Genomic DNA, 40,397 nt, shown 5'->3' with positions numbered 1-40,397 from the left:
TGTTCTTAGAATTTTCAGGGTTTTACATACTGTTCAGTTTTCAAGGTTCTTTGTTGTTGCCTCAGCAGCAACTTTTATAGTTTATCAAAAGTTTTTGCTTTTGTCAACACTTTTTTATTTTTTTACAAATCCACGTTTTTTTGAAATTTTTCTGAGTTCATCAAGAATCTTCAAATCATTTCTTTCGTTTCGTGTTTTGTTTTTGTCCTTGTCTCGAGGACGTATGTTATGATACCAGAGCATTCCCGGAAAGTCAAGCATTTTTCTAAATTTGCTATTTTATATGTTTTTTTGTGATTTTCAAGAATATTCTGGCATCATTTAAACAGAGCTATTTCTATATTGCTGTTCTTTCTTCTACAATTTTATTTTCTAATCAGCAGCTGGAACAGTTCTGACAGGTTCTGCAATCGCGTGCTGTCTGGTTCTATTGATTTTCATTGCCTTCCCGGGTTTTCTACGCAATGTTTTCCTTCTTTCCCATCCGTTCTGCTATCTTTCTGGCGCTCTCGGTCACTGCCAGACCGCCTTCACTCGTCTCGCGTAAAGCAGCCGGAAGCGCATTGCCGATCCGGCGCATGGAATCGACGACCTCGTCTGCCGGGATCGCGCTCTTGATTCCCGCCATTGCCATCTGCGCGCTGACCGCCGCATTGACGGCGCCGGCGGAATTCCGCTTGATACACGGAACTTCAACCAGACCACAGACCGGATCACAGGTTAGTCCCAACATATTTTTGAGGGCAAATGCCGCTGCATTCGCGATACACTCCGCATCGCCGCCCTGCAGATATGCCAGCCCCCCTGCTGCCATCGCACTTGCTGAACCAATCTCCGCCTGGCATCCACCCGATGCACCGGCGATGCTCGCATTTTCTGCAATAACCGCACCGATTCCTGCACTGACAAAGAGTGCCTCGACCATCCGGTTCTCCGTTTCCTTACAATATTCCTCATACGACAAAAATACCGCCGGAATCACCCCGCATGCGCCCGCCGTCGGAGCCGCCACGATTCGTTTCATACAGGCGTTGGACTCTCCCATTTTCACCGCTTTTTCCATCACAAGCCCCATGTATCCGCCCGCCAGGCTGCGACCGGAGGCATTGTATGCGTGCAGTTTTTCTCCGTCGCCGCCCGCCATTCCACTTGCCGAGACGATCGAGCCGTCGTATTCCTGATCTGCCTGGCGCATCGCCTGATACATCTGCCGCATTGTTTCAAACGATTCTTCCACCGTCACCTGGCGTTCCTGCACATCTGCCAGAAGAACCACCTTCCAGAGCGGAATTTGATGTTCGTTCGCTAAGCGGACCAGATCACTCACTGAATGATATAACATTTCCATTTTCCCGTTCCATTCCTTTTCTTATATGAACCTTTCCTATCGAAGACTTAAATATGTTACCTTTCGGATACCCTCCTGACGGCGCAGCCACACAAGCCCTTCTTCCGGAATCTCTTGATCGCACTCAATAACCATCACTGCCATGCCGCCGCGCGCCGCACGGTAGAGCTGCATCGTCGCAATATTGATCGATTTGTGCGCCAGCATCGCCGTCACATCCGCCACATGTCCCGGCTGATCGTCGTTGTGGACAACCAAGGTTGGATAACTGCCGGAAAAATTGGCTTCAATCCCATCGACCTTCGCAATATTGATCCGGGAACCGCCCAGTGATTCACCTACTACCGTCAGACTGCGTCCAGAAATACCCTCAAGCTCCAGTTCCGCCGAATTTGGATGCGCCTCTTTTAAATTAGCTTCCTCAAAGGAAAACTCAATCCCTTTCTCCTCTGCCAGGTGAAAGCTGTCCGGAATCCGCATGTCGTCCGGCACCATTCCTAAAAGTCCCGCAATCAGCGCTTTCTGGGTTCCGTGTCCGGTTCCCGTTGCCAGAAATGAGCCGTACAGACCAATCCTTGCCCGCTTAACCGGTTCCCCAAGAAGCTTCTGCGCCACAAATCCAATCCGAACCGCGCCCGCTGTGTGGGAACTGGACGGTCCGACCATCACCGGACCTACTATATCAAATAGATTCATATTTCTTTCCTTTTCTCTCGTTTACTTCGCCAGGTAGCCGCCATCCACCGGGATTACCGCTCCCGTTATATATTCTGCCGCGTCACTCGCTAAAAACACGGTAATTCCTGCCAGATCCTCCGCCTTCCCCCAGCGGTACATCGGGATCCGCGCCGTTACCTCTTCATACTGATCCGGATTTTTGGCTTTCATATCCGATGTGAGCTTTGTCTCCATATAACCAGGTGCGATCGCATTGACGGTCACACCACGCGATGACCATTCATTGGAGCAGGCTTTCGTGAGCTGCGCCACACCGCCCTTACTTGCCGCGTATGCCGGTATCATCACACTTCCGAAGAAGGAGGTCATCGATGCCACATTAATAATTCTGCCGTATCCATGCTGCAGCATATCCCGCGCCGCCAGCTGAGACATCTGGAACATAGCACCTAAATTTACTCGCAGAATCCGATTCCACTCTTCCATCGGAAAATCTTCTGCCACGCACCGGTGCTGAACTCCCGCACAGTTTACCAGTATATCCGCCTGACCATCAAGGCTTTCCACCAGACGCTTATAGATATTCGGAACCTCCTCTTCTCTTACCAGATCTCCCACTATTCCGTGAACCACCACACCGGTTGTCCGTGCAAGCGCATCAGCGCTCTCCCGCACCTTCTCACTTGTTCCCAAAATAGCAACCTCCGCCCCAGCTCTGCACAGTCCCTCTGCCATGCCATAGCCGAGTCCTCTGGTTCCGCCCGTGACGATCGCTTTTTTCCCCTTTAAGCTAAATAAATCCATGAAATCGCGCATCTTTTATTTTCCCTTTCAAAAGCACACATCTGTAAACAGCCCCTCTGCTGCAGATTACGAACTAGCGATATATTTGTTTTTTATTTCCATATATAAAAGCTGCCGCGAAACAAGAATTTCATTCTTTTCACAGCAGCTTTTTGACTTTTATTCAATGCATTTTCTTCCGCTGCCTGACTGGCTGCATCGAGTAATCCGCTTATGCCAACTTTTCGCCGGTCAGCATCTCATAACTCTGAAGATATTTTTCAATGGTCTTGTCCACAATCTCCTGCGGGAGTGTCCAGTCATTGCCCGGATGAGCGGTCAGCCAATCGCGTGCAAACTGCTTGTCGAAGGACGGCTGGGAATGTCCTGCCTCGTAGCCCTGTGCCGGCCAGAAACGGGAGCTGTCCGGAGTCAGCATCTCATCACCAAGAACGATGTTGCCATTCTCATCCAGACCGAACTCAAACTTGGTATCTGCGATAATGATACCTTTTTCCAGTGCGTACTCCGCACATTTTTTGTAAAGTGCAATCGTGTATTCACGCAGCTTATCTGCATACTCTTTTCCCTTGCCCGGGAAGTATTTTTCCAGATGATCTACGCTCTGCTCATAGGAGATGTTTTCATCATGATCGCCAATCTCTGCCTTAGTGGACGGTGTGTAGATCGGCTCCGGCAGTTTGTCAGACTCTTTTAAGCCTTCCGGCAGTTCAATTCCACAAACCTTTCCGGTCTTCTGGTAGCTTGCCCAGCCGCTTCCTGTGATATAACCGCGGACGATGCACTCAATCGGAAGCATCTCAAGCTTACGGCACATCATGCTCTTTCCTTCGAATTTCTCCTGCTGGAAGAATTCCGGCATGTCTTTTACATCTACGGAAATCATGTGATTCGGGATAATGTCTTTCGTCAGGTCAAACCAGAACTTGGACATCTGTGTCAGTACTTTGCCTTTGTTTGTCACTTCATTATGTAATATAACATCAAAGCAACTGATACGATCCGTTGCAACCATAATCAGGCTGTCTCCATTGTCATAAATTTCACGGACTTTTCCTTCTTTAATCGGTTTCATCTCCTGCATTTTTTGCACCTCATTCTTAAATTTTATGGTGGAATCCAGAGCCCCCCTATATCACAAATGTACAGCTCTGTATCCTTCTATCTGATAAATTACCACTTACCCGCCCTTATTGTCAAGACTCGCCTCCCCGTTTCCTCCTTAAATCCCAACAATTCAGCATTTTACCCTGTAAAAGGCGGTTTGGTATGAATTTTTCTACGCCGTTTTCTTCCAAAATGGAATAGTAAAAATGCAGCGTTATCTGCCGTTCTTCCCTGCTTAAAGAAGAGTTGGCAGATGACACCGCATTTTATCAATTTACCATTTATTATGTATATGCTTCGGATTCTCAGACCGACACACTCTTACTTATTTCAGAGCTGCAAATCCACGCTCCAGATCCTCGATGATATCGTCGATATGCTCAGTACCGATGGAAAGACGGATGGTGTTCTGCTTAATGCCCTGATCTGCCAGCTCCTCGTCAGTCAGCTGGGAGTGGGTTGTTGTTGCTGGATGGATAACCAGGCTCTTTACATCTGCTACGTTTGCTAACAGGGAGAAGAGCTGCAGATTGTCGATGAACTTATGAGCTTCTGCCTGTCCGCCCTTGATCTCAAAGGTGAATATAGAAGCGCCGCCGTTCGGGAAATATTTCTCATACAGTGCATGATCCGGATGATTCGGCAGAGACGGATGATTTACATGCTCTACTAACGGATGTTTGGACAGGTACTCAACAACCTTCTTGGTATTTTCTACATGACGGTCGATACGCAGAGACAATGTCTCAGTTCCCTGAAGAAGCAGGAATGCGTTGAACGGGGAAATCGTAGCGCCCATATCACGCAGAAGGATCGCACGGATGTAGGTAACGAATGCTGCCGGACCTGCTGCCTCTACGAAAGATACGCCGTGGTAGCTCGGATTCGGATCTGCGATTGCCGGATATTTGCCGCTTGCTTTCCAGTCAAATTTACCGGAATCTACGATGATGCCGCCCAGAGTGGTTCCGTGTCCGCCGATGAACTTGGTAGCGGAATGTACGACAATGTCTGCGCCATGCTCGATCGGGCGAATCAGGTACGGTGTACCAAATGTATTGTCAATGACTAACGGAAGTCCGTGTTTGTGTGCAATCTCAGCAATCGCGTCGATGTCCGGGATATCACTATTCGGATTTCCGAGAGTCTCCAGATAGATAGCACGGGTATTTTCCTGAATTGCACTTTCTACCGCTTCAAGATTATGAGCGTCTACGAAAGTTGTAGATACACCGAAATGGGAAAGTGTATGCTCTAAAAGGTTGTAGCTGCCGCCGTAGATGGTCTTCTGTGCTACAATGTGACCGCCGTCCGCTGCCAGTGCCTCGATTGTATATGTAATAGCAGCTGCGCCGGATGCGGTTGCCAGTGCTGCAACGCCGCCCTCCAGTGCTGCGATCCTCTTCTCAAAAACATCCTGTGTGGAGTTGGTCAGACGTCCGTAAATGTTACCGGCATCTGCCAGACCAAAACGTGCTGCCGCATGTGCTGAATTTTTAAATACATAAGAAGTGGTCTGATAAATCGGAACGGCTCTGGAATCGGTTGCCGGATCCGGCTGCTCCTGACCTACGTGTAACTGAAGAGTCTCAAATCTATAGTTTCCCATCTCAAAATACCTCTCTTTCTATTTCTGAAAGTTTATTTCCTAGTATGTAAATTTGTTTTTATTTTATATTCATTTTTTATTTGAGCAAGCGTTTTTCCATTTATTTTCAAGTTTTATATAAAATAATTGCTTTTTCCGCAATATTATATTTGCTTATGCAAATGTATATTTAGCTTTTTGGGTAAACAAAAAGCCGGACCGCTTAATTTTCTTTAAGCTCCCGGGCAAATGGCTTGCATCTTAAATCGTTGTCATTCTCTTAAATGGCAGATATGCAAATTTACCTGACCATATAAAATGCCCGGGAATTACACATTCGACAACAACACATCAGATTTCCGTTCCATATAATATTCTGTCTTGCCATTGTATCTGCCTCCTTTTTATTTTCATGTTCTTTCTGAACTCGATGGCTTAATGATACTCTTATAAACCAACTTTGTCAATAGGTATTAGAAAAAAACTTTTTTCTATGTTTTCCACGCTTTTCTCCTTGAAAGTCCTATTACCTTGCGTTATAATTGGTTAATAGTAAGGAGGTTACCGAATGATATCGACAAAAGGAAGATACGCTCTGCGCGTTATGATCGATCTGGCGGAACAAAATTCTGCTGGATATATACCACTGAATGAAATTGCCACCCGTCAGCAGATTTCTGAAAAGTATCTGGAAATCATCTTGAAGGTTCTGGTCAAAAATAAATTACTGGAAGGACAGCGCGGCAAAGGCGGCGGTTACCGTCTGACCCGTCCGATTAATGAATATACCGCCGGAGAGATTCTGGAACTGACCGAAGGCTCTCTCTCTTCCGTTGCCTGCCTTGCACCGGATGCGCCGCCGTGCGAACGTCAGACAAGCTGTGTGACCCTGCCGATGTGGAAACGCTTTGATCAGGTTGTACACAATTTCTTCTATAATATTACTTTAGAAGATCTGGTAAAGGAAAGTCAGTCTTTGCCGAAAAGTACGAATTAGCATTTATAAATGAACGAAGGCATTCCATTTTGACCGAATGCCTTTTTATATATAGATTTTTCTATTTATTTCAGTATTGAAGCATCTCAAACGTTATTTTTTGATGCCTTTCCGCTCCTCTGCCCGCTCGAGCAGTTTCTCCGCCTCTTCCAGAGCTCCTGGAAGATACGCTTCCGTCCACTCTTTTCCGGCTTTTTCCTGCTTCTTGATTGCATCCCAATCTGTGATCGGTTCCCCCTGTTCGGACAGCATAGGCTTACCAAACACGTGCGGATGGCGGCGGATCATCTTTTCGCTGGCGCCATCCATGACCTCCCGTATCGTAAACAGTCCTTCTTCCTCCGCGATCTGCGCGTGAAGAAGAATCTGCAGCATTAAATCCCCCAGTTCTTCTTTCAGGTTCTCCGCATCGCCGGTCACCTCCCAGATATTGATACCGCCAATCACCTCTGCCGCTTCTTCAATGCAGTACGGTTTCAGCGATGTATGCGTCTGCGCCCGATCCCACGGACAGCCGTCCTCGGCACGGAGATGGCGGACTACCTCGCAGAAGCGCATGAACGATGCGGCGCGGTCATTTTCTTTTTTTATCTCATTTGATTCTCGTTTCATTCTCTCTATCCATTTTCTTGTCTGCTTTTATTTCTGAGCTTGTTTATATGCCTATTTTGTAGCTGTTCAGTACCTTCACAGCCACAAGCAAAAATCCATTAAAAATTGCCTACGGCAATGGGATTTTTGCCTGCTGACCCATATTTTCGTACGGTCAGCGCAGTAAATGCGCTGACCTACTGAACAGTTACCCCATTTTTTATTATATTCCAAATTTTGCTTTCTGTCAGCCGTAAAATAAATTTGGAATTGACAGTCTGATATTTTTCATTTACAATATAATTATAACAAAACAGATTCTTTTATTTATCGGGACTCCTGCCCGGATGCTCCCTTCGTAAATAAGAGCCATGAATCTTACAGGATACGTGGGTCTTTTTTTATTGCACATGATTCCGATACAGCTACCATACCGGACTGCTTCCAATCTTTTTTGATTTGGAAATTATCCAGTAAATAAGCGCTCGGATCATCCAGATAGAAAATCCCCTGTCAATTTCTGCACAATGCAGTATACCTGGAGGATTGATACCATGACTTTTTATGAAACTTTAGATTTAATTATGAAACAGGATTTTGGCGGTCGCGGACTTTTAGCATCTCTGCCTGCTTCCCCACTTGCGGCTGTGTCTGCTTCTCTCGCCCATGCGAAAAGAGCCGTTCTTCTGACCGGTTTCCCGGTTCGAATGCCAGACGGTTCTATTACCGGCGAGACGGATGGACCTTCCGGAACTGCCAACCTCGCAGCAGCGCTGACGGCAGCTGGCTGCGGCGTGTCAGTCGTAACCGACTGGTCTTCTTATCCGCATCTGGAAGCGGCTCTCCGCTTCCGCGCTCCGCAGGCAACCTTGATCCGTCTGCCGGAACAGAATACGGATAACTTTATCCGCACCTTTATCCGTGATGCAAAACCGACCCATCTGATCAGCCTGGAGCGCCCAGGTAAAGCTGAAAACGGACATTATCACAGCATGCGCGGTGAACAGCTCGACGACATGATCACGGATTCGGCTCTTTTCCTGTCTGCTGCCAGAGAAGCTGGTGCCACGGTCATTTCCATCGGAGATGGCGGCAACGAGATGGGAATGGGGACCTTCCGCCGTGAAATTCTCGCAGGTGTTCCACACGGCGAACTTATCTGCACCGCAGAAGCAGCAGACCTGACGCTGGCAAGCGGCGTTTCCAACTGGTGGGGCTGGGGCATTGCCTCCCTGCTCTCCCTGGAATTAGGACGGAATCTTCTCCCCTCTGACCGCACCGAGACAGAATTGCTCCGCCGGGTTGTGGCAGCAGGCGGTGTGGATGGATGCACGAAAAAAGCGGAACTGACCGTTGATGCACTCCCTCTGGAGACGCATCTGAGGATTTTGCAGTCTGTCCGCAAATTGACCGATGAAACACTTAAAAAGCAGACAGCAAAGAGAGAAACTCCTTATTTTTACAGAGAGCGGAAGGTAATGGCAGCTATTTAGGGATTTTTGGTTTTTTATTTGTTTTCATTTTCATAAAAAAGACCTGCTTATGTATTTCACTACATAAGCAGGTCTTTTTTGAATGATTGTTTAATGCTTGCTTTTTACGCTTACAGTTACCTTTTATCTTCTCTTTATTTGCTCTTACTTTTCTTCTGCAGCCCGATATGCCTGTGTCACATTTTTCGTGATCGCTTCCGCTTTCCGATCAGCCGCCACAACCACATGACTCAATGCAAGTAATGCCAAAACGTTCGGAATAACCATCAGCGCGTTGAAGAAATCTGCCAGAGCCCATACTAAATTTACCTTTAACATAGAACCAATGACAATACAAATCACTACGATGAAGGAATAAACCTTTGCCGCCCCCTCGCCGAACAGATATTTCGCATTCGTCAGGCCAAAGAAATGCCATCCCAGAATCGTCGAAAATGCGAAGAACAGCAGGCAGATCGCAATAAAAATAGAACCAAAGTTTCCAAAACTCTGCATGAATGCCGCCTGCGTCAGCGCTGTACCATCCTTGCCGGAGCTCATCGCATCCGTTGTCAGGACTGCAAATACGGTCAGATTTAAAATAACAAATGTATCAATAAAGACACTGATCATCGCACAAAGCCCCTGATGATGCGGGCTTTCTGCTTTCGCACGTGCGTGAGCATGCGGTGTGGAACCCATACCTGCCTCATTGGAGAAAAGTCCTCTCGCTACACCAAAACGGATTGCTTCGCGGACGGTGATACCAGCACCAGCGCCCATTACCGCTTTCGGATCAAACGCGCCCTTGATGATCATCATAAATGCTGTCGGCACGTGATTGATATGAAGACCAATCAGAATCAGGCTTCCTACAATGTAAACGCCTGCCATAACTGGCACAACCTTCTCTACCACAGCTGCCAGACGTTTGGTTCCACCAATGAAAATGAATCCTGCCAGTACTGCCAGCACAAGACCGATCGTGATCGGCGGAATATTGATTCCATATACCTGAAATACCTCTGTAAACGCAGCACCGATCGAGTTGGACTGTACCATATTGCCCATAAACCCAAGTGCTAAAACAATAAAGATAGCAAACAGAGTGGATAATACCTTTCCAAAATTACCTTTAAATGCCGCCTTGATGTAGTAGACAGGTCCGCCTGTCACCTCACCATTTACCTCTGTCTTGTAGGTCTGTGCCAGAACCGCCTCGGAGTAGATGGTCGCCATTCCGAAGAACGCGCTCAGCCACATCCAGAAGATTGCCCCCGGACCGCCGCCAAACAGCGCTGTCGCCGCACCTGCCAGGTTACCAGTACCAACCTGTGCTGCGATCGCCGTCATGATCGACTGAAACGGGCTCATTTCCCCTTTTTCATGTTTTTCTCCGTTCAGGCTGAAATGTCCAAACACATGCTTGCAGCCCTCTCCAAATTTTCTTACCTGAATGAATTTGAGACGAATCGTGTAATAGATGCCCGTTCCACACAGCAGAATCAGCAGAAGAAAACTCCACAGAAAATCATTGCCTTTGTTTACCAGTGTCAAAATCGTGTCCATTTTTTATCCTCCTCTATGTTTTCGTTACGATTCCGGCTCTTTTATAAATCCGGGATCGAGTAATAAAATAAGAGCTGATACAAATCAGCTCTCCAAAGAGTAGAACATATGCATACAATAGAACTCATCCCCTGGTTCCATTGTGATTGGTTGTATGCCCTGTCCTTTTGCCTGAGAGATCAACGAATACCATGGACGTGCATCCGTCTTACACCTTCGGCGCTCCTTCTTGGAGACTCTCCAGAGTGTCCCTGCCTGACTGACCTTCGATCACTCGTCAGGACGGTTCAGTAAACAGGAACGAACTTATGTGAGGTATGCTATCACATTTCTTCTGCTTTTTCAACTGATTTTTATAAATTATACGAAAATCCTCAAAATATTACGGTTCGCGACACGTTTTCCCCCTTTTCATTAAACTGCTCATACTTTTCCCCAATCAAAAGAGAATCCATCTGCGGGTATGCACCATCTTTTAAAATATACGATGGAATTTCCCCTTCTGGCTGCCATCCCGGCTTTTTCCCTCCCCATTCTTCCCGGTTTTGAGCTGCCTCTGCCTCCGTCACTTTCCTCCATGCCGATTCTGCTGCCTGACCACGCTTTCCCTGCTTTGTCAGAGGAATCACTTTAAAATGATATACACCCGCAGTCTGCATCAACGGTACAAAATCGTACTGTTCAGCACTCGTCCGATGCGGATGTCCGACACGCTTCGCATCCCGGTAAAGCATCACCAAATATGCCGAAGCCCCCGGCGCTTTCTTCCACCTGCCAATTCCTCTTTCCGCCCAGCCTGCTGCATCCACCGTTCCTATTATCTCTCCGGCATCCTGTAATTCGATCGTCAAAAGCAACGTAGTGCCATTATCTTTCCGAACTGCCTTGCTGCATACCGCGCCAAGCCCTGAAAACTGGATGTCCTCCTGGCGAAGGACGGAAAAAGAATCATCTGCGTCGGATTCCAGTTCTATTTCGTATAGAATTTCCGGAGCAGGTTCTTCTGCATGGATTTCTTCTATCTTTCGTTCTTCTAAAGAAACTTCTTTGGTACCTATATTTTCAGAGTCGGCTTGTATGCTCCCTTTATATTGTTCATTTTCTTTTTTTCCCACCTCTGCCCCATCCATCGCCGGTCCGCTTGCCGGATCACCGGAGATTCGTTCCACACCAGTGACGCTATATGCCCTGTCCCGGCTTTCTGCCTCCAAAACAGGCATTCCCATTTCATCCAGCTCTTCTGCTGCCAGCCGAATCCTGACCCGATCGATGGATGCTGCGGCAGCGGAGAAACATCCCGCAGCCGTCTGGCTCAGTACGGCTGCTCCGAAGAGCAGCCCTTTCGCCATCTGATTCATAAAATTCCTCCTCTCCCACTTTATGTGCTCTCGAAATCTTTCTGTGCTTGATTTTGTGAAATGTTTTTTGTTAGCCGCAAAAGCAAGTGCAGAAAAGACTCCGAGAGTACATCTTTCTTCTGTTCATTTTTCTCTTATTTTTTTACTCCTCCTTGCCCTTATCATTCCTCTCCATATTCTTTTTTATATTTTCCTCCTTTCTTCGCCGCTCTGCGAGCGCCAGTCCTGTCCCAACGCTCATACATATCAGTCCAATCACCAGTTTCCACTTCCAAATCAGTGAAATCACTTCATTCAGACGTTCTTTTTCGTCCTCAATCTGATAAGCGCCTTCCACTCCCCAGGTGGCTGATTCTCCATATCCCATCCTCGGAAGCGGCTTCATCTGTCTGCTGTCGAGAACAATTTTCCCCTCTCCACAGATCGACTCTGGCACGTGAACTGTTAAATAGCCCTCTTTCAGCTCTTCTATCACTTTCTTTGGATATTCCGGCTGACCATGTCCCGGTCGCCCTGGCTTCTCCGGCTTCAAACGGTCATACATCCGCACAACCGTCACCGTTCCGTCCTCTGAAACCGTAAATGAAACTGGTTCGGCTTTTTCGTAGCCCTCCGGCGCTTCCAGCTCTTCCAGAATATAGCGGCAGCCCTCCTTTAAAATGCCCTGTATACATTTCTCCTTTTCTTCAGAAATCCATTCCAATATTACCTTTCCAGCCTCATCGGAAATCCTCAGGAGGGCACCTTTTACAAATTCGCTATCTCCTTTCTGCTCCCTCCATTTCCGCTTCTCCACCTGCACTTCCGTCGGTCTGTCATACATCTTCACCTGATCGACTCGACCGTCCAGTGATACCGTAAATGTCACTTTTTCTGCTTTCCAGTACCCATCCGGCGCTATTTTTTCTACCAGCACATAGTTTTTTCCAGCGTTTAACTTTCCTTTTATCACATGGGCGCCCCGATCAGATACCCACGAATCAACCAAGGTTCCGCCTTCCTTCTCCTCCCAGAGTTCCATCCGCGCCCCCGGCAGTTCCTTTTCTCCCGTCACACTGTATTTTGTGATTTCCACGTGCGTCGGCTTGTCCTGCATGGAAATCCGCTCGACCGTTCCATCCTCGGAAACAGTAAACGGAATCTCTTCCGCATACGCAAATCCATCCGGCGCTCCCGTCTCGCGCATTATATAACTCTTTCCCGGTGTCAACGTTCCAATTATCTCATGAGGATGATCCGCAGAAATCCATGATTCGATTACATTTCCAGACTGATCCAGAATCTCTATCTGAGCACCCGGAAGCTCCGTTCCGACCAGATCTGTCTTTGAAAAGACCAGCTTTGTCGGGGAATCTATCATTCCAATTCCGTCTATCTGTGCATCGTCCCCCAGAGAAAAAATCATCTGATTCGACTCCACCTCTTCCGTTTTTCCACCGTCCAGTTCCAGCAGTTCAACTAGGCGGTATCTATTCCCACGTTTGAGCACTTCGCGCACCGACCGATCATTCTGATGAAATTCCCAGAGCACTGTATTTCCCTGCCGGGAGGTCCGTCCCGTGCTTCCTGTACTCTTCCACTCGATCGGCAGTCCATCCGGAGTCTGTGCCGGAACTTGTGCCCGAACCTCATAGTTTGTTCCCCACGGCATTCCTGTCAAAACAACCGATTCGCCACAAGAAAGCGTCAGGCTTCCTCCACTTCGCAGCGTTCCCGATTTAGAACCTGTGTACGAAATCAAGCCTGGAAGCTCTTTTCCCTCCGCATTCTTTAAGTATAACGTATATGTTATATCTACCTGCCTTAACAACGCCGCAGCAGTTCCCGTCACCCGCCCGGCGATAGCAATTGCGCCCGGAGATAGAATTGGATGGAAGGATTCATAGCTTTTGCCCGTTTTTCCCCATATCGTTGCCGTTACCGTCATACCAGAATGATTTTCCTGTCCGTTTTCATTTATATGATCTCCAACCAGAACAGCCACCCGCAAAATGCCTCCTGATCCGGCTGCCACATTCTCTATATTCCAATACCAGGATTCACCTATTTGTTCCGCTCCGCCCATCGAAGCCGCTGTCATTAGTTCACACCCAGCTGGAATTTCCAGTCCAATCTTCATATTTTCTTTTTTATCTGACTGGTTCCGATATGTAATTTCATATACAATTACACTTCCCGGCAGCACCGCTGCTCCGTCTTTTCCAATCGGGGAAACGGCGCGGATGCCACATGGATCGCTGTATTCCGGATTTCGTATTTCATGGATATATCCCAGGCCATCTCTGTTTTCCGGGATCCAGCTTTCCACTTCCCTGCCATCTGTCTCTTTCTGATGATATTCTTCCAGACGATACCTCGTTCCTTTTAATGTTCGAAGCGTCAGCGGATAATGTCCGTTCTCATCCCAATTCAGACGGAATGTATTTTTTCCTATCGTCCGACGGCTGCCGTCACTGAACTCAATGATCTCCCGCAGTTCGAAACGATGTCCTTCCGCCACCCCCTCTTTTTCACATTTTTCTCGTTCCAGATAAGGCACAGAAGCTTCCATCAGTGACGAAAGTACAAATTCTTCCCCACTGTCCAAATCCCACAGAGTTCTCACCAGACGAAGCGCTTTTCTTCCCTGCACCTGCAGAGACGTTATGCTGTCAAATAAACCGTCTGCTGTCTCTGTCTCCAGCGCATTTGCACCATCTCTGGCTGCGTTAATCCCCCTGCCTGTATCTGACACCGTGAAAATCATCGGTTTCTGCACAGTGTATCCATCCGGCGCTTCCAGTTCTTTCAGAAGATACGTGTGCCCGGCAATCAGCTTTCCTTCTATCACGTGTGTTTTCCCATCGCAGATCCAGGTTTCCAATGCCTCACCCGCTTCAGTGTACACACCATCCAAAAATCCGGCTTCATACACTGCCAGCTTTGCTCCTGACACAAAGAGACCCGTATCGAAATCCAGCTTGGAAATTTTGATTTTCGTTGTTTCATTCGGCACCGTCAGATCATACGTTAGCACCTCGCATTCCTTCTGATCTTCTATCAGCACCTCGTACACGCGCGGAATAAGTTGATATCCATCCGGCGGCATCGTCTCACGGACTTCGTAATGGTACGGAATCCAGCTTCCATTCTCCCCTATCGTTCCGATTGGCAGCAATGGGCTTTCCGCCTGACCGCTCTCGTCTGTCTCCATCTGAACCTTTTCTCCCGTCTCTCTGTTTTTCACTTCAAACACCGCACCTGCCAGTTTTTCCTCTGGCTTTCTCTCATCCACCTTTTCAACCCGAACCCGTCCCTGTTTCAACGTATTAACCGCTTCGATTGTCTCCCCCGAAGCAGCCGCCACCGTAAATTTCTTAGGTTCCATGAGGCGATAACCTGCCGGTGCCGAAAGTTCCACCAGATAATACACTCCATAGGCAATCGGAGAAATCCGATGCGGCTTCCAGTCCCCTACCTTCCAGCCTGCCGGAATCTCCTGTTTTTCTGCTTCTTCCTCTGTAAATTTTCCATCCGATCCAGAAATCCAGCGTTCCACTAAATATTCTTTTTCCTGCATCAGGCTTCCATCCTGTGCCGCCCGGAAAACAGCAAGTTCTGCGCCTGCCAGATAAATTGCCTCTTCGGATGCCTCTCCTGAGCTTCCCAGCTTGGAAATATAGACAGACTTTGCCCTGTTTTCCAGCCCGTAAAGCTGAATTTCAGCAGTTTCTTCGACAATCACCGGCTTCGGTGCTGCTTTCTGATAGCCGCTTGGTGTTTTCGTCTCCACCAGAACGTAATAGCCTTTCTTTCTGTTCGAAGCCAAATCATTTTTCGTCGGATTCAGCGGTAAATAATCAATCCGGTGAATCCCATCGGAGGTATCATAACTGACCAGAGTCCCCTCCGTCTGGTAATTCCAGCGGAAATCATAGCTGTAGCCTGCTTTTCCATCCGGCTGCAGATTTTTCGTTACCTGAACAAGCACCTGCGAACCATTTCCCAGATTCCAGAGCTGACGCACTGATTCGCCCTGTTCTGTCGCTGTTTCTTCCTGTTTTTCAGCGGTATATCCACACCATGTAACCGTGTTGAACCTTGTATGATATTCTGCATACAGCTTCTGATAGCGGGTTGCAAAGCTGTCGCTTCCTTGGCTGTAGGCTTTCGCATCTTCGGTCTTCCAGCTCTTCACCCGTTTTTCCCGGTCATAGCGCGGTGTTCCATCCGCTTCCATGACAATTCCATTTTCATCTGTCACTGCCTCGTACAGGGTCAGCTCCGCCGCATATGCATTCGGCAGACATTCTTTTTTTCCATCCTTCTTCTCATATTTGAAAAAGGCGGTTTTTATATGATCTTCCTGCATCGTGATGAGCTGCAGCTTAGAAGTTTCCTGGATTTCCACCTCCATTTGATTTGTCAGATATCCCGGAGGCGTCTCTATCTCCCCGAGAATATAATCGCCTGCCGGAATCCCCTCCCATGCCATTGGCGTCTTTCCGACGGTCCATTTGGCAGTCACTGTCTTTTTCTGGTTTCTCTCATCCAGTACCGTCCAGTTCGCCGGAAGTTCCCCTTTCTTTTCCAGATAATACCCGGACGGATGTGTTTCCAAATCACCACTCGCAACTCTTTTTGCTGGATAGAGCGCTAACACGGCTCCTTCCACACTTGAAAACGTATAACCTCCTTTTCCTTCCTCCCAGGTCTTAGAATCCGATTCGTTCAAAATGCGATCATAGTCCCGGACTGGCTGCTGATATTGTTCTGGCGCGTCGATCTTTTCAATCTGCACCGTGATCGGGCGGTTAGTAAGGCGCAGCTCCTGTACTTCACAGGTTTCCTCTACCGTAAGACCTGTCGGCATCCGTTTCGCATAGCCGGATGGGGCACGCGTCTCCTCTAAAATATACACTCCCACCGGAACGCGTTTTAAAACGTCCACCTGCCCATCTCTGATCCGTGTATGGAACGGATCGTTTGGCGTTTCATCCCCGGTTATCCAGCTGTTTTCCATCAGATACGCCTCCCCCTGACGGTGGTACAGCGGTCGATCGTCTTCCCGGTTTTCCGGATCATTTCCAATATCATAGAGCGCTGCCTTCAACTGCAGATCCCATGCATTGGCATTGTAAGCTCTGAGAAGATCGCTGTATCGGTAACGCACATAATCGCCATCCCGATCATAAACGGGATATCCTTTGATATAGGTCTGATCGGAACGCTGGTAATAAACCGGCAGCCCATTTTCATTCAAAACCGGATTGACATGGGGCTGCAGCAGACCTCCGTCATATGTTCCAATCGTGTACTCCTGTTCCGTATCAGCATACATCGTTGCCACGCGGCCGGTCTTTACCTTATCCCTGGCAATCACATTTCCATAGTGATCCTTAGATACCTGGATCACCCACACCAATGTTTTACCGGTTTTCTCCTCCGTCACATATGCCATTCCCGTGTACGGTTCTACCTCGCTGTCCCGGCTTCCGTCTGATGCCAGATGATAGAATTTCGTCCCGGACGGAACGTATTCAAACCGCCTTTCTTTCCGGCTGTACGCCAGTTCTTCATAGCTTGGGCTTACAATTTCCAGAAATGGAACGCCATCTTTCATCGCATAGATCGGTTCGCTGTCTTTTGGACGCACTGGTTCGCCTTTTTCGTTATAGGCATACCGCACGCCCCGGAGTGTCGTAAATACCTCCAGAGCCCCGAGATCATAATATAAAATGTCTGTATCTTCGCGTTCAATCCGCTTGAGAATCCATCTGCCTTTTCCCTGGTCGTTGAACCGGTCATCCTGCGTATATCGTGTATAATTGTTATTTTCTCCTTTGCTATCTTCCCCCTCTTGATCTTTATCCCTCACATACAGAAGCCGGTTTCCCGCATAGCCTTTCTGCACATACATCCGGGTCACATTTCCAAACGAATCGCGCACCACATTGACACCGGCATACGCCCGGTCCTCACTGTCCCCGTTCTTCTTTACCTCGATCGCATCATACAGGCGCATTGATGCACCTGGAAGATATCGGTTGAATGCGTGCGCTGTATCTGGAACCCGATGCCAGATCGCCTTTCCAGTAAAAACCTGATCCTCATAAATCAGGTCAATCCATTCCCCGGCTTCCTGTTTTGCCCTCAGACTGTCCAGCCAGCCTTTTGACCACCCGTACCCAAGGAACGTTCCCGACGCATTGTACGCCAGTTCCAGATTTTCAAGACCATAACGGTTCGAAAGCTCGGTCAAAGTTCCCTCTCGCCGATCGCTCAACTCAAACAAAATCTCCGTTTCCTCCTGTTTTACTTTCGCGATTTCCAGCCGGATCGGCGTATTTCCTACATAAATCCGCGCCACATCCCCCCGGTCCTGCGGCTTATTGCCATTTGGCTTCGTTCCATCCGGGTTCTGTACTGCTTCTCCGTTGCTACTTATCCGGGTTACCATTTCTCCATACACGGCAGCTGCCACCCGCTGACCGCGCTCTCCGTCCCGATAATACGTCACTTCATCCGAATACACTTCCACCGCTATCGGTTTCGTTCTCACATATCCTTCCGGTGCAGATAATTCACACAACACATAGGCTCCTGCTCCCAGCGGCTGCGGCGTAATCAGATATCCTGTATTCTGGTTGGACGGCAGAGTTTCCCCCAAACCACCAAAATCCTGCAGCGTCGAATAAACCCGGAATGTGCCCGTCCGCGTCCCAAAGGCATCCTGCATCACCACCTGATCGGTTTCACTGCAAATCGGAGTTCCTGCCGGGATTATGCCTGTATATTTTCCTGTATAAGGTGCTTTCCAGGGGTATTTTGACGGAATTAGCGTTTTCAAATCAACCGGCGCGATTTTCTTTGCCCCCATTGCCTCCAAAAATTCCCGGCTGGCTGTCACCTGTGTATCTTTTTCATAAAACTGCACCTCCCCCTCGCTGTACTTCGACGTGTCCCGGCTGGCGGCATAAATAGCGAACACCGCATCATCATGCAGAATATTCTCTCCCGTCTCCGAATCTAGTTTTTCAATCCGAAGCTTTGCAGCATAAAACGTATTCCGGTATTTTCCATCCGCGTAGCCGGTAAATCCCAACGCATCATAGGCTGACTCCGCCGCTGGTTCTGTCACACTGTAAGGCACCAATCCCTGAAAATACCGCCCGTCAAACCCGGTCAGCGCCCCGGTGATTGTCCTGACATGATCTTTCAGATAAAATCCCGCCGGATTGTTATCATCCGTCTTCTCTCCATACGGATATTCCACTGAATCTGCCCACCCTGCCTGCTCTGAGATCGAACCATAACGGTAATAGCTTTCTACCTTCTCGTTGCTCCGGTACCGGCTGTTTGCATTTTCAGACCGATAAATGTCCTTGTACGGCGCCATTTCCCTCTGAGCGGGCGAAAATCCGCTGTAGTCATAGCTTCCGCCTGGATAGGAAATCGTTCCCTGCCGTTTATCCGCATCCAGACCATACTTATAAATCTCATAATTTCCATCCTGTCCATGTGCGCGGATCACATATTTCCTCAAATCCGCCTGATTTGTATCTCCCCACTCTTCATTCATCCGGATCTGATAGTTCGCCGCCAGCGTTTCCGGCGATGCCGAGGCGTCATATTGATAATCCGCTGACTTTTTTTCCGGAGATACGAGGTTTCCACCTGCCTCATAAACCGACGGGACTTCTATTTCTTTCGGCTGGTCGATCCGATAATGCTGGTTTTTGAAATCTTCCAGTGCTCCCGAATACGGCTGCTGCTCGACTGCCACATAGGTTCCGTAAGGAAGGTATTTCGAAACGCCATAATAATAACCTTCCTCGGATTTTTTTAATTTTTCTGCTGACAACGTTGTTTTGTCCCGATCGGAACCTCCATTTTCCGCGCTGTCCCACTCAATCGCGTATAAATCGTCCAAATCATAGGAGAAAAACGGCTTCAAATATTCCTCTGCTTTTAAAATTGCCTGATATAATGCTTCATCATAGATATAATCCGGATAGCTTTCCTGTTCTCCCGATGCTTGAATGTTCTGCTTCTTTACCTCATTCTTCAAATACCAGTCAATCGCAAACTGACGGACAGCATCCGACCGTTTTGCATTTTCTATGGCTGCTTCTGACGTACGGCTCTGATTCTGTATCGCCGCATTGTTATGATGCACCGGATCTTTTGTTTCTCCGCCGCTGCTTCCAAAAATACCCGTACGGATCCACGCAAACGGCTTAAAGGATGTATCTGCTGCATCTGCCCGCTGCCATTTATCCCGGTTCGCCACCGCCATCGCATCGAAAAATTTCTCATACTGATAGCCTGGAACTTCCCGTACCGCTCCCGCTCCATCTTCCTTGATCCGCATGACTGTCTCAAGAAGTCTTGTATACCCCTGATTGACCTCTTTCGAATCCGCGATCTGCCCGTCTTTTCCATATTCGTACAGACGATCATTTGCCGTCACTGCGCTGTCCCAGACATTGTTATTGACGGAACCAGCCGTCTGGGAATCTTTTTTATGAGTTACCTGCGTGAAAATTTTCTGAACCGGAGCAAAGGATTCTATAAGCAGCGGAAAATTCTTTTTTACCTCCGGCAACGAGACAACTTCTCCATCCCGATTCATCCACACGATTTCGCCATCCGTATTCCGGTACAGACGTTCCAGATTGGATTTCAAATAGAGCTTAAAACGGAATTTTGGCAGTGCCGAAGCGACATTTTCCTTCCCTCCCTCTTTTTCCGTAAACAGATCGGTATGTCCACTTTCCGCATAAGTGTTATGTGCATAGGTGTTCTCCGGGGTCGTCGCTATATCTTTGATGATTTTTATCTTTTGGCGGATCACACGCTCCAGTACACCCAGCGGTTCTTTTCTTGTCCCGGCATCCTGATAGGTAGTCTCCTGCCCAGGGTATGCCAGTGCCACCGGGATCACATAGGAATCATCCCCTATCAAGCCGGAACGTCCAGAATCGATATATGCCTTTGCCCGCGCCTGTTTTACCCACGTGTAATAGCTGGAACTGTTCATCTGGTGGCCGGCAAAGAAACCATTTCCCAGCATTGCGGCTTCTTCCTCGTTCAGTGTAACCTTCTTCTCTTTCAATACCGCCTTAAATCCCAGCTCTTCCAGCACACCCGCATTTGTTTTTTTTACACCAAAACTGTCGGTAAAATTCGCGTTGATCTGCAGTATGTATTTTCCGTCTGCATTCCGCTCTGCTGCCTGATGAACCCATTTTGTCTCCGTCACCTCCCGCTGCTGTGTTTCTGTCTTTTCCTGGTAAATAAATACCCGAAGCGGCTGCCCATCCGCATCGTGCGGAATTTCCCCGGTTTTGTAATAGACATTTACCTCATTTTCCTTCGGAACAATCGTACCATCTCCCTCAATCACAGCATCGGTCTGCAAAAGTGCCGACGCCATCACCTGATTTCCAGCGGTAGTTTCCCTATAATCAGTATACGTTCCAAATGCGTCCCGACCTCGATTATTTGAATATGGTATATACACATAACGCGGACACATTTCCATATTCTCCGGCAGCCACTCTGCCCGGTGAAAAATCAGGCTGTCTTTCTCCGGATCACTTCCCAGTACCATGAAATTCTCCGGTATTCCTAAAATTCCTGCATATACCGTAAATTCAAACGAATCCGAAGACTCTTGCACCGCGTCCAGACCGCCATAGCTGATATATGGATGGGTATGATAAAAATCCAGAATGGAAGTGATCACATCTCCCACTGTCATTGAAATTCCATCTTTTGTTTTCGGCACCGCAATCGTCTGAACCGGAGAACCATACACTGTTTTTTCTGCCTTTTCTCCCGGCGTCACACCGCTGACGCCGTACACGTCCCGCTCTCCTTCCCGGAGGCCCCGGTCAAATACGCCGGTATAGATACTGGAATATGCATTTCCTCCTGCTCCCGGTGTCCTCGGTGTTATTTTCGCATGTCTGCGGAGTACCCGCTCGGCTTTCCCTTTCAGATAACAAAAGTCATCCACATCAAATATCTTTGCCAGCTTGTCCGCATTTTCTTCCTCGGTCATTCCCGTTTCAGCCTGCAAAAGAACTGATTCCACTGTCTCCGGCACAAGTTCCTGCACCCGGACCTGGCGCATCCACCCCGCCGCATACTCAATCGGAACTTTTTTATTCATCGGCGTGCCATCCGCATTGTACTTTGGATACTGATAGTCGTTCTCTGCCACTGCCAGTTCCCCGGTATAAACTTTTTCATACTCACCTGTCCCAGCTTCCACCGAAACCGTTCCTTTTCCCTCGTCTTTTCGATAAAAGCTCACGCCCTCCGGCAGCCCTGACACCACAATCTCATAAACTCCATCTTTCGTGTTCTTCGACTCTGCCGAAAAGAAAATTTCATTCGTATCAGCGCCGCCATCGCCTGCCTGCTCTTCCCCATACATCTGCATGGAAATATGGGCATATCCTTCTCCCGGTTCCAGGGCCGCTGCCTCCAGATCCTGTCCCAGGTTTGTAACTGCGTGAAGTTTATTTCCAATCGAAAGTTCAAAGCCCTCGGATCGGCTTAATTCCTTGACATAATATTCCCCCATCAGAAGCGGGCGTCCAATCCAGGCATTTCCATTCTTTGACGTATTGTTATAATAAATCCGCTCCCAGGCTTTATCTGCCGTATAATCATCGATCGCCGCATCTTGTGTATACAGATTTCCCGGCGCTTTCTTTCGCCATCCATCCGCTGCATCCGCAATTGTCCCCTTCGAATAATCATAGGTTCGCCCCGGCGCCTCTGTACATGCCAGAAACGAGGCATCGCCATTTTTGTCTGTCGTCGCCACCGCCACCAGATGATTTGCCCGGTAAACTACCCCTGTTTTCCCATCCGGATGCAGCAGATCTTCTGCTGCAAACAAGCCATACACTGCGCCTTCCAGCGTCGCATCCCCCTGTGCGTCTCCAAGAGCATTGTAAGACTCATTTTCGCCCCTTTTCAGATCCAGATCCTTTTTATTGATATGTACCTCGCCCTCTGTCCGGTGATCGTAGATCCTCCAGGCATCTTTCCCGCCGTCTGCCCCATTGCAATGGCTGAAATTGCCAGCACTTCCCGGCTCTATCGCTGAACCCACACTCGCGGAGACAAGCGCCGATTCATAGGCAGGGAAAAATAGTGACTCTTCTGCCGCCCCCGCCAATGTTTCCGTTCTTTGTGACAACTGAGGATTTTGATACAACAAAGAAGGTGAATGCCAGCTTGTATAAAAATCCGCCTCGGTTGTCAATAAATCTGAGCCGGTTGCCGTATATCGCCGAATACTTTCACGTTCCGCTTTTTCTGCTTCTTCTAAATCATCATCCGCTTCATCAATAAACACAAAACCTTTCTGGACACGATTTACCAGATGGTCCGAAATAGATACTTTCAGCTCCGAGGCAGTTGCTTCCTCCTCCGACGGTGTCGCTTCCCTCAGAAGCGCTGCATCCAATGCTGTAAACAAAACGATCCGCTGCGGCAAAACACGCATTTTTAAAGACTCTGGAAATACCGCCTCCTCGCCTGGTAAAGTCGTTAGATTCTCCCAAATCGTCCCACCAGGCGCACTTTGATCGTCTAAGCCAATTTTCCCAAAAAATCCTGTCTTCCCCGCACTTTCTTCATTCCGATTTTCTAAAGCATCTCCGATGCCCTGACTCCTTCTCACACTCTTCGTTCCCAGCGCTACATCACGCGAATGCCCGCCTCCAAATGACGCATTTGCCCCATGTTCAGATGCATCGGTTGTGATAATCTCAATCGGCAGATCATCTGCATGTCTATCATGCAGAATATATCCATCCCGCGCTTTAAATTCTTTCCAGGTATAACTGTACTTCATGGAAATGAACTTCTCATACGTCTGCCCACAGTCCTCCTGGCAGCCAGACTTTGCATACGAAGTTTCCCCGTCTGCCCCTGTCATCGGTCCCGCATCGGGTGTTTCTCCCTCGGAGCCGCCGTCTGACGCGATACCTTCTATCTCCCCTGCATCGACCTCCTCCATTATCCAGTGGAAATGGACGCCCTCAAAGTCTCCGCCCGCCTTTCTTTCACATTCCTCTTCGCACAAAAGCCAGCTATTTGCCAGGCGGATATTTTCTGCCTGCGCCGCCTCAATCTCATCCTCATTGATGACTTCTCCCTCTTCGTCCTCCTCTTCCTCTGGAACAGGTACAAAGGCCGGCGCCGGATGACCGTCACAGAATGTCTTATCATAGTGATAACCGTGTTCCACTGTCTGGGAGGCGTAGCCATCGCCATCTGTTACCGCCGAACCCACTTGTCTGAAACCATCCCAGAGAACCGGCTCATCCTGATAATGACTGGCATATGGTTCTCCGCCCTCATACAATTCGGCAGCTCCGTCCCGCTCAGTATTTACCCTGTTCTTATCGTCAAAGCGCTCAAAGAAGCCAAACCGCGCCCCTTCCAGCGCTTTCCCTGTCTCATGATCGTATTTATACATCTGTAGATTATAGGTGGAAGCAAAATCCTCTTCATGCCTAAATACCTCAAACTGAATGCCTCCCTGCTCCGGTACCGGGGTTGGATCGCCCGCCAATGCAGCAAAATAATTGACCGGAACCATTCCGAGCTCCATCCATGCCATCCGCTGATGAATCCACGGATCACTTTTGGCAGGCGTTCCGCCTCCGTGTGTCCCCGAACAGGTCACACACTCCCAGATTTGAAGCGACTGGTCAATCGCCTCCTCCGCCGAAGCATATCCCCCGCCGCCCGAAGCGTATGGGGTTCCTTCCACCCGGAAACGAATCAGGGCTTTCGACGGTTTTGGATTTGGATTTTTAAATACAATCTGCGAGTCGGTTTTTGTATACGTCCATCCATCGGTCGGAACCGGGCTGAATGAAACACCGTCATTGTTTGAAAATTCAAGCGGTACAGAACGGATAAAATCCCAATCCGAGCCATCCGGCGCAAACGACAGCGTCAGAGTCGCCGCATCTACCTGTTTTGCCGTTCCCAGCGAGGTGCTGGAAGCTATCACATTTGGAATCTTTCCGCCGCCGACACCGGTATTTTCCTTTCTGCTGCCTCCGCCAGACAGCATTCCTCCCATTTGCATGTACGCCTCACTATTTGACGCAGCTGCCTCCAGCCACGGATATTTTGCCCGCACAGCCGGAACATAGAGGATTGTTTTCAGATCTTCCTCGGACACCATCTTGATAATTTCCGGTTTTCCCTGTGCTTTTGCTGCCACATTGATCGCCCGGATAAATGTATTTGCCTTTTCATCCCCCAGCGCTGCTCTGAGCGAGAGCATCGCCCAAAATACATATTTCTGTTCCTGACTGCTCAGCGGAACGGATGCCTGGGAGGGACGGTGTGCTTCATAGAGATCCCCTTTTTCTGCAATTCCCCAGATCGCATAACCGCCCTTATCGATACAATAAAGCTTGTGTCCCAGCAGCGTATCGCCATGGGCTGTCGTCAGTGTTGTCTGCTGACCGCTCGCAGGTGCCGCTTTCGCCGGAAAAACCGGGAATCCTGGCAAAAAAGCCATTCCTCCCAATATAATTGCCAACGCAAACGCCATCCCCCGTTTCACATTCTCTCTGTACCGATACTCCCCCATAAACTTCCTCCTCGTTTTTACTGCCCCGCGCCCCTTAACACCGGCAGTCCCTCGTTTTCTTTATTTTTCAGTTCCCCAAACTGATTTCAGCAGCGAGATAATCCCCTTTTCATACTCCTGTCTTGATATTTCCTGTCGTCCCCACTGTTCTTCTATCTGCCCCATCGGTGCCTGTATTTTCTCCCAGGCAGACTCGGAAATCGTCCCTTCTCCCCGCATACTCAAGGTCAGCGCCAGCACATTGGCAAGACTGTCTGGATCCGCTTCATACTCCTTTCTTCTCTGCTCCCGCTCCTTATTCTCATAGCGGTAAAACTCCGTCTCAAAGTCAACCGGATATGTTTTCGCATTTGAAAATAGCGGCAGGCTGGAGGTCGGATCCGTCGCATACCACTGCGTGCCGATCCGCACCAGGCACGCATCATGGAGATATTCCGGCGTGTAGGTCACACACTCCAGCCCTACGATCTGGCATAGGAACTGAAATTCTTCCGCGAAATCCCGGCAGACGCCAACGCCTCCTTCCAAAACCGGGAAATCCTTTGCTTCCTCCGGCGAACCGTAATGATTCTGGTTAAAACCTCCCTCTCCGTTTGCAATCCGGTTATGCACATACAGAAGACGCGTTTTTTCATCCAAATGAATCCAGTCAAAACTATTGACAAATTTCTGCAGTTCTTCGACCGAAGCCCAGCTATAATTTGCTTTCGGTTCTCCCTTCGTATTCCACCCTGGATTTGCTTCCCCCGGATAACGGACTGCCTCTTTCAGGTAATATTCCGGATCGCTGATCTCTGGGTGCTGCTCTGAAAAAATACTTCCATTTCCATAAAAACTCATCTCTCCATTCTGCCACTCCCATCTCAGACTCTCTGTGTCCTTCCATTCACCGCCATGCGTCCCCTGATTGCCCGCATAAGCGCTGAAACCTCCGGCTGCGATCATGGCTGCTGCCAGTACGGCTGTACATCCAGATTTATTGGTTGTTTTCTTATCCTGTTTCATTTTTTTTACCCCCATTTTTATTCTTTCCGTGTCATTCCACTTCATTTTCCTGTTTGTCTCTGTTTTCTTCTCTCCTCCTCTCTCAGCTTCTCGTCTGTACTATTCCGTCCAGCACCCAGGAACCATCCGCATTGACTAAATTCCCATCGGGCGTGTGCGTATTTCGATACAAACGTCCCCTCATTCCATCAGATTTTTCCTGAAAATAGTAACAATGAAACACTCCATCGCTTCCCGGCAGCCAGTTCCAGCCAGTCAGCATACGTCCCTGTGTTCCATCCATTTCCTTCCAGAGATAATATGTGTTTCCATCCACATCCGTATACCAGCCGTTCACCATCCTGCCATCTCCATCAAATCGGAACCAGTCAAACGTACTCTGCCCCTTTGCCGGATCGGCATATGGATTGTAGACAGCCGCCCATTCAGAAGCATAGCTTCTACCGCCCGCTTCAAACTGCCAGCTTCCATCTGCATTCTTCCGCCAGTTTCCAGCTACTACATATTCCGGTATGGCTGCCGCATCCGCATTCTGCCCGGGTCCTGCCTGTCCTTCTGTCAGATTTCCAATACCCGCTCCTGTCAAATCACTGAACCCCGATGCCGGTCCGGTTGCATTCGCTGCACTGCTTCCTGCCGCTGCCCCCTTTCCAGAAGAAGAGCCTCCACCCGAGCCGCCGCCCGAATGAGAACCTCCGCCCGAATGGGAACCTCCGCTGTATGTCTGATCGACCGCCTCATACTGAATTGTGACTGCCGCCCGGTCCGTGAAGCCACCATCCTCGGTTTTCACGGTCACATATGCCGTATGGCTGCCTGATTTTAAGTATTGACGGTCAAGCTCCTGTATCCAGGAAGCCGTCGTATTGACCGTCACGGTTCCATCCGATGATACATACAGCGAATCATCACTTGCCTGATATGTCACTTTCTGGTTAAACGCCTGCGCCGGAAATACCGACGCTGCCAGCTTTTTCGCACCGGTTCCCGTCCATGCCTCCACCGGACGATAACCCGCCCCCGTCCGGGTGCGTTTGATCTCGTATTGCAGCGTTTTCGGTATAAGGCTGATGCCTTCCACACAAATCTTCGATTCGTCCACTGTCCGGAAATCCACCTGTACTCTGCACGATGCCGTCTGCCGGTTTCCAAGCATATCATCGCCGATCACTGTCACCTTCGTCGTGCGGCTGCCGGAAGCTGTCTGTATTTCATACGGTGTATTCACATGTCTGCCCTGATCTGCCGCGATCAGATCCCGGATCCATTTTGCATCCTTTTTCGCCTGCACACCGGCCGACTTGTCCTCGCCGTCCACCGAAATCAGTGCTGCGTCACCGACAGTCCACGATATATCTTTCCGGTCAAAATAATCGGGTGTAAAAGACGCACTCAAGACCTGCGGTGCCGTAACCCGGATCATTTCATCTGGATGTTTCCGATTTCCGTTTAATGTCCGCACCACCTCAAATTTCAACTGATCCTGATTTAGTGCCGCACCTTCATTGGCTACATAGGTCTGATCCTTGATCTGGAACGTAACCTCAATCCGCGCATTTCCCCGGCACGGCTTCCCATCAAAGCTCGCCGCCGGTTTCGTCTCTGCCGTCAGCACCGCTACGCCGCCGTTCTGATACCCTGCTCCGTATATGTCGCTTCCGATCGCATACTGGTATCCGCGGTCTGCCTGCTCTTTTTCCAGCTTCCGTACTATATCAGTGATAAACGAACTATTTAAATTTACCTGAACCGACGCGCTCTTTTTCGTATAACCATTTTCCTCATCGTCATTTGGAAGTAACGTAATCAAATCTGAATCATCGATACTCCAGCGCACCGATGCATCCGCCACATCATTATTCCGATCCACAATCGCCTGCACCGTCACCGGCTGCACCTGTGTTCCCGCCTGCAGATTTCCATGGATGTACGTCGCAATTAATTTTCCATTTCCATCCATCACGCGTGTGACTTTCGTCGGATGTTTCCGGTTTCCGGTCCGCTCCTGCACCACCTGGAATTTCGTCACGCCCGGCGTCAGCCCGACCGAAACTGCCACCTTTTTATAAACCGCCGACACCTGCGTATTTTCCTCCGGCATCGTAAAACAATACTCGCCGCCGTTTACATAAGTAGTATCTTTCCGGCTCTTCCCACGCGTATACGTCGGAACTCCCTCCATCTGAAAGCGTGCTTTTTCCGCCTGCTTTGCCGAGGTGCTGACCGTCACCGTCTTTCCCGGTGCCACCGCACCGCGGTGTTTTTTATCGAGTGTCCGGTAATACGCGCCATTTCCCCGCGCTTCCAGCACTGCCACATCGTAATAATTCGTTCCATTGGAGACGGTATCGACCTGCGGAATCGTAATCAGATAACCACGGACCGGGCGTCCCGCATCATTTGGTGCAAAATGGTCAAGATCATACCCGACCGACTCCGCATCCATCTCCCCGCCCAGCTCTTCATCCACAATCGAGAGAATCCCCTGTTCCAGTTCTTCATAAAAATATCGCTCGTCCACATCCCGCGTGACACCGCCGGATACCAGCGTGAAGAAATTGTCCTTCGCGTGGGAATATCCGATGTGCGCCGCGTATGTATACTGGTTATCATCTGAAATGCCGCTTCCACAGACATTGTTTGCGATTTTCGCTTCCGTATCCGCAAACAGGTACGCGATGTCATCCCCATATTTAAAATAATTAGCTGGTGCGCGGTATCCGATGAAGGTTCCTCTGTGTCCGGCAACCCCGGTTCCCGACTGACCGATCATTCCCTCAAACCGCCCCACTTTCAAGTCTCCGCTGATTCGTTCTCCAACGAGTCCTCCGACATTCTGGCTGCCAGAACCGCCGATCGTGCCATTTACATAGGTATTGTAGAGAGCCGCCCCATTCTGAAGCCCCACAATTCCGCCGACAGTCGCATCCGTTCCCTGAATCCGCGAGGTACTGTTATCCCCGGTGCGGACCTGGCAGTCAATGATACGAGAATCATCCGCCGCTTCCCCGGCGATTCCGCCCGCAAGCGCCTGCGCTCCGGCTGCACGTCCCGTCGTTCGGACGGTTACCTGTGCCATTCCGTTTTCCACCGTGCTGCCTTCCATGTGCCCGATCATTCCACCGACCGCTCCGGTTCCTTCCACATCGCCTTTTACCTGACAATTAAAAATCTTGGAATTCTTCGCATTTCCTGCCAAAATTCCCACCTTACGCACTCCCTTGACCGGCTTTCCTGGTTCCAGAGTCAGATTTCGGATCTCCGCCCCATCCAGCGCACCAAAAAATCCAACATTCGGCGAACTGCCTCCTGCAAACCGGAAATTTGAAATCTTATAACCGTTTCCATCCAGATTTGCCATAAACGGGTGCGTCACCTCCCCTGAAAATTCCGAATCATCCCGGTAATAACCGATCGGATTCCAGTCCATTCCTCCCAGATCGATGTTCGCCGTCAGCTCAAACCATGCGCCCCGGTAATCCCCTACGATCTCTTCTTCCACCTCGCCGTGATCCGGCTGCATGCCAAATGCCGCCAAAAAGCTAAGTCCCATCAGCTGATGTTTCGTGCGTACCTGATACGGTTTTTGTTTCGTTCCAAGTCCATGTGTTCCATCCAGAAAGCTCAAATCCGCCACATCCCAGTTTTCCCAGAGATTTCCGAGGCTGGCGCTGACGATAACGCGCGGCATGATTAATTGTGAAGGAGTTGCCTCTATGACTTTGGAAGAACGTAATTCTGAGGGAGTTGCCCTCACATCCGCATTCATAAGCTCACTGGACGATGCAGCCAGTTTCTGCCATTCTTTCTGCCTTTTTATGGCATCGTCTGTATCATCCAACTTTTCCTTTCTTTCCGAAACAATCCCCAAATCCCAATCCTCAAACACAAACCCGCTCGCCGCAAACGCCGGCAGCGTCGCCGACAAAAGCATCGTCGTCATCACCGCAAATGGAATCACTTTTTTCATCTTCTTTTTCCCCATACACGTTCCCCTCTTTCCCCAAACATTAGATTGATTTCCCCTTGTCCAATCTTTTCTCCTAATCAAACTGCCAAACAGCTTCACTCCCGCTTTCCAAGCTCAACAAGTATTCTTTTTTACATCTGTGACAGTGCAAATGCCGGACGTACTCCATATGTCTCACTGTCCGTCCTCACCGGACGCAGACAGCCATTTACCAGATCAACGCCATAAATCTGCTGATTATAAATGAATTTCCCGTTTTCATCCTGCAAATAAAAAGGCGTCCGCAGATAATATCCCTGTGAATAGGCACTGACCTGACTTTGTGGGTTATCATCCCCGGAATCAAACCGCCATAGATATTCCCGGTACGCAAGTGCCTCTTCCAATGACAGGCAGAAAAGCTGGTCGTTCATAAGCTGAAAACCAATATCATGACGCGCCAGTTCCCGCCCGGACGTTTGCGAAAATGCACCAGCCGCCGTGCTTCCCATGTACGCGGTCTGGATTCCCGTATGGATCGGTTCCAGACAGAAGCTGCTGTTCTGACTGTTTTTCTGCAGCCATGCGCGCACCTGCGAAGTTTTATAATTATTGTCTTTGCCAAACGAGAAAATCTTCATCTTTTTTCCCGGTGCCGTGTCCACATCCGCCCGGATCACGCGGTCACAGAGAAACAGCGCTGCTTTCCGGTGTTCATTCTGCCAGTCATGGTAATCGTCGTCGATACAGGTAAATGACAAAATCTCTCCGCCCACCTCGCGCAGTTGGACATCGCCCTCCTTCCAGATCACTTTTTCGGGCATTTCACTTTCACTCCAATCCACGCTTCCACAGCGGTCACAGATTTGATCCCCGTTTTCATCCAGGTGCCCCAGCGCCGGAAGGCGCTCTATCTTTTCTTTCTGACATCGTCCGCAGACATACACTGCCCGCCCATTCTTTAAGCAATCATTTTCCTCCCACTCCCATTGGCTCCACTGATGCGTACAAGTACGGTCATCCCATTTTCTCCGCACCCGGATGCGCGTGATGATATATTCCTTTCCATCCACCGAAAAGGAATCCTCTTCCACCTCAGAATAAACCGCGTCGTATTCCACCCCGATTGTTTTTGCCGATGGTGTAAAATCCTGACCAATCAGATAAAATTCATGCCACGCTGCATCCCCGATCGCAGATACCAGATTCCGGATCCTGGCATCATTTTCCGACTGATTTTGAACGGTCAGACCGGAATCGCTGCCCGATACCGCCGCATCCTCGCGCCCAAATATGGCACACTCTGCCTCCCATGCCCTCTGTTTCCATCGTTCCAGGCGTTTCCGAAGCGCTAGCATGGCGGCATCCTCCTCTGCTCCCATTTCTGGGACCTTGCCGCCTCTTTCATATTTGATATAAATTTTTTCAGTTCCTGTTCCATACAGTTCAAATATTTGCGGTGACTGTACCGCTGATTTCCAGATATGCCCGTCGCTCCCTATGATTTGCTCTGGGAAAGATACATTCAGGGAAGTTCCTTCCAAAACTTTGCCCGTTTGCGTATGAAATATAAGATGATTTGCATTCTCAGCATCTATAAATGAGACGCTGTAGCCGACTATGACAGCTGTTTCTGCCTGTTTCACTGCATTTTCAGCTGCCAGCGCCATTCTACCGGATGAAAATATCAATATCAGTGATATTCCCAAAATGGTACCATTCCGGCAGCGACGCCCTTTATGAGCCCCCATGTTTATTTTTAACAACTCAAACCTCCCCCCTCAAACCTTTTTCACATCTCTTTTCTTATCCTCTTTCGCAAGTTATATAAGTTCTAATTTATATCAAATTTCTATTCTCTATTTTCATTCTTCTAATTCAAAACACATCCTCACTCTGAGTTAAACAACGGTTCTTTCCGTCTATAAAAAGCTTTCATTTTACATTGCATATATCATATAATATATTGCACATTTTTTATAACGATACAGTTATCCGATTCTCCCAAATTTTCCTAAATCATCGAATTCTGTGCGAAACGCACCTCACAAATTACCAGAATAAAAAGATAAATTAGAACGAAACCACCTGCGACCGCAGTTCATTTCGATAAGATATATTGAGTCTAACACATCTATTCTCTAAATGCAAGAACTCTTTTGGAATTTTCACAACGAAAAACGCCCGCCCCAGAAAATAAAATTCATATCCCAAATTTCATTTTCCAGAGCAGGCACTTTCCCACTAACTCATATATAAATTCCTATTTATTTTATCTCAGCCACATTCTCCCAAGGGTATCCCACATCAATGCCGATGCATCGAGAACGACGACATATCATACGCCTTCAGGTTCTCATGTACTTCTCTTGCATCTGCCTCGGCGATGAGTTTGTCTCTCGACTTCTTCGCCTCCAGCTCGGCTTTGTGCTTGCTCGGTCCGCCGACACAGCCGCCGACGCACGCCATACCCTCGATGAAGTCCTCCGGCAGACGTCCCACTTTCAGAAGAAGAAGGGCTTTCTTACACTCAGCCGCACCGTTGCAGCGCGCTACCTTGATATCGGTATTCTCACCAGACTCCTTCAGACATTCTAATACCGCCGCTGTTACGCCGCCGCCGTTGCCGAAGCGTTTTCCAAATACACTGGCTTCCTGCATACTGTTCTCTTCCGGCTCCAGATTTACGTCTTTCGCCCGCATCATCGCACGGATCTCTCCGTAAGTCATCGCATAGTCCGCATTGCCCTGGATATTCAGATCCAGCGTCTCGCTCTTCTTCGCGATACACGGTCCGATAAAGACAGTGACAACCTCCGGATCCTGCGCCTTCAGCATACGGGAGACCGCACACATCGGGGAAACCGTCGTGGACATATTGTCAAGCAGCTGTGGGAAATGCTGTTTGATCATGTTGACAAATGCCGGACAGCAGGAGGTCGTCATCTTCTTGCCCTCTTTGTAAGCTTCCGCCCACTCTTCTGCCTCGGCTGCCGCGGTCATATCGCCGCCCAGACCAACCTCGATCATATCTGCAAATCCAATCTTCTTTAAAGCTGTTTTCCAACTTGCAAACGTGATGTCCGGTCCAAACTGGCCTTCGGTCGCCGGTGCCAGCATCGCTACGACCTTTTTGCCTGCGTTGATCAGGCGGATCACATCGACCATGAAGGTCTTGGAACCGATCGCACCGAACGGGCAGGAATGGATGCAGGCGCCACACTGGATACATTTTTTCTCATCGATCACACATACACCATACTCATCGTAGGTAATCGCATCCACTGGGCAGACCTTCTTACACGGGCGCTCCAGATGGGCAATCGCATTGTATGGGCATGCCTGGGAACACTTTCCGCACTCGCGGCATTTATCCGGGTCGATGTGCGCCTTGGTATTTCCCATGCTGATCGCTCCAAACGGACAGGAGTTCTGGCAGGCTTTACCCATACATTTACGGCAGTTATCGGTGACTGTGTAGGACGCAATCGGGCACTCCTCACAGGCTGCATTGATAACCTGTACGACGTTGTTTGTATTGCGGTCAGACGGACATTTACCTTCTGCCAGACGGATTCTCTGGCGGACAATCTCTCTCTCCTTGTATACACAGCAGCGGTACTGTGCCTGCGGACCAGGGCTGATTTTGTACGGAATATCGTCTCTTCCGTCCTCTAACTGATCATTCCAGGCAAGCTTTGCTACCTCATAAAGTATCTCATGTTTGATGCGCAGAATTGTCGCGTCATTCGTTACCATGTTTTATCCTCCTTATTAATAATACGTTACCGTAACTTTCTTTCCCATACCTTCGACTGCTTCTTTTAGCTGTTTGACCAGGTTCTGGCGGATTCCCAGATCAAACGCCAGCCCTGGATTCTGGTAGGCGCTGTTCGCCGCCGTTCCCACAAACATATGTAATTCCGTGCAGTCTTCTATCAAAATCTTCGCGATCATGGACGCACCATTTTTCTTGTCCAACTCGCTGAAAAACTCAGAACTTAAATCGCATTCGATCAGATAGCGTTTCAGAAGTTCGATCGCTTTCCGCAGCGTCAGAACTCCCTCCGTCACCAGATCGATGCCTTCCATAAAAGCGATCGGCGGAATATCCGGGTCGCTGTAATCCATTGATACCCGCAGCGGTCGTCCCAGCTCCCGCGACAGGATCGTCGCGCTGGTTCCGCCCGATACAATGTGCTTTGCCGACTCATCTTTCATAAAATCCGCCGTGATCGTCTCATCGTCGTTGCGGTCGAGCGGCGGTCCCGTCATCAGGTTGACCGGTTTCCGGTCAATGATCCGAGCTACCACAACCGTCGTATCATCGCCCGGTTTTCCCTCGTAAATCTGGCTGCATTCCGCACAGAGTGCCGCCGCCATACGTGCCGACGAAAGAGAGGTCAGGCATTGTTCCGAAACAAACTCTGCCACCGACTCCCACGGCCAGCCAAATTTATATTTGCCGCTCTTTCCGACTCCCGCGTGCGTCACGCCGTCGCTGACAAGTACCAGCGCATCACCCTTCTGAACCTGGAACCGGCACTCGCTGATCTCCTTGTCCTTGACGAGACGCTTGTATTTCTGCAGCTCCACCACATGACCACAGCGCAAAAAAATGCATCGCGGGTTATCATATTCAACTAAATATACCTCGCCGTTGTTGAAAATCTGGAGAATCGAGAACGTCGCATACGCCACCTGTCTCGTCTGACAGATCGGAAGCGTCTGCACAATCGTCTCCACACATTCCTCCAGCGTGGCTCCATTTAAAAACATCGTACCCAGAATCTTTGCCGTCAGCGTCGAAAGAATATTCGCCTTGACGCCGCTTCCCATGCCGTCCGCCAGAATGATAACGTCCGAATCTTCCGTTTTCAGGCACTCTACCGTATCGCCGCACAGGATCTCTGAATACTTATTCAGACTTTTAAACGTGACATCTACGGTTACTCCCATTTATCGGACCTCACTTTCGCTCTCATCGTCAATCAGGGAACAAAGCTTCATCAGGGTTGTCTTCGTCTCCGCCGTCGTCTCCCCCAGGAGTCCGGCAATATTCTGTGCAACCATCATCTGTTTGTAAATGACATTCTGTGCCAGATCAATGGTCGCCTTTTTCTTGGCATATTCCTGTTTTGCCTGTTTTTCCTCGCGCGTCACATCAATGATCGTGGCAATGACAAAATTGCCGTCATCGATATACGCAATGTTTTGAAGCGTCACAAGATTCCGATCCGGATAGATCACCTTCCGGCTGTGGACGCTTGTGTGCGTCCGGAATACCTCGCGTACATCCTCGGCGTTGATAAAGTCCTCCAGCGGTTTTCCCTTGATCGCCTCCGGTTTGACGCCGAAATACATTTCTGCCGCCACCGAACACTCCCGGATCCGCATATCATCGTCGATGATCATGATCAGGTTCGGGGACGTATCCATCACCAGATGGGACAGCGACTGCGCCCGGTCATGCAGGTACGGAATACACATATCGACCTCCGCCTTTTTCTGGAAAACAGCGATCGCCTTCTCCCGGCAGGTCGGATAACCGCACGCACCGCAGTTTAACTCCTGCTCCGGCGTCATCTTGCCCGTCTTTTTCAAGATCTCCCGGATCTCTTCCTCGGTCGGAATCGGCTCCTTCTGGGAACGATCCGCAAACGTCCGGTGAACCTCCACCTGGCGCGCCGCCTCATGCATCAGGGATAGATCTGCCGGTTCCTTCGGAAGCATCGCTTCCAGATCCAGCTTAACTTTAAAACTCGACACTGAGGTCGCCGTGGATGGTCCATTGACACAGCCTCCATGACAGGCATTCATCTCGATGAAACAGCCAGCCACCTCGCCGGTTTTCATCGCCTCACAGACATCCAGGCAGTCCTTCACGCCGCTGACGTAGAACTTGCGATACTTGTCCGGTTTCTTCTGAGTCGCCGTCACCGCCGTGAGCAGTCCGCCGCTGACCGGATAACGCAGGTTCGCGCCCGGTTCACGATCCTCGAACGGTTCTTCCTCACATGCTTCGATCTCGATCTGTTCCTCTGACAGCCACTGTTTTAAATCCTCAAATGTGAGGACTGCATCCGGCTTCACAACCCTGTTTTTCTCTTTTTCCGCGATACACGGTCCGATCACGACTACCTTCGCCGCCTCGCCAAACTCCGCATACAGCATGCGCGTATGGATCCCCGACGGAATCAGCACCGGTGCCAGATATTTGATGAGTTCCGGATAATGAATCTCAATCAGGTTCACGATACTCGGACAGGCAGTTGTGATGATATTTTTCATCTCGCCCTGCTCTAATAAACGGACATACTCTTCCGTCGCCAGCGCGGCGCCCTCCGCCGCATCACAAACATTCGTAAATCCCAGCTTTTTTAATGCTGACTTGACCTGCCCCCGCTTTTTATACGGCAGAACCCCCATATAGGAAGACGACAGCGATGCAATGACCGGTGCGCCGCTCTCAATCAGCTTTTTGACCTTGGAAAGTTCGCTCGGAACACGTTTTGCCGACTGCGGGCAGTTCAAAAGGCACTGCCCACAGAGAATACAGCGATTTGGCATGATATATGCATGACCATCCCGGATCATGATTGATTTCACTTCGCAGCCCCGCACACATTTATAACAATGCTTACACATCGTCGCCTTAAAATCAATAATCGGCATAGACTCTCCCTCTCTTTTTGCCGTTATATGTAAACGATTACGCGTTCAGGCGTCCCAGAATCTCCTTCTGGAAAAATTCTTCGGTTGTCTCCGGTTTTACGGAATACAGTTCTCCGTCTATCGTCACACAGACACCTTTACGGCAGTTGCCGCTGCAGAAATCTCCATTTAAATCTACCTCACTGTCCAGATGATTCTCTGAAACCAGCTTCTGCAGCTTCTGGATTACCTCACGGGATCCTTTCAGATGACAGGCACTTCCGATACAAATCGATACTCTCATATAATGACCTCCTCACTATCCGTTATAAAACAGACGCAGCCTTTCACCGGAGATTCCCGGTCAAAAAACTGCCTGTTCACATGCATCTTCCAGGGGAATTTACTAAAAATGCATCTTTCCCCATTCTTCTTCATTATCTCATATTGTGATATTATTATCAATCAAATTTCTTGCTGATTTTGTATTTTTTTTAGACCATAAGTGCCTGATTCCAAAACCTTTTCACTTTCTTTTCATCAGCTTATGACTCTCCCGATGTTTTTTAGGAAAATAATCTTTTTATCGGCCACCTTGCACTGCTTTTCTATAATATTTCCATCTCCTCCATGTACGCCCGCAGCCTCTCCACATTCCCGTCCGCAAAACAGTAACCATCCATGCCGCAGCCCTTCGCGCTATCGATGTTATCCTGACGGTCATCGATGAAAAAGCATTCTTCCGCTTTGAGATGAAATTTTTCAAACAATCTCTCATAGATCGCCGGATTCGGCTTCGCCAGCTTCTCCTCCGCTGAGACAAGCGTGCCATCAAAATATTCAATGCCCGGAATCTCATACTCGAACACACGCAGGCGCACGGAACAATTCGAGCAGAGGTAGATGCCGCAGCCCTTTTCTTTCAGTTCCTTCACCAGCTCTCCCATCCCCGGCTTTGCCCAGATGTTGTACTCATGCCAGTGTTCCAGACTTTCCTTCGCCAGCCAGCGCAAATGTTCATTTGGCAGGCGTTTCTGCACCCGCTCCAGCGCCTGTGCATCCGTCAGCGTTCCCTCGTCTAAAAGCGACCACTCCTTCGAATCAAACAATTCGCGGCGCATCCACTCCACATCCTCCGGATTATCTGTGTACTCCCAGCACACCTTGACCGGATCATACTCCAGTAAAACCATTCCCATATCAAATACTATATTTCGAATCATACTTCTGCCTTTCTCTCATCCCGCAAATCTGCCGCCATTCCTGCGGCAGATGGAATTTTCAGTCCAAAAAATTCTCACCTGCAAGCAATCATAATCATTTATATTTTAACATAAATTTCTCATTTTTTTATTTCCATTTTCATAAATTAATGGTACAATAATAGAAAATTTTTCAGGAGGTACCGCTTATGAAAATGATTATCGCAATCATTGGCAGTGAGGACGCCGATGATTTAGTATATGAATTAAACCAGCACTCCTTCTTTGTCACCAAGCTTTCCACGATGGGCGGCTTTCTGAAAAAGAAAAGTACAACCCTGATGCTCGGTGTCGAAGATGAACGCGTCGAGGACGCCATCTCCATCATCAAAAAAATGTCCGGTGCCCGCGAGCAGCTTGTATACACGCCGCCGACCATGGCCGGAAACTGCTGCCCGACCGTTAATATGACCGTTCCGATGAACATGAAAGTCGGCGGAGCAACCGTATTTGTAATAAATGTAGAAGAATTTCAGAAATTCTAATTTTTTGATTTATATTACAAATTCGAATTACAAAAGGGGCTTTCGCTTGCGCGTCTGCCCCTTTTTGATTCCTTGTATAGAAAAAGAAAAACTCCCGGAGAAATCATCTCTGGGAGTTCCACGCTGCACTCAGGTTCTGCAGCTAATCATGCAGAAGAAGGGACTTGAACCCTCATGATGTTGCCATCACACGGACCTGAACCGTGCGCGTCTGCCAATTCCGCCACTTCTGCGTAATTTCTAGTGCGGGCAACAGGACTTGAACCTGCACACTCTCGTACCAGAACCTAAATCTGGCGCGTCTGCCAATTCCGCCATGCCCGCTTGCTTGTCTTTCTGACTCACAAGTGAGTTTATTATAACATAGGGTAGTTCAAAATGGAAGAGTTTTTTTTATTTTTTTGAATTTTTTCGAAAGTTCTTTTTTAAAAAATGTGCGGCAAATTCATCGATACTGAAAGTCCGTGTGATCTTTCGTGTGATCCTTGTACCGAAAAGTTTGTACCTATAACGGAATATTTTGTTCCGCTTGAAATCTTAAAAACACAAAAAAGCCTTGAAAACAAAGGAAAAACCAGTGTTTTCAAGGCTTTCTCTATCATGGAGACAACGGGATTCGAACCCGCGACCTTTGCGTTGCGAACGCAACGCTCTCCCAGCTGAGCTATGTCCCCGTCCAAACTGTTATCATTATAGCACAACTGGAATGAATTGCAAGTAGAGAATAAAAAAAACGGAAACCCTTGTAAATCAAAGGCTTCCGTTCTTTTCTAGCAGAGCTGCTGACGGGAATCGGACCCGTGACCTCCGCACTACCAATGCGACGCACTACCGACTGTGCTACAGCAGCATCTTTTTGTTTTCAGCTCATCTCTAAGCCTCGATTAGTTTATCATGATACAATCGTTTTGTCAACGGTTTTTTTGAATTTTTTTTATTTTTTTAAATTTCCCGTTTTTTTCATCGGATGCCTCCGTTTTCATTCGCAGACATCCGATTCTCATTTCCTATCTTTTCATATTTTTATATGATTCCAACGGGGAGGGGAGTAGCGGAATCGGTTGCCCGATACCTTTCACTTACCCTACATCATTCTCTGACGCACAATCTCATATGCCAGCACACCAGCTGCCACCGATGCGTTCAGGGAGTCGATATCTCCCTTCATCGGGATCGATGCGATGAAATCACATTTTTCCCGCACCAGACGGCTGACACCTTCGCCCTCATTGCCAATCACCAGACCGATCGGTCCTTTTAAGTCGAGGCGGTACATGCTCTCTCCGCCCATATCGGCGCAAACAAACCAGAGTCCTCTCTCTTTCAGCTCCTCGATCGTGGCTGAAATATTGGTTACCTTCGCCACCGGCGTATAATTCAGCGCTCCCGCCGAGGTCTTAGCAACCGTCGATGTCAGTCCCACTGCGCGGCGTTTCGGGATGATCACGCCATGTGCGCCTGCCAGATTGGCAGTACGGATGATCGCACCCAGATTATGCGGATCCTCAATGCCATCCAGAATAAAGAGAAACGGCGGCTCGCCTTTCTCTTCTGCCAGCTTTAGCATATCTTCCACCTCTGCATAGCGGTATGCCGCTGCCTGTGCAATCACGCCCTGATGCTTGCCGGTCTCAGAAAGCTGGTCGAGTCTCTCCTTCGCCACATAGTGGATGATCGTATTCTGCTTTTTTGCCTCTCTCGTGATCGTCTTGACCGGTCCATCTTGGCAGCCATCCAGCACAAACAGCTTATCCACCGTCTTGCCCGAACGGAATGCCTCTAAAACGGCATTTCTGCCTTCGATCATCGTCTCTTCAAATCTATTTTCCTGCTTATTTTCCTGTTCCATCTATCTTCCTCATCATGATTTATAACGATATTAATTCTCCCATCTGTTCCAGCCCTTTTC

General features: G+C 48.9%; 22 protein-coding genes, 4 tRNA genes and 1 riboswitch (1 of these 27 running past the window's edge). Of the genes, 3 read left to right on the top strand and 23 right to left on the bottom strand.

Annotation, left to right across the window (positions count from 1 at the left end; translation table 11 throughout):
- Positions 1–457: 457 nt before the first annotated feature.
- The 5 genes from sdaAA to DW931_RS08785 form a co-directional block, all read right to left on the bottom strand.
- On the bottom strand, positions 458–1,342 hold the full coding sequence (sdaAA, locus tag DW931_RS08805; RefSeq protein WP_118468104.1) for an L-serine ammonia-lyase, iron-sulfur-dependent, subunit alpha: 885 nt from the start codon (positions 1,340–1,342) through the stop codon (positions 458–460).
- A 42-nt stretch (positions 1,343–1,384) separates the two neighbouring features.
- A complete protein-coding gene (gene sdaAB, locus DW931_RS08800) occupies positions 1,385–2,044 on the bottom strand; it encodes an L-serine ammonia-lyase, iron-sulfur-dependent subunit beta (protein ID WP_107000463.1) in 660 nt (219 codons plus the stop codon).
- A gap of 21 nt (positions 2,045–2,065) precedes the next feature.
- Positions 2,066–2,830, bottom strand: a complete 765-nt coding sequence (locus tag DW931_RS08795; protein ID WP_333491434.1) for an SDR family oxidoreductase — start codon at positions 2,828–2,830, stop codon at positions 2,066–2,068.
- A gap of 211 nt (positions 2,831–3,041) precedes the next feature.
- Complete coding sequence (locus DW931_RS08790; RefSeq protein WP_022359439.1) at positions 3,042–3,914, bottom strand: phosphoribosylaminoimidazolesuccinocarboxamide synthase; 873 nt, start codon at positions 3,912–3,914, stop codon at positions 3,042–3,044.
- A gap of 348 nt (positions 3,915–4,262) precedes the next feature.
- On the bottom strand, positions 4,263–5,546 hold the full coding sequence (locus tag DW931_RS08785; protein ID WP_118468107.1) for an O-acetylhomoserine aminocarboxypropyltransferase/cysteine synthase family protein: 1,284 nt from the start codon (positions 5,544–5,546) through the stop codon (positions 4,263–4,265).
- Between the two features lie 547 nt (positions 5,547–6,093).
- Here DW931_RS08785 and DW931_RS08780 point away from each other — a divergent pair.
- Positions 6,094–6,522 (top strand): Rrf2 family transcriptional regulator, encoded by a 429-nt coding sequence (locus DW931_RS08780; protein WP_022359441.1) that lies wholly within the window; start codon positions 6,094–6,096, stop codon positions 6,520–6,522.
- Between the two features lie 93 nt (positions 6,523–6,615).
- Here DW931_RS08780 and DW931_RS08775 read toward each other — a convergent pair whose 3' ends face one another.
- Positions 6,616–7,134, bottom strand: a complete 519-nt coding sequence (locus DW931_RS08775) for a MazG nucleotide pyrophosphohydrolase domain-containing protein (protein WP_207663373.1) — start codon at positions 7,132–7,134, stop codon at positions 6,616–6,618.
- Positions 7,135–7,667: 533 nt separating this feature from the next.
- Here DW931_RS08775 and DW931_RS08770 point away from each other — a divergent pair.
- On the top strand, positions 7,668–8,606 hold the full coding sequence (locus DW931_RS08770; protein WP_118468109.1) for a DUF4392 domain-containing protein: 939 nt from the start codon (positions 7,668–7,670) through the stop codon (positions 8,604–8,606).
- 144 nt (positions 8,607–8,750) lie between these two features.
- On the opposite strand, the gene DW931_RS08765 is transcribed toward DW931_RS08770, so the two are convergent.
- From DW931_RS08765 to DW931_RS08715, 11 genes are all read right to left on the bottom strand, one after another.
- Positions 8,751–10,154, bottom strand: a complete 1,404-nt coding sequence (locus tag DW931_RS08765; protein WP_022359445.1) for a sodium:alanine symporter family protein — start codon at positions 10,152–10,154, stop codon at positions 8,751–8,753.
- Between the two features lie 149 nt (positions 10,155–10,303).
- Positions 10,304–10,408: riboswitch (glycine riboswitch) on the bottom strand.
- A 120-nt stretch (positions 10,409–10,528) separates the two neighbouring features.
- Positions 10,529–11,512, bottom strand: coding sequence for a hypothetical protein (locus tag DW931_RS08760; RefSeq protein WP_118468111.1), 984 nt, complete (start codon positions 11,510–11,512; stop codon positions 10,529–10,531).
- A gap of 142 nt (positions 11,513–11,654) precedes the next feature.
- Positions 11,655–25,133, bottom strand: coding sequence for a SpaA isopeptide-forming pilin-related protein (locus DW931_RS08755; protein WP_118626946.1), 13,479 nt, complete (start codon positions 25,131–25,133; stop codon positions 11,655–11,657).
- A 60-nt stretch (positions 25,134–25,193) separates the two neighbouring features.
- The gene (locus DW931_RS08750) at positions 25,194–26,138 is read right to left on the bottom strand and encodes a hypothetical protein (RefSeq protein WP_118673144.1); all 945 of its coding nucleotides are present in this window, start codon (positions 26,136–26,138) and stop codon (positions 25,194–25,196) included.
- Between the two features lie 82 nt (positions 26,139–26,220).
- Positions 26,221–30,123 carry a peptidase A26 gene (locus DW931_RS08745; RefSeq protein WP_118481952.1) on the bottom strand — a complete coding sequence of 1,301 codons (3,903 nt, stop codon included), beginning with the start codon at positions 30,121–30,123 and terminating at the stop codon, positions 26,221–26,223.
- 116 nt (positions 30,124–30,239) lie between these two features.
- Entirely contained in the window at positions 30,240–31,469 is a 1,230-nt protein-coding gene (locus DW931_RS08740; RefSeq protein WP_147353102.1) for a DUF6273 domain-containing protein, read from the bottom strand.
- Positions 31,470–32,394: 925 nt separating this feature from the next.
- Positions 32,395–33,846 (bottom strand): 4Fe-4S dicluster domain-containing protein, encoded by a 1,452-nt coding sequence (locus DW931_RS08735; protein WP_107000472.1) that lies wholly within the window; start codon positions 33,844–33,846, stop codon positions 32,395–32,397.
- Positions 33,847–33,861: 15 nt separating this feature from the next.
- Positions 33,862–35,046: a SpoIIE family protein phosphatase gene (locus tag DW931_RS08730; RefSeq protein WP_107000473.1), complete on the bottom strand. Its 1,185-nt coding sequence runs from the start codon at positions 35,044–35,046 to the stop codon at positions 33,862–33,864.
- Positions 35,047–36,762 (bottom strand): [Fe-Fe] hydrogenase large subunit C-terminal domain-containing protein, encoded by a 1,716-nt coding sequence (locus DW931_RS08725; RefSeq protein ID WP_118468124.1) that lies wholly within the window; start codon positions 36,760–36,762, stop codon positions 35,047–35,049.
- Positions 36,763–36,799: 37 nt separating this feature from the next.
- On the bottom strand, positions 36,800–37,045 hold the full coding sequence (locus DW931_RS08720) for an NAD(P)H-dependent oxidoreductase subunit E (RefSeq protein WP_107000475.1): 246 nt from the start codon (positions 37,043–37,045) through the stop codon (positions 36,800–36,802).
- A gap of 304 nt (positions 37,046–37,349) precedes the next feature.
- A complete protein-coding gene (locus tag DW931_RS08715; protein ID WP_118468125.1) occupies positions 37,350–37,964 on the bottom strand; it encodes an HAD family phosphatase in 615 nt (204 codons plus the stop codon).
- 188 nt (positions 37,965–38,152) lie between these two features.
- Here DW931_RS08715 and DW931_RS08710 point away from each other — a divergent pair, with 188 nt between their 5' ends.
- Positions 38,153–38,488: a cyclic-di-AMP receptor gene (locus tag DW931_RS08710; protein ID WP_022358984.1), complete on the top strand. Its 336-nt coding sequence runs from the start codon at positions 38,153–38,155 to the stop codon at positions 38,486–38,488.
- Positions 38,489–38,637: 149 nt separating this feature from the next.
- On the opposite strand, the gene DW931_RS08705 is transcribed toward DW931_RS08710, so the two are convergent.
- The 6 genes from DW931_RS08705 to DW931_RS08680 all read right to left on the bottom strand — a co-directional run.
- Positions 38,638–38,721, bottom strand: a tRNA-Leu gene (locus DW931_RS08705).
- An 11-nt stretch (positions 38,722–38,732) separates the two neighbouring features.
- Positions 38,733–38,812 (bottom strand) — tRNA-Leu (locus DW931_RS08700).
- Between the two features lie 277 nt (positions 38,813–39,089).
- Positions 39,090–39,162: transfer RNA gene (locus DW931_RS08695), tRNA-Ala, on the bottom strand.
- Between the two features lie 103 nt (positions 39,163–39,265).
- Positions 39,266–39,338: transfer RNA gene (locus DW931_RS08690), tRNA-Thr, on the bottom strand.
- Between the two features lie 234 nt (positions 39,339–39,572).
- Positions 39,573–40,337 carry a 23S rRNA (guanosine(2251)-2'-O)-methyltransferase RlmB gene (gene rlmB, locus DW931_RS08685; RefSeq protein ID WP_022358985.1) on the bottom strand — a complete coding sequence of 255 codons (765 nt, stop codon included), beginning with the start codon at positions 40,335–40,337 and terminating at the stop codon, positions 39,573–39,575.
- Between the two features lie 19 nt (positions 40,338–40,356).
- Positions 40,357–40,397: the 3' portion of a ribonuclease III domain-containing protein gene (locus DW931_RS08680; RefSeq protein WP_107000477.1), read on the bottom strand. It continues 397 nt past the right edge of the window; 41 of the gene's 438 nt are visible here — the last part of the coding sequence; its start codon lies beyond the right edge, outside the window — the gene reads right to left on this strand; the stop codon is at positions 40,357–40,359.

The organism is Clostridium sp. AM43-3BH (assembly GCF_003479985.1).
GTDB lineage: Bacteria > Bacillota > Clostridia > Lachnospirales > Lachnospiraceae > Otoolea > Otoolea fessa.
This window is presented reverse-complemented; position numbering and strand designations above follow the sequence as displayed.

Excerpts from the sequence above, each read along its gene's own strand:
- sdaAA (WP_118468104.1), bottom strand. The coding sequence starts at position 1,342 with ATGTTATATCATTCAGTGAGTGATCTGGTCCGCTTAGCGAACGAACAT.
- sdaAB (WP_107000463.1), bottom strand. The coding sequence starts at position 2,044 with ATGAATCTATTTGATATAGTAGGTCCGGTGATGGTCGGACCGTCCAGT.
- DW931_RS08795 (WP_333491434.1), bottom strand. The coding sequence starts at position 2,830 with ATGGATTTATTTAGCTTAAAGGGGAAAAAAGCGATCGTCACGGGCGGA.
- DW931_RS08790 (WP_022359439.1), bottom strand. The coding sequence starts at position 3,914 with ATGCAGGAGATGAAACCGATTAAAGAAGGAAAAGTCCGTGAAATTTAT.
- DW931_RS08785 (WP_118468107.1), bottom strand. The coding sequence starts at position 5,546 with ATGGGAAACTATAGATTTGAGACTCTTCAGTTACACGTAGGTCAGGAG.
- DW931_RS08780 (WP_022359441.1), top strand. The coding sequence starts at position 6,094 with ATGATATCGACAAAAGGAAGATACGCTCTGCGCGTTATGATCGATCTG.
- DW931_RS08775 (WP_207663373.1), bottom strand. The coding sequence starts at position 7,134 with ATGAAACGAGAATCAAATGAGATAAAAAAAGAAAATGACCGCGCCGCA.
- DW931_RS08770 (WP_118468109.1), top strand. The coding sequence starts at position 7,668 with ATGACTTTTTATGAAACTTTAGATTTAATTATGAAACAGGATTTTGGC.
- DW931_RS08765 (WP_022359445.1), bottom strand. The coding sequence starts at position 10,154 with ATGGACACGATTTTGACACTGGTAAACAAAGGCAATGATTTTCTGTGG.
- DW931_RS08760 (WP_118468111.1), bottom strand. The coding sequence starts at position 11,512 with ATGAATCAGATGGCGAAAGGGCTGCTCTTCGGAGCAGCCGTACTGAGC.
- DW931_RS08755 (WP_118626946.1), bottom strand. The coding sequence starts at position 25,133 with ATGGGGGAGTATCGGTACAGAGAGAATGTGAAACGGGGGATGGCGTTT.
- DW931_RS08750 (WP_118673144.1), bottom strand. The coding sequence starts at position 26,138 with ATGAAACAGGATAAGAAAACAACCAATAAATCTGGATGTACAGCCGTA.
- DW931_RS08745 (WP_118481952.1), bottom strand. The coding sequence starts at position 30,123 with ATGGGGAAAAAGAAGATGAAAAAAGTGATTCCATTTGCGGTGATGACG.
- DW931_RS08740 (WP_147353102.1), bottom strand. The coding sequence starts at position 31,469 with ATGGGAGCAGAGGAGGATGCCGCCATGCTAGCGCTTCGGAAACGCCTG.
- DW931_RS08735 (WP_107000472.1), bottom strand. The coding sequence starts at position 33,846 with ATGGTAACGAATGACGCGACAATTCTGCGCATCAAACATGAGATACTT.
- DW931_RS08730 (WP_107000473.1), bottom strand. The coding sequence starts at position 35,046 with ATGGGAGTAACCGTAGATGTCACGTTTAAAAGTCTGAATAAGTATTCA.
- DW931_RS08725 (WP_118468124.1), bottom strand. The coding sequence starts at position 36,762 with ATGCCGATTATTGATTTTAAGGCGACGATGTGTAAGCATTGTTATAAA.
- DW931_RS08720 (WP_107000475.1), bottom strand. The coding sequence starts at position 37,045 with ATGAGAGTATCGATTTGTATCGGAAGTGCCTGTCATCTGAAAGGATCC.
- DW931_RS08715 (WP_118468125.1), bottom strand. The coding sequence starts at position 37,964 with ATGATTCGAAATATAGTATTTGATATGGGAATGGTTTTACTGGAGTAT.
- DW931_RS08710 (WP_022358984.1), top strand. The coding sequence starts at position 38,153 with ATGAAAATGATTATCGCAATCATTGGCAGTGAGGACGCCGATGATTTA.
- rlmB (WP_022358985.1), bottom strand. The coding sequence starts at position 40,337 with ATGGAACAGGAAAATAAGCAGGAAAATAGATTTGAAGAGACGATGATC.